Origin of the sequence: Sulfuriflexus mobilis, from assembly GCF_003967195.1 — a bacterium.
Taxonomy (GTDB): domain Bacteria; phylum Pseudomonadota; class Gammaproteobacteria; order AKS1; family AKS1; genus Sulfuriflexus; species Sulfuriflexus mobilis.
Genome location: NZ_AP018725.1, coordinates 2,458,830 through 2,514,798 on the forward strand (window position 1 = coordinate 2,458,830; position 55,969 = coordinate 2,514,798).

65 protein-coding genes (1 of these 65 running past the window's edge) are annotated in these 55,969 nt (G+C 53.1%); 22 read left to right on the forward strand and 43 right to left on the reverse strand.

What is annotated here, in order from left to right; translation table 11 throughout:
* The first annotated feature begins 82 nt into the window (after nt 1-82).
* The 3 genes from EL386_RS12145 to EL386_RS12155 all read left to right on the forward strand — a co-directional run bounded on the left by EL386_RS12145 (nt 83) and on the right by EL386_RS12155 (nt 2,339).
* A complete protein-coding gene (locus tag EL386_RS12145) occupies nt 83-631 on the forward strand; it encodes a hypothetical protein (RefSeq protein WP_126456506.1) in 549 nt (182 codons plus the stop codon).
* A gap of 128 nt (nt 632-759) precedes the next feature.
* Nucleotides 760-1,218 carry an Rsd/AlgQ family anti-sigma factor gene (locus tag EL386_RS12150; RefSeq protein WP_126456507.1) on the forward strand — a complete coding sequence of 153 codons (459 nt, stop codon included), beginning with the start codon at nt 760-762 and terminating at the stop codon, nt 1,216-1,218.
* Between the two features lie 164 nt (nt 1,219-1,382).
* Nucleotides 1,383-2,339, forward strand: coding sequence for a chemotaxis protein (locus tag EL386_RS12155; RefSeq protein WP_126456508.1), 957 nt, complete (start codon nt 1,383-1,385; stop codon nt 2,337-2,339).
* A 47-nt stretch (nt 2,340-2,386) separates the two neighbouring features.
* Here EL386_RS12155 and EL386_RS12160 read toward each other — a convergent pair whose 3' ends face one another.
* Genes EL386_RS12160 through EL386_RS12170 form a run of 3 tightly spaced genes read right to left on the reverse strand, consistent with a single transcriptional unit; the run spans nt 2,387 to nt 4,869 of the window.
* Nucleotides 2,387-2,590 carry a SlyX family protein gene (locus EL386_RS12160; RefSeq protein ID WP_172597718.1) on the reverse strand — a complete coding sequence of 68 codons (204 nt, stop codon included), beginning with the start codon at nt 2,588-2,590 and terminating at the stop codon, nt 2,387-2,389.
* Between the two features lie 18 nt (nt 2,591-2,608).
* Nucleotides 2,609-4,489: an ATP-binding cassette ATPase Uup gene (gene uup / locus EL386_RS12165; protein ID WP_126456510.1), complete on the reverse strand. Its 1,881-nt coding sequence runs from the start codon at nt 4,487-4,489 to the stop codon at nt 2,609-2,611.
* Nucleotides 4,486-4,869, reverse strand: coding sequence for a hypothetical protein (locus tag EL386_RS12170; protein WP_126456511.1), 384 nt, complete (start codon nt 4,867-4,869; stop codon nt 4,486-4,488). Before EL386_RS12170 ends, uup begins: the two co-directional genes overlap by 4 nt.
* Nucleotides 4,870-5,089: 220 nt before the next feature.
* Between EL386_RS12170 and EL386_RS12175 the strand changes: the two genes are divergently transcribed.
* The 4 genes from EL386_RS12175 (at nt 5,090) to EL386_RS12190 (ending at nt 10,025) form a co-directional block, all read left to right on the forward strand.
* Nucleotides 5,090-6,742: an acetolactate synthase large subunit gene (locus EL386_RS12175; RefSeq protein ID WP_172597719.1), complete on the forward strand. Its 1,653-nt coding sequence runs from the start codon at nt 5,090-5,092 to the stop codon at nt 6,740-6,742.
* 21 nt (nt 6,743-6,763) lie between these two features.
* Nucleotides 6,764-8,200, forward strand: coding sequence for an aldehyde dehydrogenase family protein (locus tag EL386_RS12180; RefSeq protein ID WP_197722082.1), 1,437 nt, complete (start codon nt 6,764-6,766; stop codon nt 8,198-8,200).
* Between the two features lie 74 nt (nt 8,201-8,274).
* Nucleotides 8,275-9,759 carry an FMN-binding glutamate synthase family protein gene (locus EL386_RS12185; RefSeq protein WP_126456513.1) on the forward strand — a complete coding sequence of 495 codons (1,485 nt, stop codon included), beginning with the start codon at nt 8,275-8,277 and terminating at the stop codon, nt 9,757-9,759.
* Nucleotides 9,760-9,821: 62 nt separating this feature from the next.
* Nucleotides 9,822-10,025, forward strand: coding sequence for a YdcH family protein (locus EL386_RS12190; RefSeq protein ID WP_126456514.1), 204 nt, complete (start codon nt 9,822-9,824; stop codon nt 10,023-10,025).
* A 167-nt stretch (nt 10,026-10,192) separates the two neighbouring features.
* Here EL386_RS12190 and EL386_RS12195 read toward each other — a convergent pair whose 3' ends face one another.
* The 10 genes from EL386_RS12195 to EL386_RS12240 form a co-directional block, all read right to left on the reverse strand.
* A complete protein-coding gene (locus EL386_RS12195) occupies nt 10,193-11,242 on the reverse strand; it encodes a DUF3549 family protein (protein ID WP_126456515.1) in 1,050 nt (349 codons plus the stop codon).
* Nucleotides 11,243-11,330: 88 nt separating this feature from the next.
* The gene (locus tag EL386_RS12200; RefSeq protein WP_126456516.1) at nt 11,331-11,621 is read right to left on the reverse strand and encodes a hypothetical protein; all 291 of its coding nucleotides are present in this window, start codon (nt 11,619-11,621) and stop codon (nt 11,331-11,333) included.
* Nucleotides 11,622-11,682: 61 nt separating this feature from the next.
* A complete protein-coding gene (locus EL386_RS12205; protein ID WP_126456517.1) occupies nt 11,683-12,201 on the reverse strand; it encodes a protein disulfide oxidoreductase in 519 nt (172 codons plus the stop codon).
* Nucleotides 12,202-12,233: 32 nt separating this feature from the next.
* Nucleotides 12,234-12,647 (reverse strand): PilZ domain-containing protein, encoded by a 414-nt coding sequence (locus EL386_RS12210; protein ID WP_172597720.1) that lies wholly within the window; start codon nt 12,645-12,647, stop codon nt 12,234-12,236.
* A gap of 122 nt (nt 12,648-12,769) precedes the next feature.
* On the reverse strand, nt 12,770-12,973 hold the full coding sequence (locus tag EL386_RS12215) for a cold-shock protein (RefSeq protein ID WP_126456519.1): 204 nt from the start codon (nt 12,971-12,973) through the stop codon (nt 12,770-12,772).
* Nucleotides 12,974-13,171: 198 nt separating this feature from the next.
* Nucleotides 13,172-13,504: a hypothetical protein gene (locus tag EL386_RS12220; RefSeq protein ID WP_126456520.1), complete on the reverse strand. Its 333-nt coding sequence runs from the start codon at nt 13,502-13,504 to the stop codon at nt 13,172-13,174.
* Nucleotides 13,505-13,508: 4 nt separating this feature from the next.
* Nucleotides 13,509-13,943: a thioredoxin TrxC gene (trxC, locus tag EL386_RS12225; protein WP_126456521.1), complete on the reverse strand. Its 435-nt coding sequence runs from the start codon at nt 13,941-13,943 to the stop codon at nt 13,509-13,511.
* 10 nt (nt 13,944-13,953) lie between these two features.
* Complete coding sequence (gene htpX, locus EL386_RS12230; protein WP_126456522.1) at nt 13,954-14,838, reverse strand: protease HtpX; 885 nt, start codon at nt 14,836-14,838, stop codon at nt 13,954-13,956.
* 112 nt (nt 14,839-14,950) lie between these two features.
* Entirely contained in the window at nt 14,951-15,199 is a 249-nt protein-coding gene (locus tag EL386_RS12235; RefSeq protein ID WP_126456523.1) for a YcgL domain-containing protein, read from the reverse strand.
* On the reverse strand, nt 15,199-15,924 hold the full coding sequence (locus tag EL386_RS12240; protein WP_126456524.1) for a type 1 glutamine amidotransferase: 726 nt from the start codon (nt 15,922-15,924) through the stop codon (nt 15,199-15,201). The genes EL386_RS12235 and EL386_RS12240 overlap by 1 nt, the downstream gene beginning before the upstream one ends.
* A gap of 44 nt (nt 15,925-15,968) precedes the next feature.
* Between EL386_RS12240 and EL386_RS12245 the strand changes: the two genes are divergently transcribed.
* The 3 genes from EL386_RS12245 to EL386_RS12255 all read left to right on the forward strand — a co-directional run bounded on the left by EL386_RS12245 (nt 15,969) and on the right by EL386_RS12255 (nt 19,062).
* Entirely contained in the window at nt 15,969-16,505 is a 537-nt protein-coding gene (locus EL386_RS12245; RefSeq protein ID WP_126456525.1) for a hypothetical protein, read from the forward strand.
* Between the two features lie 231 nt (nt 16,506-16,736).
* Complete coding sequence (locus tag EL386_RS12250; RefSeq protein WP_126456526.1) at nt 16,737-17,156, forward strand: rhodanese-like domain-containing protein; 420 nt, start codon at nt 16,737-16,739, stop codon at nt 17,154-17,156.
* A gap of 34 nt (nt 17,157-17,190) precedes the next feature.
* Nucleotides 17,191-19,062, forward strand: coding sequence for a methyl-accepting chemotaxis protein (locus EL386_RS12255; RefSeq protein ID WP_126456527.1), 1,872 nt, complete (start codon nt 17,191-17,193; stop codon nt 19,060-19,062).
* Nucleotides 19,063-19,068: 6 nt separating this feature from the next.
* Here the strand turns inward: EL386_RS12255 and gshA are convergent, their stop codons facing one another.
* Together gshA and EL386_RS12265 are read right to left on the reverse strand one after the other, a co-directional pair.
* A complete protein-coding gene (gene gshA, locus EL386_RS12260) occupies nt 19,069-20,643 on the reverse strand; it encodes a glutamate--cysteine ligase (RefSeq protein WP_126456528.1) in 1,575 nt (524 codons plus the stop codon).
* 115 nt (nt 20,644-20,758) lie between these two features.
* Nucleotides 20,759-20,986 carry a hypothetical protein gene (locus EL386_RS12265; protein ID WP_126456529.1) on the reverse strand — a complete coding sequence of 76 codons (228 nt, stop codon included), beginning with the start codon at nt 20,984-20,986 and terminating at the stop codon, nt 20,759-20,761.
* 174 nt (nt 20,987-21,160) lie between these two features.
* Here EL386_RS12265 and EL386_RS12270 point away from each other — a divergent pair, with 174 nt between their 5' ends.
* A complete protein-coding gene (locus EL386_RS12270; protein ID WP_126456530.1) occupies nt 21,161-22,063 on the forward strand; it encodes a bile acid:sodium symporter family protein in 903 nt (300 codons plus the stop codon).
* Nucleotides 22,064-22,082: 19 nt separating this feature from the next.
* On the opposite strand, the gene EL386_RS12275 is transcribed toward EL386_RS12270, so the two are convergent.
* The 5 genes from EL386_RS12275 to EL386_RS12295 all read right to left on the reverse strand — a co-directional run bounded on the left by EL386_RS12275 (nt 22,083) and on the right by EL386_RS12295 (nt 25,584).
* On the reverse strand, nt 22,083-22,523 hold the full coding sequence (locus tag EL386_RS12275) for a hypothetical protein (RefSeq protein WP_126456531.1): 441 nt from the start codon (nt 22,521-22,523) through the stop codon (nt 22,083-22,085).
* Between the two features lie 100 nt (nt 22,524-22,623).
* On the reverse strand, nt 22,624-23,295 hold the full coding sequence (msrA, locus tag EL386_RS12280) for a peptide-methionine (S)-S-oxide reductase MsrA (protein ID WP_126456532.1): 672 nt from the start codon (nt 23,293-23,295) through the stop codon (nt 22,624-22,626).
* Nucleotides 23,296-23,360: 65 nt separating this feature from the next.
* Nucleotides 23,361-24,572, reverse strand: a complete 1,212-nt coding sequence (locus EL386_RS12285; protein ID WP_126456533.1) for an iron-containing alcohol dehydrogenase — start codon at nt 24,570-24,572, stop codon at nt 23,361-23,363.
* 2 nt (nt 24,573-24,574) lie between these two features.
* Entirely contained in the window at nt 24,575-24,889 is a 315-nt protein-coding gene (locus EL386_RS12290; protein ID WP_232020205.1) for an antibiotic biosynthesis monooxygenase, read from the reverse strand.
* A gap of 182 nt (nt 24,890-25,071) precedes the next feature.
* Nucleotides 25,072-25,584 (reverse strand): carbohydrate porin, encoded by a 513-nt coding sequence (locus EL386_RS12295; protein ID WP_172597721.1) that lies wholly within the window; start codon nt 25,582-25,584, stop codon nt 25,072-25,074.
* Nucleotides 25,585-25,721: 137 nt separating this feature from the next.
* Between EL386_RS12295 and EL386_RS12300 the strand changes: the two genes are divergently transcribed.
* Nucleotides 25,722-26,036, forward strand: coding sequence for a PilZ domain-containing protein (locus tag EL386_RS12300; RefSeq protein ID WP_126456535.1), 315 nt, complete (start codon nt 25,722-25,724; stop codon nt 26,034-26,036).
* Between the two features lie 15 nt (nt 26,037-26,051).
* Here the strand turns inward: EL386_RS12300 and EL386_RS12305 are convergent, their stop codons facing one another.
* The 3 genes from EL386_RS12305 to EL386_RS12315 form a co-directional block, all read right to left on the reverse strand.
* On the reverse strand, nt 26,052-26,591 hold the full coding sequence (locus tag EL386_RS12305) for a hypothetical protein (RefSeq protein ID WP_126456536.1): 540 nt from the start codon (nt 26,589-26,591) through the stop codon (nt 26,052-26,054).
* The gene (locus tag EL386_RS12310; protein ID WP_126456537.1) at nt 26,591-27,739 is read right to left on the reverse strand and encodes an alpha/beta hydrolase; all 1,149 of its coding nucleotides are present in this window, start codon (nt 27,737-27,739) and stop codon (nt 26,591-26,593) included. The genes EL386_RS12305 and EL386_RS12310 overlap by 1 nt, the downstream gene beginning before the upstream one ends.
* A 270-nt stretch (nt 27,740-28,009) precedes the next feature.
* Complete coding sequence (locus EL386_RS12315) at nt 28,010-28,246, reverse strand: hypothetical protein (protein ID WP_126456538.1); 237 nt, start codon at nt 28,244-28,246, stop codon at nt 28,010-28,012.
* A gap of 122 nt (nt 28,247-28,368) precedes the next feature.
* Here EL386_RS12315 and EL386_RS12320 point away from each other — a divergent pair, with 122 nt between their 5' ends.
* Nucleotides 28,369-28,926 carry a BPSL1445 family SYLF domain-containing lipoprotein gene (locus EL386_RS12320; RefSeq protein WP_126456539.1) on the forward strand — a complete coding sequence of 186 codons (558 nt, stop codon included), beginning with the start codon at nt 28,369-28,371 and terminating at the stop codon, nt 28,924-28,926.
* Nucleotides 28,927-28,933: 7 nt separating this feature from the next.
* On the opposite strand, the gene EL386_RS12325 is transcribed toward EL386_RS12320, so the two are convergent.
* The gene (locus EL386_RS12325; protein WP_126456540.1) at nt 28,934-29,176 is read right to left on the reverse strand and encodes a hypothetical protein; all 243 of its coding nucleotides are present in this window, start codon (nt 29,174-29,176) and stop codon (nt 28,934-28,936) included.
* 118 nt (nt 29,177-29,294) lie between these two features.
* Here EL386_RS12325 and EL386_RS12330 point away from each other — a divergent pair, with 118 nt between their 5' ends.
* The gene (locus EL386_RS12330) at nt 29,295-29,777 is read left to right on the forward strand and encodes an FKBP-type peptidyl-prolyl cis-trans isomerase (protein WP_126456541.1); all 483 of its coding nucleotides are present in this window, start codon (nt 29,295-29,297) and stop codon (nt 29,775-29,777) included.
* A 5-nt stretch (nt 29,778-29,782) separates the two neighbouring features.
* Here the strand turns inward: EL386_RS12330 and EL386_RS12335 are convergent, their stop codons facing one another.
* Together EL386_RS12335 and EL386_RS12340 are read right to left on the reverse strand one after the other, a co-directional pair.
* Complete coding sequence (locus EL386_RS12335) at nt 29,783-30,226, reverse strand: DUF302 domain-containing protein (RefSeq protein ID WP_126456542.1); 444 nt, start codon at nt 30,224-30,226, stop codon at nt 29,783-29,785.
* Entirely contained in the window at nt 30,223-31,287 is a 1,065-nt protein-coding gene (locus EL386_RS12340; protein WP_126456543.1) for a c-type cytochrome, read from the reverse strand. The genes EL386_RS12335 and EL386_RS12340 overlap by 4 nt, the downstream gene beginning before the upstream one ends.
* 167 nt (nt 31,288-31,454) lie before the next feature.
* On the opposite strand from EL386_RS12340, the gene EL386_RS12345 reads away from it, so the two are divergent.
* Together EL386_RS12345 and EL386_RS12350 are read left to right on the forward strand one after the other, a co-directional pair.
* Nucleotides 31,455-32,003, forward strand: coding sequence for a hypothetical protein (locus EL386_RS12345; protein WP_126456544.1), 549 nt, complete (start codon nt 31,455-31,457; stop codon nt 32,001-32,003).
* Nucleotides 32,000-32,521, forward strand: a complete 522-nt coding sequence (locus EL386_RS12350) for a TlpA family protein disulfide reductase (RefSeq protein WP_126456545.1) — start codon at nt 32,000-32,002, stop codon at nt 32,519-32,521. Before EL386_RS12345 ends, EL386_RS12350 begins: the two co-directional genes overlap by 4 nt.
* 53 nt (nt 32,522-32,574) lie before the next feature.
* Here EL386_RS12350 and tcdA read toward each other — a convergent pair whose 3' ends face one another.
* From tcdA to EL386_RS12405, 11 genes are all read right to left on the reverse strand, one after another.
* On the reverse strand, nt 32,575-33,387 hold the full coding sequence (tcdA, locus tag EL386_RS12355; RefSeq protein WP_126456546.1) for a tRNA cyclic N6-threonylcarbamoyladenosine(37) synthase TcdA: 813 nt from the start codon (nt 33,385-33,387) through the stop codon (nt 32,575-32,577).
* Between the two features lie 6 nt (nt 33,388-33,393).
* The gene (locus tag EL386_RS12360; protein WP_126456547.1) at nt 33,394-34,164 is read right to left on the reverse strand and encodes a TatD family hydrolase; all 771 of its coding nucleotides are present in this window, start codon (nt 34,162-34,164) and stop codon (nt 33,394-33,396) included.
* 18 nt (nt 34,165-34,182) lie between these two features.
* Complete coding sequence (locus EL386_RS12365) at nt 34,183-34,395, reverse strand: hypothetical protein (RefSeq protein WP_126456548.1); 213 nt, start codon at nt 34,393-34,395, stop codon at nt 34,183-34,185.
* Nucleotides 34,396-34,406: 11 nt separating this feature from the next.
* Nucleotides 34,407-34,706, reverse strand: coding sequence for a hypothetical protein (locus EL386_RS12370; protein ID WP_126456549.1), 300 nt, complete (start codon nt 34,704-34,706; stop codon nt 34,407-34,409).
* Between the two features lie 53 nt (nt 34,707-34,759).
* A complete protein-coding gene (mazG, locus tag EL386_RS12375; protein ID WP_126456550.1) occupies nt 34,760-35,548 on the reverse strand; it encodes a nucleoside triphosphate pyrophosphohydrolase in 789 nt (262 codons plus the stop codon).
* Between the two features lie 115 nt (nt 35,549-35,663).
* Entirely contained in the window at nt 35,664-37,157 is a 1,494-nt protein-coding gene (locus EL386_RS12380) for a sensor histidine kinase (protein WP_126456551.1), read from the reverse strand.
* Between the two features lie 21 nt (nt 37,158-37,178).
* Entirely contained in the window at nt 37,179-38,159 is a 981-nt protein-coding gene (locus tag EL386_RS12385) for an ABC transporter substrate-binding protein (RefSeq protein ID WP_172597722.1), read from the reverse strand.
* A 178-nt stretch (nt 38,160-38,337) separates the two neighbouring features.
* Nucleotides 38,338-38,985 (reverse strand): adenylate kinase, encoded by a 648-nt coding sequence (locus tag EL386_RS12390; RefSeq protein ID WP_126456553.1) that lies wholly within the window; start codon nt 38,983-38,985, stop codon nt 38,338-38,340.
* A 214-nt stretch (nt 38,986-39,199) separates the two neighbouring features.
* Nucleotides 39,200-40,876 carry an ATP-binding protein gene (locus tag EL386_RS12395; protein WP_126456554.1) on the reverse strand — a complete coding sequence of 559 codons (1,677 nt, stop codon included), beginning with the start codon at nt 40,874-40,876 and terminating at the stop codon, nt 39,200-39,202.
* 114 nt (nt 40,877-40,990) lie between these two features.
* On the reverse strand, nt 40,991-42,277 hold the full coding sequence (locus EL386_RS12400; protein ID WP_197722084.1) for a mechanosensitive ion channel family protein: 1,287 nt from the start codon (nt 42,275-42,277) through the stop codon (nt 40,991-40,993).
* A gap of 197 nt (nt 42,278-42,474) precedes the next feature.
* Complete coding sequence (locus tag EL386_RS12405) at nt 42,475-42,810, reverse strand: TusE/DsrC/DsvC family sulfur relay protein (protein WP_126456555.1); 336 nt, start codon at nt 42,808-42,810, stop codon at nt 42,475-42,477.
* Nucleotides 42,811-43,565: 755 nt separating this feature from the next.
* Here EL386_RS12405 and EL386_RS12410 point away from each other — a divergent pair.
* Complete coding sequence (locus EL386_RS12410) at nt 43,566-44,708, forward strand: HD domain-containing phosphohydrolase (protein WP_126456556.1); 1,143 nt, start codon at nt 43,566-43,568, stop codon at nt 44,706-44,708.
* A gap of 3 nt (nt 44,709-44,711) precedes the next feature.
* Here EL386_RS12410 and EL386_RS12415 read toward each other — a convergent pair whose 3' ends face one another.
* From EL386_RS12415 to cspE, 3 genes are all read right to left on the reverse strand, one after another.
* A complete protein-coding gene (locus EL386_RS12415; protein WP_126456557.1) occupies nt 44,712-45,140 on the reverse strand; it encodes an HIT domain-containing protein in 429 nt (142 codons plus the stop codon).
* A gap of 14 nt (nt 45,141-45,154) precedes the next feature.
* Complete coding sequence (locus tag EL386_RS12420) at nt 45,155-46,684, reverse strand: SulP family inorganic anion transporter (protein ID WP_126456558.1); 1,530 nt, start codon at nt 46,682-46,684, stop codon at nt 45,155-45,157.
* 302 nt (nt 46,685-46,986) lie between these two features.
* Entirely contained in the window at nt 46,987-47,190 is a 204-nt protein-coding gene (gene cspE, locus EL386_RS12425) for a transcription antiterminator/RNA stability regulator CspE (protein ID WP_126456559.1), read from the reverse strand.
* Between the two features lie 285 nt (nt 47,191-47,475).
* Here cspE and rapA point away from each other — a divergent pair, with 285 nt between their 5' ends.
* The 3 genes from rapA (at nt 47,476) to EL386_RS12445 (ending at nt 51,566) form a co-directional block, all read left to right on the forward strand.
* Entirely contained in the window at nt 47,476-50,349 is a 2,874-nt protein-coding gene (rapA, locus tag EL386_RS12430) for an RNA polymerase-associated protein RapA (protein ID WP_126456560.1), read from the forward strand.
* Between the two features lie 255 nt (nt 50,350-50,604).
* Nucleotides 50,605-51,171 carry a sulfur globule family protein gene (locus EL386_RS15715; protein ID WP_197722086.1) on the forward strand — a complete coding sequence of 189 codons (567 nt, stop codon included), beginning with the start codon at nt 50,605-50,607 and terminating at the stop codon, nt 51,169-51,171.
* A gap of 98 nt (nt 51,172-51,269) precedes the next feature.
* The gene (locus EL386_RS12445; RefSeq protein WP_126456561.1) at nt 51,270-51,566 is read left to right on the forward strand and encodes an ArsR/SmtB family transcription factor; all 297 of its coding nucleotides are present in this window, start codon (nt 51,270-51,272) and stop codon (nt 51,564-51,566) included.
* On the opposite strand, the gene EL386_RS12450 is transcribed toward EL386_RS12445, so the two are convergent.
* From EL386_RS12450 to arfB, 3 genes are all read right to left on the reverse strand, one after another.
* Nucleotides 51,563-53,158 (reverse strand): ABC-F family ATPase, encoded by a 1,596-nt coding sequence (locus tag EL386_RS12450; RefSeq protein ID WP_126456562.1) that lies wholly within the window; start codon nt 53,156-53,158, stop codon nt 51,563-51,565. The genes EL386_RS12445 and EL386_RS12450 overlap by 4 nt on opposite strands.
* Nucleotides 53,159-53,274: 116 nt before the next feature.
* Complete coding sequence (locus EL386_RS12455) at nt 53,275-53,886, reverse strand: HAD family hydrolase (protein ID WP_126456563.1); 612 nt, start codon at nt 53,884-53,886, stop codon at nt 53,275-53,277.
* Nucleotides 53,887-53,940: 54 nt separating this feature from the next.
* Nucleotides 53,941-54,366: an alternative ribosome rescue aminoacyl-tRNA hydrolase ArfB gene (gene arfB, locus EL386_RS12460; protein WP_126456564.1), complete on the reverse strand. Its 426-nt coding sequence runs from the start codon at nt 54,364-54,366 to the stop codon at nt 53,941-53,943.
* A 219-nt stretch (nt 54,367-54,585) separates the two neighbouring features.
* Here arfB and EL386_RS12465 point away from each other — a divergent pair, with 219 nt between their 5' ends.
* Together EL386_RS12465 and EL386_RS12470 are read left to right on the forward strand one after the other, a co-directional pair.
* Entirely contained in the window at nt 54,586-55,017 is a 432-nt protein-coding gene (locus EL386_RS12465) for a hypothetical protein (RefSeq protein ID WP_126456565.1), read from the forward strand.
* A gap of 246 nt (nt 55,018-55,263) precedes the next feature.
* Nucleotides 55,264-55,969, forward strand: partial view of an NAD(P)/FAD-dependent oxidoreductase gene (locus EL386_RS12470; RefSeq protein WP_126456566.1) — the 5' portion only. The gene runs 566 nt beyond the window's last position; 706 of the gene's 1,272 nt are visible here — the first part of the coding sequence; its start codon is at nt 55,264-55,266; its stop codon lies off the right edge, out of view.

A 55,969-nucleotide genomic window follows, 5' to 3' on the forward strand; every position in this document is an offset into this window, starting at 1 on the left:
GGCTAATGTTTCAATCCCCCGTACCGATATGCAGGAAACCCGCACCACACGCATAAATACTGTATATAAATTAGGTGATTATATGGAACGCCCCAACAATGCCCAGGCCTCCTGTGCCCAAAATCCCGACCTTGACTGGAGCCAGGTACGCGAGACCGTCCTGATGTTGAACCTGGCCATGACCCGGATGACCCACGCCATGCGGGATGGCGACGAATCGGTCGATCACCTAAGCCGCTCATTCACCGAAATGGTCGGCCACGTCAAATTCATGCAGGATAGTGTTACGGCCATGGTCGCAGATGACACCCGCAATAACCTGCTCGATCACTGCACGGCGATCCGTGGTCAGGTAGATTCCGCGATTATGGCCTTTCAGTTCTATGACCGCCTTAGCCAACGTATGCAGCATGTCTCCAACAGCCTTGAGGCCCTGTCGAAACTGGTGGAAAGCCCACAGCGCCTCTACAATCCCATCGAGTGGAAGGCCCTGCAGGAACTGATCCGCGCCAATTACACCCTGGACAGCGACAAGGCCATGTTCGAGGCCCTGCTTCAGGGCAAGAGTATTGAAGACATTATGAAACAGGCCTGCAGCGAGGCCGAAGAAAATGATATTGAATTGTTCTGAGACCGGGACTGAACAGGAAAGTTAACAAATATTAACAATTGCTTAGATACTTATGATGCCATGAAACATTAACAAATGACTGGCTTCGGGGTATGCTAGCGTCACCTAAGACAAAATGTTGACAGCGCATGGATGTAAGCGAACACAACCTCACACGTGATGAACGCCGGACACGCTCCCGCAGCATTGCTGAACAGCTCAAGGCCGAACGCGCCGAGGTGCTGATAAATTTCTGTCGTGTGGCCGGTATCGAAGCCTACGAGACCCCGGGCCAGCAAGCCAGCCAGGAAGAATGCCTGCGAGACTTTTGCCAGATCATGGTCGATTATCTGGCCGCCGGGCACTTCGGCCTTTATCAACGTATTATTGATGGGCAGGAACGTCGCCAGCACATCTGCACCCTGGCCGAGGAACTCTACCCGCAAATTGCTAAAACCACTCAGTTGGCCCTCGATTTCAACGACAAGTATGAACATGAAGGCGAAGAGTCCTTTAACGAGGAATTTTCTGAGGACCTGTCAACGCTTGGCCAGGCCCTGGCCACGCGTATCGAGCTTGAAGATCGCCTGTTTAAGGCCATGAATTAAACCCGGTTTCCTGCCTAAAACAACACCGGTAGAGGGTTTTTCGCCCAAGTAACAAGCTGTTTTCCCCTGTGATTATATTCGTCTTACTAAAATCCTAAATATTTTCTTTCATCTGTCGATAGCACTAGGCAGATATCAAAATTATTGTGGATTAGAGAAATCACATGGACACACTCATTCAATCTGTTGACCAACGTACACGCCTGGCCGGTGCCAATCGGCTCGAAATTTTGCTCTTCAGCCTCGGTAAGGATTCCCATACCGGCCGTGAAGAGGTCTTCGGTATTAACGTTTTCAAAATACGTGAAGTCATGCACGTGCCGGAGGTCACCCATGCACCGGATATGCCACCGGGTGTGAAGGGTATGGTCAGCCTGCGTGGGCAGATGATCCCGGTCGTTGACATGGCGCATTTCTGTGATCTCGATGTTGAAACCAAGCCGAGTGTGCTTATCGTCACCGAATTCAATCGCAGTACCCAGGGCTTTCTCGTTCACTCCGTGGAACAAATCCTGCGTATGGAATGGAATGAGATCAAAGTCCCACCACCCATGCTGGCCAACCGCCTTGGTGGTCTGGTGACCGCCGTCACCGAATTACCCGATAAGCGCATCGTTATGATCATCGATGTCGAGAAAATACTCGCCGAGACCGAGCTGGAGCAGGATGATTTGACCCGGTTTGAGGGGGTGGAAAGTTTTGGGCGTGACGCGACCGTGCTGTTTGCTGATGACTCCTCCGTCGCCAGAAAGCAGATTGCCATGACACTCGACACGCTGGGCATTAAACACCTGAGCGCCAAAAATGGTGAAGAGGCCTGGGCACGTCTGGAAGAAATCGCCGAACGTGCCAAGGCCATGAACGTACCGGTGTATGACCTCGTACAACTGGTATTAACCGATATTGAGATGCCGGGCATGGACGGCTACGTGCTGACCCGCAAGATTAAGGATGATAAACGCTTCGCTGGCATCCCCGTGGTCATGCATTCATCACTCTCGGCTGATGCCAATATCACTATCGGTAAATCAGTCGGTGTCGACGCCTACGTGCCGAAGTTCGACCCACGAGAACTGGCCAAGACACTGGAACCCTTTATCAAGATCAAGACAGCCGACTAGGCTTCTATTTGCCCCGACCTGGCTACTGCCTGAATCATCACGTCCTTTTAATAATGCGGGGGCGGCGGCTCGTCGGAGGGTTTCATCATCGGTGAAGGCTGCCCGGCGCGCACCGCTTTCTTGAGTTGTTCAATATCCACCAACAGGCTCTCGATCAGCTTTTGTTGCGTGGCCATTTCATCACTCATACTTTGCAATGCCGCTTCCTGGTAGGCCAGTTTGGTTTCCAGTTCTGTAATACGCGGATCCATCTTCATCCCCCTGCTGGCTTATGCCTCTTCCAGTGCTTCCCAGCGCTTATAGGCCGCGGCCAATTCTGCTTCTATCGCTTGCATGCGCTCAGTCGCGATTGCAATCTTGTCTGCTGGCTGCTGATAAAAATCCGACTGCGCCATTTGTTGTTGCAATTGTTCCATCTCCGCATCCAGTTGTTCAATCTGCAGCGGTAGTTGCTCTAACTCCTGCTGCTCTTTATAACTTCGCTTGCGCGGTTTGCTGACTGGCTGGGTGGGCTGTGCTTTGCTATCGGCCTGTTTGGGTTTTTCCTGCCCGGCTTTGTTCACCTGACGCTGACGTAACCAGTCATCATAGCCCCCCACATACTCGGCGACCCTGCCATGGCCCTCAAACACCAGCGTACTGGTGACGACATTATTAATAAACTCACGGTCATGGCTGACCAGCAGGATGGTCCCGGCATAGTCCATCAGCAGGGACTCAAGTAATTCGAGGGTATCGACGTCGAGGTCATTGGTCGGCTCATCGAGGACCAGTACGTTGGAAGGCTTGGTGAAGATACGTGCCAGCAACAGGCGGTTGCGTTCACCACCCGAGAGCGCCTTGACCGGGGTGCGGGCCCGCTCAGGGCTGAACAGGAAGTCCTGCAGGTAACTGATGACATGCCGGCTATTGCCATTAATGATGACATTATCGGCACCATCGGCAACGTTATCCTGTACCGACTTTTCCGGGTCCAACTGGGCGCGCAGCTGATCGAAGTAGGCCACATCCAGCTTGGTACCGATACGTAACGTACCTTGCTGGGGTTCCAGCTTGCCCAGTATCAGGTTGAGTAGGGTTGTCTTGCCACAACCATTCGGACCGATGATACCGATTTTGTCGCCACGTATAATCGTCGTGGAAAAATCCTTTATGATCGGTTCACCATCCCATGCATAGGAAAGATGCTCCGCTTCGATAACAATGCGCCCGGAAATCGCCGCATCATGCACGCGTATCTTCGCCTGTCCCATTTCATTACGCCGCGCCGAAAATTCCTTGCGCATTTTTTCCAGCGCCCGTACCCGACCTTCGTTACGCGTACGGCGGGCCTTGATACCCTGGCGTATCCAGACCTCTTCCTTGGCCAGCTTCTTGTCAAACTCGGCTTCCTGATTGGCCTCGCTGTCGAGCAGGGCCTGCTTACGCTCAAGGTAAAGGTCATAATTACCCGGCCAACTGGTCATGCGACCACGATCCAGTTCAATGATCCGGGTCGCCATGCGGCGCAGGAACATACGGTCATGGGTGATAAAGATCAACGTGCCTTTATAATTAAGCAGGAAGTCCTCTAACCAGGCGATCATCTCAATATCGAGGTGGTTGGTCGGCTCATCGAGCAATAACACATCGGGTTCGGCAACCAGTGCCTGCGCGAGCAAGGCGCGTCGTTTCCAGCCACCAGAGAGTGAAGCAAACTCAACATCGGCATCCAGTTGCAGGCGCGACAACACGGTATCAATACGCTGCTGCAATGACCAGCCATGCTGGGCCTCCAGCGCATGCTGGATACGCGACATTTCATCAATCAGGGAAGGGTCATCGGCCACACGCTCGATGATGTGATGGTAGTCTTTGAGTATTTCACCAAGGCCACCGAGACCGCCGGCAACAACATCATAAACCGACCCCGTCAGACCCTGTGGCACATCCTGCTCAAGGCGACTGACCCGGGTGGCCGGGTCAATATGGTAGGTGCCTTCATCGGCCTGTATTTCATGGGCCAGCACCTTGAACAGGGTCGATTTACCGGCGCCATTACGCCCAACCAAACACAGGCGCTCACCCCGATCGACCTCCAGGTCGACCTTTTCCAGGATCGCCGGGCCACCAAAACTCAGGCCAATACCGTGCAGGGAGATGACGCTCATGATGCTAACTCACTCAGGGCCGCTTCGAGAGCGGCTTCATCGATAGGAAAGGGGATGGCCTTGACGTGTGGGTTACCGCCATGCAGGCGCTCAAATTGCGGGGCATATTCTTTTTCATAAAATACCACGATGGTCGGCGCGATCTGCAGACGTTCTACCGTGGCCAACAGGGATTCCAGACTGCTGGTGCGATCACGAAAATCCGACTGAAAATTAAACTCGGCGACGATCGCGGCGGGCGGGCGCCGTTTCAGCATCGCCATGGCCTTGCGCATCTGGTGTACGGTCTCGACCCGGTAACCCAGACGGGTATAAAGCGGCTGCAGGTTCTGATAACCCCCGACCTCAACAATCGACATCAACCACTTGTCTTCGGCCATGCCGATATTCCCCTACTCTCAATAGTTCTACCCACGGAGCCAGTACGACTCTGTTCAAGCGCCGCATCATACCTGATCTCGCTAACAGATTGGCATTTGCGAGCCATCAACTATTATGAGAGGGTAGTCGCTAGACCTTATTTGCCGCAATCACTGGCCCGATCGTGTCATAGGGGCCCGTCCCGGCTTACCACAACTAAAAACAAAGGAACGCTGACTGGTGAAGGCCTCAGACCTGTTTGTAAAATGTCTGGAAACCGAGGGTATCGAATATATCTTCGGCGTCCCCGGCGAAGAGAATGCCGACTTCATGATGTCGCTGGAGAAGTCGGAACAAATCAAATTTATCCTCACCCGCCATGAACAGGGCGCGGCCTTTATGGCCGAGGTCTACGGCCGACTGACCGGCAACCCGGCCGGTTGCCTGGGCACACTCGGTCCCGGTGCCACCAACCTCATCACCGGCGTTGCCGATTCAAACATGGACCGTTCACCGATGCTGGTGCTGACCGGCCAGGGCGCCTCGACCCGCCTGCATAAGGAATCACACCAGGTCATGGACGTGGTCGCCATGTTTAAGCCGGTCACCAAGTGGGCGCAGACCATCCTGCACGCGAACAACATTCCCGAGATCGTACGCAAGGCGGTGCGCCTGGCCCGTACCGAAAAACCCGGCGCCTGCCATATCGAACTGCCGGAAGACATCGCCAAGCACAATACCGATGAAAAACCGATGACGGTGCAACGCTTCCGCCGTCCGGTTGCCGACGACAAGGTCGTTGATCAGGCCTTTGCCAAGATCAAACAGGCCAAACACCCGATCATCATTGCCGGCAACGGCTGTATCCGCAAACGTGCCAGCAAGCAGCTACGTGATTTTTGCGAGAAGGCCCGCATCGGTGTTATCAGTACCTTTATGGCCAAGGGCTGTGTTGATATGGATGCCGACTATTGCCTCTACACCGTTGGCCTGCAGGCCAAGGACGTGGTCGCCTGTGCCATTGATGCGGCCGACCTGGTTATTACACTCGGTTATGACATGGTCGAGTACCACCCGCACCTGTGGAACAAGTCTGGTGACAAGGAGATCGTCCACATCGATTTCCTGCCTTGTGAAATCGACTCGCACTACCACCCGCAGACCGAGGTGGTCGGCGACCTCGCGCATACCCTATGGATGCTGAATCAGCGTGTTGATGCCAATGGCGGCCTGGGTTTTGACCTCAAACAACAAGCAGCGACACGCCGCGACATCATCGCTGAACTGGAACTGCATAAAGACGATGACAGTGTCGGCAAACTCAAACCACAGAAGGTACTCTGGGATGTGCGCCAGCTTATGGGCGCGCAGGACATCCTGCTTTCCGACGTCGGTGCCCACAAGATGTGGATCGCCCGCCACTACCAGTGCCATGAGCCGAATACCTGCCTGATCCCGAACGGTTTCTGTTCGATGGGCTTCGCCCTGCCCGGTGCCATCGCCGCTGCCATGGTTCACCCGGATCGCCGCATCCTCGCCATCTGTGGTGACGCCGGCTTTATGATGAACGTACAGGAAATGGAAACGGCACGCCGTTACAACGTCAATATTGTCATCATGGTCTGGGAAGACAAGGAGTACGGCCTGATCGCCTGGAAGCAGCAAAACGAGTTCGGCCACCATACCGACCTGTCCTTTAATAGCCCTGACTGGAATCAGCTTGCCGATGCCTTTGGCTGGCGAGGCCATGTGGTCGACAAGACCAGTGGGCTAATCCCGACGCTGGAATCGGCCTTTAATGAAGATGGCCCCAGCCTGGTCGTGGTACCGATCGACTATGCCGAGAACATGAAACTCACGGAACGCCTCGGTAATATTTCTTGTCCCATTTAACAATATAAAGGAAACAGTCGCATGACCGCACACTTCCCGCTCATGGTCCCAGGTGCCTCGGCCGATGGCAAGCTGGAGGTACAGGCCCCGTTTGACCGCAGCACCATCGCCACGGTCGATGTAGCCGGTGCCTCAACGGTTGAGCAGGCCTTGAGTACGGCCTATGCCCTGTTCCGGGATCGGGATGCCTGGCTGCCTGCACCGCAGCGTATCGAGATCCTTGAGGGTGTTGTTGAGATCATGCGTGAACGTGCCGAAGAACTGGCCGTGGAGGCCGCCCGTGAAGGCGGTAAACCTCTCATTGATTCACGCGTCGAGGTCGGCCGCGCCATAGACGGTGTACGTAATTGTATTGACTGTATCCGTGACAACCACGGTGAAGAGATCCCGATGGGCATCAACCCCGCATCGATGAACCATATGGCCATGACCCACCGCGAACCGATCGGCGTGGTTGTCGCGGTCAGCGCCTTTAACCATCCGCTGAACCTGATTGTGCATCAGGTCGGCCCGGCCATCGCCTCCGGCTGTCCGGTCGTGATCAAACCTGCCGGCGATACCCCCTTATCCTGCCTGCGTTTTGTCAGCATATTGCGCGAGGCCGGTCTGCCTGCCGAGTGGTGTCAGGCCGTCGTGATTTCTGACCGCGATGTCGCAACAAGTCTTGTCACCGACAGGCGCGTCGGCTTTTTCAGTTTCATTGGCAGCGGCAAGGTTGGCTGGCAGCTGCGTAGCCAACTGGCCCCCGGCGCACGCTGTGCACTCGAGCACGGCGGTTCGGCACCGGTCATTGTTGAGCCGGATGCCGACCTGGATGATGCCCTGCCGTTGCTGGCCAAGGCCGGCTTCTATCATGCCGGCCAGGTCTGCGTCTCTGTACAACGTGTCTATGTGCACCGTTCCATCGCCCGCCGGGTCGCTGAGGGCATTGCCGAACTCGGTAACAAGATGGCCATTGGCGACCCAACGTCTGCAGATACCGATGTCGGCCCGCTGATTCGCCCCGCCGAAGTCGAGCGCGTGCACAAATGGGTTGAAGAGGCCATTAGCCAGGGTGCCGAAAGGCTCAGTGGTGGCAACAAGATCGGCGAGACCTGTTATGCCACCACGGTACTGCTCGATGCCCCGGATGATGCCACCATCTCTCGTAACGAGGTGTTTGGCCCAGTGATCCTCGTCTATAGCTACGATGACATGGACGATGCCCTGGCCCGTGCCAACGCCCTACCTGTGGCCTTCCAGGCGGCCATCTTCACCAAAAATCTTGATCGTGCCATGCGTGCCTACCGTCGTTTCGATGCCTCGGCCGTCATGGTCAACGACCATACCGCCTTCCGTGTCGACTGGATGCCGTTTGCCGGCCTGCGCGAATCGGGGCACGGTGTCGGTGGTATCCCGCATACCTTCCGCGACATGCAGGTCGAGAAGATGCTGGTGATCCGCAGCCCCGAGTTATAGTCAACGTTCTCATCCTGATCTGTCCAGCTCGATAACAGATCAGGCTAACAGGGTGTTATTACAGGGAGTCCTTTATGCCGGACAGTCGTTATATGCTCCTCGCCGTGGAATACATGGCGTATTTCTTCATCTTTGTTGCCGGCCTGATTGTGATGGCTGTGATCATCACCTTCATTGTCGATGTTACGCAACGCAAACAGGCTATCCGTCGCAACTATCCGGTCGTTGCCCACTTTCGGTACGCCTTTGAAAGCCTCGGCAAATTCTTTCGCCAGTACTTCTTTGCCATGGACCGTGAAGAGATGCCCTTTAACCGTGCCGAACGTTCCTGGGTCTACCAGGCCTCCAAGGACCTCGACACGACACGCGCCTTTGGTTCCACCCGCTCCCTCAGGGAACCCGGCACACTCTTGTTCGTGAACTGCCCCTTCCCTGTGCTCGGTGAAGATGCCGCGCAACCCGAGGCACTGAGTATTGGACCTTATTGCCGCCAACCCTATACGACGAGTTCGCTCTTTAATATCTCCGGCATGAGTTTTGGCGCGATCTCCAAACCCGCCGTACTGGCGCTGGCCAATGGCGCACGTGCGGCCGGTTGCTGGATGAACACCGGCGAGGGCGGCCTGTCACCCTTGCACCTGGAGGGTGGCTGCGACCTGGTCTTTCAGATCGGCACGGCGAAATACGGTGTCTGCAATGCCGCGGGGTTATTCGACGATGACAGACTGCGCAAGGTTGCGGCCCATGAGCGAGTACGCATGTTCGAGATCAAACTGTCACAGGGTGCCAAACCCGGCAAGGGCGGCATCCTCCCCGGTGCCAAGGTTACTGAAGAGATCGCCGCGATCCGTGGAATCCCGGTCGGTAAGGACTCCATCAGCCCAAACCGCCACATCGAGGTCGATAATATCGAACAGCTGCTCGATATGATTCAGCACGTGCGCGAGGTTACCCACAAGCCAGTCGGCATTAAGATGGTACTCGGCGCCTATGGCTGGCTGGATGAGCTCTGCGAGCTCATTCATGCCCGTGGCAAGGAGTCGGCACCTGATTTTATTACCATCGATTCCGCCGACGGTGGCAGTGGCGCGGCCCCCATGAGTCTGCTCGATTACATGGGCCTGCCGCTGAAAGAAAGCCTGCCCATGCTGGTACGCTGCCTTGAACGCCATCACCTAAAGGAACGTATTCGCGTCATCGCCTCGGGGAAACTCATCACCCCCGCTGAGGCCGCCTGGGCCCTGTGCGTCGGCGCGGATTTTATCACCTCGGCACGTGGCTTCATGTTTTCACTCGGTTGCATCCAGGCCCTGCAATGCAACAAGAACACCTGCCCTACCGGCATCACCACACATAACCCGCGCCTGCAAAAAGGCCTCGACCCCCGGGTAAAGGCCGTGCGTGTGGAAAACTATGTCCGCAACATCGTCCATGAGATTGGTGTCATTGCCCATTCCTGTGGCGTACATGAACCACGCGAACTGCGCCCCTTCCATGCGCGGGTAGTCATTGATAATGGCCATTCCATCTCGCTGGAGGAGTTGTACCAGGACCGCTGAATTTCATGGCGACTGCGGGTATAATGTCGCGCCTTTGTCGACGCTAAATAATAGGACTATGCATGAACGACGAACAGGTCGAGCTGCAAAACCGGATCGAGCAACTCAAACTCGAGCATCGCGACCTTGATGAGGTTATCAGCCGTCTGCATGAACAGGGCCTGGCCGATCAATTACAGTTACGTCGCATGAAAAAGCGCAAACTTGTTATCAAGGACATTCTGCAACGATTGAAGAGTCAGCTCATCCCCGACATGGACGCATAAAAAGGCATTGATGATCGCGAATTGTTGAAGGATGAATTAAAAAACCCGCGCGGAGACACCGAAGTCGCGAAGAATCACAGCACCTTTTCCTGCAAACCTACTTGGTCTTAGCGATGGATGAAGCCAATAAGTTGATCCTCTTTCCGATCGTCAATCATTAATCCAGGCTATTCACCTTGCAGGGCGGTAAACAGACCATCCAGGGCACGGGAGAGTTTTTCTGAACGCCTCGGGTTACGCAGACCGGCAAACAGCGGCTCGCGCATACCGGGAATAAACATCAGGTCGGCCAGCATCGCATTAAAGACTTCCTGGCCGTGGGCATTGTCGGCAAGCCCCTCGAGAAACAGCAGGCAGGTGTCCTCCTCCTTCAGGCTATCCCAGGCGCGGGCAGCAATCGCGGCAAGCAACTCGATTTCCCTGCCCTGCTCCCCCGCCAGTAATTGCTGCAGGACCTGGCGACGCTGCGCCGTATCACTAAAGGAAACGCCGCGACAAATCGCAGTTTGCAGGGCCAGTGATACCGGCCCCACTTGTAATCGCGCCTGCAGGGCCTGTAGCACATTAACAGGCAGGCTGACATTCTCCAGGGCGTGGCAGAGGGGGATCAAGACCTCCTCGGGTAATTCGGCAATGGCCTTGCCGAGCAGGGCGGCATTATCCACCTCATCGAGGCGTAAGGCGAAGTCGGCCAGGCCTTGCAGACCGATAAAGGCCCATTGCTCAAAACCGACCTCGCCCTGCATATACTCGCGGGCATGCTGGTAATACTTCGAGGCCGGCAGATGCAGTGTTTTCGCGGCACACGCATTAAATACGGCCATGCGGTCTTCGCGCGGCCGAAATACGAGGGGATTGTCTTCCATGATGTTCGGCGGCTCGGCCTTATCCGGGTCCAGCCGGGCCTCGGCGATCTCGAGCAGGCGCCGCAGAAAACCATCACGCGCCACCTGCATGAGTTTTCCTTGTTCATCCAGTGGCAGGCGCAAAAACCAGATCGCCTGCTCAGCCTGTTCATGCTGCGTATCAGCGGACGGCCAGAAGATGATCGCCAGCCAGGCACTACGCTGCAAGGGCAAGGCCCAGGGACGCTCCAGTTTCTCGAAGGCGACGAACTCGTCTACCGGTACCTCAATAATTCGCCGTCCCAGCTCAAAGACCCGGAACTGGTTACCGGTCTGACGGAGGAAATCTGCGAGAGTATGGATAGCTTGCATAACACTGACTCTGAAAAAAACGACCCCGCCATAGCGAGGTCATAATACAACATCGTTCTAACCGATGGCCGATGCGGTCGGCCCGGTATTATTCTTCCGCAATCCATTCCTCGAGGGCGGCAATGATGCTTCGGGCCTGATCAGCACTGGAGATATTGAACTTGGACTTCTGGAAATATTCCCCATTGCGTTTCTGGTAACGGCGGATGGTGAACTTGGGGGCAGCGTATTCTTCCTTGCGCTTATCCCAGTCCTGATACTTGTACATGATGGTGGACCAGGCCCCCTTGGTCAGTACTTTCTTATCAAGCTGTTTTACCAACACCTGTCCATCTTCGGAATATTCAATGGAAAGGTCGTCAACTGTCGTCTCGGCCATGATCTACGGGTATCCTGTGGTTAATAAACTTTCGGCAAGAGTAACAGAACCAGGCCGAATGTTAATAGCCTGCCACGAACAGGCGGGCACGCAAGCCCCATTCCGAGGTGTAGCCGACCTCAACATCGGCGATCTGGCCTTCTGCATCAATGATATAACTGGCCGGGAAGCCTCGCACCCCATAGAGGTTGGCCAGTTCGCCGTCTTCATCCACCAGTACCGGGATCTTTAGGTCCTGCTCCTGCACATAAGCCGCTACCGCCGCAGCATCCCCCGACTGACTGGCGAGACTGATAACCGGGTAATCCTTGGCGATGGATTCAATCGACCCCTGTTCAAAGCGACAAATCGGACACCAACTGGCCCAGAAATGTACCAGCACCACCTGCCCTTGGTAATCGGCCAGACTAAGCTGGCGTCCATCGAGGAGTTGTCCGGCGATTAACGGCGCGGCGCCCTTGGGGGCATGACGGGCCTGCCAGGCCTGCACGGCAGAGAAGACGATCAGGATAAGGATGACCTGGATAAGCAGCGGGCGCCAGAAACGATGACGCCCACGGGTGGGCTTGGCTGATGACATGGACGGCCATGATACGGATAAACCCGGCTAATTCAATCCGGGTTGGGAAAGTCACTGGCGTTTTTGCTGATCCACTCCATCGCCGCCTGCTCTGCATCCAGCTCCCGTCCCTGTTCGAGCCTGACCTTGCGCCGATAGTGCTCAATATGACAGACCTGCTCGACCATTCTCATGGTATAGAGGTCCGCACTATTCATAAACTCAACCCCCATGTCATAGCCATTGTCGGTCTCACGACTCCATACGACCCGGGCACGCACTCGCGTATCCCGATTAGGCATATTCACACGCAAGTCAACAATCGTCCCTGGCAAGAGACTGGCCTGACTCCTGAAACTCAGGCCGCCGTGGCTAATATTAATCAACATCTCAGGACTACCTTCCGGGTTATTATCCGGACTGACATCAATGGGGATATCAGAGGGGTGCCTGATGAAAGACCGCATGCATACTGTCCTTTTATTGCCAATTACTTTCAGCATAGACAAATGTGATGCGCTTGACTATATCGCCCCTGAAACAAAAAACCCTGCATAAGCAGGGCTTTTTGCCGTCCGGGGTAAAAGACCTATTGCGGGACGACGTTAGTCGCCTGCAGGCCCTTGGGACCCTGTTCAACATCGTAGTTCACACTCTGACCTTCAGCCAGAGATTTGAAACCGTCGCTCTGTACAGCAGAGAAATGTACAAACACATCATCGCCGCCTTCGTTTGGTTCAATGAAACCAAAACCCTTGGAGTCGTTAAACCACTTCACCTTTCCTGTTGCCATAATTATTTCCTCGTCTATAACTGGGCTTCCATGCAGAACGAAAGCGGCATTGCATTACCGTAGTTGGTAGATATTGCGTGTAGCCCATACCTCGTTTCTGCAATACGCCGAGTATATCCCCTAATTCCACCCTATTGCCAATAAGGAAATGCTTAAATAAGCAATACCTAATGTAATGAAAATGCCATGAAAAAAAGACTAACTTGCCGTCAGTTGTGCGGCTGTGACCGGCTGGCCCTCGAGCAACTGTAGCAATAACGGCAACAGGTTTTCACACTGGTGTTGCTCGACATAATAGTGCATCGCCGCCTTCAGGTGCGCACGCAGGCGACGACTGATCTCTGCATACTTTCCGCCATGCGCGGTAAAATCGGTTTCAAGTTTCTCGGCCGCATCCATGAGTGCCTGACGGGCGACCTGCGCGCATTCCGAACCGCCCGGCGGATAGGCCGTCTCGGCGTATTCACGGATGGCGATAGACAAAACGTCCTGCAAGGCTGCTGGGCATTCAATGCGAAGGGGCCTGGCCATAGGGCTAGAGCTGTGAGCGTAGCCACTGGCTAAGCGTATTCAGGTCCATCGCCCCGGCCTGGCGGGCGACTTCACGCCCGCCTTTAAACAGGGCCAGGGTCGGGATACTGCGTATGCCGAATTGCCCGGCCAGCTGCTGCTCAGCCTCGGTATTGACCTTGGCGACGCGCACCTGCGGTTCGAATTGTGCGGCGGCCTGTTCGAAGACCGGCGCCATCATCTTACAGGGGCCACACCAGGGTGCCCAGAAGTCCACCAGCACCGGAATGTCACTGCGGCCGATATGCACCTGGAATGTGGCTGCCGTCAGTTCCAATGGCTTGGCCACAAACAGCGGCTGTTTGCACTTGCCACAGTAGGGTGCCTGACTGAGGCGCTCTGCTGGTACACGATTGATGCCGGTGCAGTGCGGGCAAACGATATGTTGTGCATTCGACATAATGATGACCTTAGCGCATGGCGCGCAGTGCGGCGATACGCTCGCTGATGGGTGGGTGTGACCTGAACAGGTCGCGCATACTACCGGGCTTGCCACCATTGATACCAAAGGCAGCCAGTTGGTCAGGCAAGGGGCCGGCACCACTGGCGGCATGCAGGCGTTCAAGTGCCGCGATCATTTTCTCGCGCCCGGCCAGTTGCGCGCCACCGGCATCGGCTCGGTATTCACGCTGGCGACTGAACCACATGACGATCATCGTCGCGAGGATGCCGAGCATGAGTTGCGCAATGATCGAGGTAATGTAAAAGGCCGGACCATGCCCGCGTTCCACCTTGAAGACAATACGGTCGACGAGGTGGCCGATAACACGTGAGAAGAAGATCACAAAGGTGTTCACCACCCCCTGGATCAGGGTCAGGGTGACCATATCACCATTGGCAATATGACTGACCTCGTGCGCAAGCACTGCCTCGACTTCATCGCGATTCATGTTACGTAGCAGGCCGCTACTCACCGCAACCAGTGCCGCATCCCGACGCATACCCGTGGCAAAGGCATTCGGCTCGGCGGTATCAAAGATACCGACCTCAGGCATGCCAATGCGCGCCATCTCGGACTGGCGGCGTACCGTATTGACCAGCCAACGCTGCTCTTCGCTGCGCGGCTCAGTGATCATCTGCACGCCCATCATGCGCTTGGCCGTCCACTTGGACAGGGCCAACGAGATCAGGGAGCCACCGAAACCAAATATCGCGGAAAATATCAGTAACGCCTTAAGGTCCAGGTCCACTCCTTGCTGATCGAGCACGCTTTCGATGCCGAGTAATTGCAGGACCGTGCCAAGCACCAGCAGGATGGCCATGTTTGTGATTAAAAACAGAAAGATGCGCTTCATGGATATACCCTGGTAATTAAATCCAAGTCCTTATATGGGGCGAACGGCAAGCCCTTTCAAGCCCATCGGCCCCGGTCTGGCAGCTGTTCAGGCGGGCCTGAGCCGGTTTACGTCAGATGCGCGGCGCATCTTTATCCGGGGGCATTTGCAGGTAGAAACCCTGTTCCACGAGCAGGCGTTGTACCTCTTCGAGATCGGCATTCACCAACTTGCTGCGACTGCCCAGGTCCAGTTCCATGACCAGCTCCAGTTCGCCGAACATCGTTAACAAGGCCTTCGGTACGCGGGCGAAGTCATCCGCCTTCTCTACATATAAAAATGACTCGGGCTTACGCGGCCCCTTGTAGATCGCACAATGCATTATCGGTCCTTTAGCGGCGGCTCGTTCAGACCTGCCAGCCAATGTTCAAACAGGCTATCGGCGAGGCGGTGCAGGGCCGGGATACGTGTCTCGAGATTGTGGCTTATCTCAGCATGCGCCTGATTACAGACGCCGCCTTGCGCAATGTCACCGGCATATAACTTCACCCACTCCTGCACCATCTCGGCGGTGACCTCAATGTGGAATTGCAGCGCCAGGCTCTTGCCGCAGGCATAGGCCTGGTGCGGGTAACAGGCGCTGCCCAGGAGCAACTCGGCACCCGGCGGTAAACTGAAGGTATCACCATGCCAGTGAAAGGCCAGCGGTTCATCCGGTAAATCCGTCAGGGCACGGATCCCACTCGCGCCGTTAACCCAATGCAGGGGATGCCAGCCGATCTCCTGGCCGCTCGAACCCTTACTCACCGTGCCACCGAGTGCCTTGGTCAATAACTGGCTGCCCAGGCACACGCCCAGCATCGGCACCCCGGCCTGATGGGCACGCTGGATGAGGTCGATTTCATCATTGATCCAGGGCAAGGGGTCATTCACGCTCATCGAACCGCCCATGAACACCAGACCGGCGACATCATCAAACGCCGTCGGCACGGCATGACCGTCATCAATACAGACGACCTCGTAAGGCCATTGCAGGCGCTCAAGTATGGCGCCGAGATAGCCGGGCCCCTCACAGGCGATATGGCGGAAAAATCGGATCGGCTTCATGTTTACTATCCATCTCTGCGAATCATGGCACTATAATACAGGTTATGCCTAACCGACTCACATCCCTGCGCACGCTCCTCCTGTCGCTGTTATTGACCTTAAGCGGCTGTGTGGTCCTGCCGATTCACCCCGACAGTATCGAGGACCCGGCCCTGCTCGAGATCAAGACCGTCTTTGCCAACACGGTTGCAGAAACCCTCAACGACCCCGAACAGCAATGGACCAGCGGCTGGCTCGGCAATATGTGGGTCAATTTCCACGGCGATAATAACCGTGGGCTATGTTACGAATGGAAGTACCGCATCCATGCCGGGGTGAAAAAAACCGTGGCACGGGTTGGCTGGCGAACCACGGGTATTGTCATCAACCAGGGGGCCGAACACGAGCATCATGCCGTGGTTGTATTTGACCCGACACGTGTTGGTAAAAAAGACCTTCTCTCCACACCCCGCAACCAACCCGCCTATGTCCTCGACGCCTGGCGACAGGGAAAGGCCGACATTTACCACCTCGCTGACTGGCTGCAACTACCGCAAACCTTAACGGTTGCGGCAGAAATCATCCCCATATCCACGCCCTGAATCACTCTCGGACTTCTCCCGGCTGTTGAAGCCTCAGCTCCGGCAACAAGTAGCCAATATCCATGTGAATACTGTCTAAATACTTTATAAGATAGGCCGTTGCGGACGAGTTTATCTAAAGTTTGCCTTTGATCAGACGATAGCTTCGGTAGGTGGCTGTAAGAATATTTTTACATAAATTCAGGTTTACCACCCCCTGTACACAACACTCGTCTTAAGGAGACATTCAACATGAAAAGATTTGTATCCACATTGTTCACCGCATTCTGTGGCCTCGCGCTCATGACATCGGTGCAGGCGGCAGGCAAGGTCTCGCCGACCAGTGTCGATGGCGCCAAGACCGTGAATGCCGCAGAGTCGAAGGCCTTATTCGACAAGGGCGTTGTTTTCCTTGATGTCCGCTCAGACAAGGACTGGAATGCCGGCCGTATCCCTGACGCCATTCATATCGAGCTAAAGAAGCAGCTCAACGAAGACAGCATGGCTAAAGAAATCAAGAAAGGTGATGAAGTTGTTATTTACTGTAATGGCGAGAGTTGCCTGCGTAGTTCGAAGGCCGCTGCCAAGGCAGTGGGCTGGGGTTACAGCAAGGTCTACTACTTCCGCGATGGCTACCCTGCCTGGAAGGCCGCCGGATACCCGGTTGAGTAAATAACTGACAAGTTTTAAAGGAACAGGAATTATCATGAGCCTGCGTGCAAAAATCACCATCGGTGCCATCATTGTCACACTCCTGGTCTCGATCACCCAGATCGCTACCAGCCTGTTATCACAGGGGCATATCGAAAACATGTTCGCCGATGCCACGATTACCGGTAAATCCGTGCTGTGGAAGAAGATCATCGCCAGTCAGATGGAGAAGATGATCCCCGGCACATCGGCACTGGCACGTGACCGTGCAACGCGTAAGGCCCTGCTCAATAAGGACACCGTGGCACTCAAGGAAGGTGCCACGACCACCTTCAACTTGTTATCTGCCTCCAATGTCATTTCCCGGATGCAGATTGTCGGCCTTGAAGGCGAGGTGATGTTTTCCGCACCCGGCAGCTTCCAGGGCAAAACAAAAAAATTACTTGTCACGCAGGCTATCCAGGAAGGCAAGATCGTGCGCGGCCTTGAACGTGATGATGACGGACGGCTTATGGCCGTGGTTGCATTCCCGCTCACTATGCGTGGCAAGCCTATTGGTGTAGGGGTATTTGCGCGCAACCTGCAGGACGCCATTGAAGATTTCAAGATCAATGACTATTCAGAGATAATCATTGTCAGTGAGGCAGGCGACAGTGAATACAGCACCACGCCGGATTATCTTGCGAAGCTCAATATTGAATTACCCGCCCTGGGCAAGAGCAGCTTGCAAAGGGTCAACATGGATAAAACTATCGATGCCGTGAGCATACTGCCAATCATTGATAATAATGGTATAGCGCTTGCCCATCTGATTAGCGCCAAGGATTATACTGAACAATATACTGCACGTCAGAGCACCAATATGCTTGCCTATGGTTTGACCGCGGCAATAGTCATCATCGCCCTGACTGGCCTGTACTTCTATATGCGCTATATGCTCAAACCACTCAACGCAGTCGTTAGCAATCTGAACAAGATTGCTGCGGGGAACCTGACTGATGATATTGAAGTCACCTCAAATGATGAAATTGGTCAATTGCAGTATGCCATGCATCAGACCACTGTACAGTTACGCGATATTATCCAACTCATCAACATTATCTCCGGACGGCTTGGCACATCCTCCAATGAGATGGTCTCTATTACCCAGACAACACAAAGTAGCATCCAGGAGCAACAATCCGGCATTGCGCAGGTCGCTACGGCTATGAACGAAATGTCGGCTACCGTAATCGAAGTGGCACGAAATGCCCATAGCGCTGCCGAGGCGGCACATAATGCCGATAATGAAGCCAACAATGGTCAAACCGTAGTCAATGCCACTATCAGTTCCATTCAGCAACTTGTTAATGAAGTTGAAAATGCCAGCGATGTGATTAATGAAGTCCGTAGTGATAGCGATGCCATTGGTACCATCCTGGATGTCATTCGCGGCATCGCTGAACAAACCAATCTACTCGCCTTAAATGCCGCAATTGAGGCGGCCCGCGCGGGTGAACAGGGGCGTGGTTTTGCCGTGGTTGCCGACGAAGTCAGGACACTGGCCAGCCGTACCCAGGAATCAACCAATGAGATTCAGGGAATGATAGAAAAATTGCAATCCGGTATTCGCAATGCGGTAACGACTATGGAACAGAGTCGCGAGCGGGCCGGGCAGACGGTTGAGCAGGCCAGCAAGGCTGACCAGTCACTGCAAACTATTACCAGTTCTGTCAGCACCATTAATGACATGAATACGCAAATCGCCAGTGCTGCAGAACAGCAAACAGGCGTCGCCGAAGAGATCAACCGTAATGTTGTAGAGATCAACCATATATCAGAAAGTAATGCCGAGGGGGCTAACCAGATACTGGCCGCCAGTGAAAACCTGAATCGCCTGACAGACGAACTAAATAGTGTCGTTCATCGCTTTCAAATTAGTGAATAAACCTGCCTAGGCCTGTTCGAAATAGTGTTTGAGGTAGTCATCCAGACTCTCCTTATCCTCGGCCTCGCGTTCCTGTTGCTGTAACAGGGACTCCTTAACGGCCAGGTCAAGCAACTCCTTATGCGCAGTATCCGTAGTCAAGTTGCTGAAGTATTCATGGTGCTCATGGGACTTGCGTTGGGCAAAATGATAAAAACCTTCGCCGTTATCCCGCATCTCGGCCAGCATACGTGCCGAGGGGGTTAGCGCCGGGTCAAGCACGGCGGCACGCTGCTGTGCCAGTGCCCGCGAATAGGGTTTGTCTGGCAGGGAATTATCCATGTACTCACAGACCGCCTGCATTGCCTCGCAAATCTCAAGCCCCCAGTCACGCAGACTGATCTCACCATCACGGCGCACAAGCATCAGCCCGGGCTCACGGCCGCGGTGGGCGACGTTAAGTTCATTTTGATCAATGGCAACACGCTCTTCGGCATTAATGAGTGGACTGTCCTGTAACAGACAATACAACATCAGGGCCTCGAGGAAGTACAGTTGGGTTTCGTTAATACCCAGTGGCTCGAAGGCATTCACATCAAGCGAGCGCAGTTCGATGTAACGCACACCTCTGCGCCGGAGGGCCAGCACCGGCATCTCATTCTTTTCGGTGATCTGCTTGGGGCGTACGGTACTGTAATATTCGTTTTCAATTTGCAGAATATTGGCATTCAGTTGCCGGTATTTACCGTCCACCTTGACACCAATCTTTTCATACTCGGGACACGGTGTGTTGATCGCACACGTCAGGCTCTCGGCATAACTGGCCAGGCTATCGTAATTGGCCTTGATACCCGTTTCGTTTTCCTTGTTATTCTGGTAACCAATATCGCCCATGCGTAGCGAGGTCGCATAGGGTTCGTAATAGGTATTCTCGTCAAACTCACTCAAGGTAGTGGGTTTACCGGCAAGAAAGGATTTGCATACTGCGGGTGAGGCACCAAATAAATAGGGTACCAGCCAGCCGATACGCTGCAGGTTCCGTAACATAGAAAAGTAACTGGCAGAGATGAAATCACCCAGGGCTTGTTGATCGGCAATAGCAGCCTGGTATTGCGGCCAGAATGCGTCGGCAAAGGAAAAATTATAATGGACCCCGGCAATGACCTGCATCACCCGGCCATAACGGTAGCCGAGACCACGACGGTAAATGGTCTTCATCATCCCCGCGTTGGAATGACCGTATTGTGCGATGGGTATACTTGTCTCGCCAGCCACCACGCAAGGCATGCTGGTGGCCCAGAGGATTTCTTCGTCAAGTTTCTTATAAACATACTGCTGTACATCACCAAGGAAGCCCAGCGCCTCAGCCACTCGTGTGAATGGTGGGGTAATAAACTCCAGCAGGGCCTCGGAATAATCCGTTGTGATATAGGGATGGGTCAATGCCGAACCGAGCACGGCCGGGTGGGGGGTATTGGCAATACCACCGTCCCTGTTGACGCGCAAAGTTTCTTTCTCCAGACCGATGAGACTCTGGTTGAGTAACTGACTGTCTACAGTCTTAACCAGTTTGTGTAAGCGTTGTGTGTAGTGCGATGACAAAATACCGGCATCCAGTCGAACAGAACCATCAGCCCTGTTCAGAAATCGTTATATGAGTGGGGGATTCTATACTGACTGCATGGGAGATTCATCCCTGCGAGTAATGCGGCGAATACTAGCCAAGTCGTGCATCGGCCAGGAGTATCACTGTATTTCCTTCAGCCTCTTCCGTCTCTACCATGCGACGCGCACTGCGCATGGCCTCCATACGGTTCTCATAGGTGGCAATATACAATACCGTGCCATCGAGCCTGTGTGCCATGGTATAGCCATAGCTCTCCTCGCGCACCTCAATGACGTGCGTACCGGCAGGGTATTTTTTATTTTCTATCTTTACCTTCACGACCTGGTTTATCCTCACTTCTCGCTTATATAAAGCTATCGACCAGAAACAACAAATATTTAGCCCTTGCACATGAACATTTAGCCTTATTAGTCAGTATGTTAGATTCCATGACAGGGGCGCTACGGCGCGAATTGTAGCACCTCCACGGCCTTTGCAAGTAGTGGCGTTCACATGACCCGCACATTGTTTCCCCTCTTCGCCATTGGCCTCTCACTAATGGCCTGGTGGCTACCTGCCCCCTTCATGGCGCTAAAACCGGCGATTGTGCCCCTGCTGGCCGTCATCATGCTGAGTATGGGGCTGAGCCTGCGGTTTGAGGACTTCAGTCGTACCCTCAAACGGCCGTGGCTCATTGGCCTGGGTATGCTCCTGCAATTTGGCATCATGCCCCTGGCCGCCTACCTGATTGCCCGGCAACTGGGCCTGGCAATGGAGCTGCTGGTGGGCATGGTGCTGGTAGGTGCCAGTGCCGGCGGTACGGCCTCGAACGTGATCTGTTACCTCGCTAAGGGTGATGTGGCACTTTCAATTACCCTGACGACGGTCTCGACCCTGCTTGCCGTCATCGCCATGCCGGGCCTGACCTGGCTGTACCTCGGGCAAAGCATCCCGGTGCCTTTTGTCGAAATGCTGGTCAGTATAATAAAGATTGTCATCCTGCCTGTGCTGCTGGGTGTAATACTGAACCGCTTCTTGCACCGGGCGTTGAAAAAGATTCAGTTCCTCTTTCCTGTCATCGCCGTCAGTGCCATTGTTGTGATCATCGCCATTATCGTTGCCCTCAACAGTCAGCGCCTGGCACAGGTTGGCCCCGCCCTGTTACTCGCTGTGGTCCTGCACAACCTTATCGGCCTGCTTGCCGGTTATGGCATCGCCGGCCTGCTGGGCTATGATGCGCGTATCCGTCGCACCCTGGCGATTGAAGTGGGTATGCAGAATTCCGGACTGAGTGTGGCACTGGCAATTAAATACTTTTCTGCTGCGACGGCACTACCCGGCGCATTATTCAGTATCTGGCACAATATTTCCGGATCACTACTTGCCAGTTGGTGGACTCGCAAACACAGGAAATAAATGCCTCAGCCTTGTCGCATCAATTTTGCTGGGTATCGATGTGCCAGTCATAAGCACAATCAAGATGAATACGCACCGCAACAATACTGGTGATGCCGTCTTCCAGCATGGCGGCCAGAGGCGTACGATTTCCAAAACGGTTATTAACGCGATTCATCCAGGTACTGCCTGCTGAATAATTACAGGGGTTAGAGGTGCGCAGTGCATCCTCGATTCCCAGCAGGTGATCAATATACTCCACCACCCGCGGTTCATCCGGTAAAAAAGAAGAACCCTGGCGCCAGCTACGCACCTGACGACGGCGGGTTTCATCCGCCACACCAAGTAGCCGGATCTGATCCGAATCGGCAACCTTCCAGTCATCGAGCAAGGCAATAATATTGCGCGTGAAGTGTATACGCTCTTCTTCACTCATGGATTGAAAAGGGGACGGCTGGACGGTGTTATCACTATTACTCATTATCTGTTACCGAATCATCTTTAACTAAAAATCGGCGTCTGAGTGTAACACATCCCGACACGGCATCGGCGATAGCCGTACGCATGATAGGTGATTAAGCCTAGACGTGCAGAAATTTCCGGATTTTGGCGATCGTCGAACCGGGATAGTTCACGCCCGTGCCTCCCAGACCACAATAGCCATTCGGGTTTTTCGCCAGATATTGCTGGTGATAATCCTCAGCATAATAAAACTCGGGCGCCGGCAGAATTTCAGTGGTAATGCCATCACGACCTGCCGCGGTCAGTTCTTTCTGAAAGATCTCTTTTGAGGCCTGGGCCTGTTGCAACTGCTCGTCACCGTAGCAATAAATCCCGGAACGATATTGCGTACCGCTGTCATTGCCCTGCCGCATACCCTGGGTCGGGTTATGGGCCTCCCAGAAAATCTTGAGTAATGTGTCATAGCAGATCTTGTCCGGGTCAAACACAACCAACACGACTTCGTTGTGTCCAGTCATGCCACTACAAACCTCTTTATACGTAGGGTTAGGTGTGTAACCGGCCGCATACCCTACCGCCGTGCTGTAGACGCCATCGGCTTGCCAGAATTTTCGCTCTGCACCCCAGAAACAGCCCAGGCCGAACATCGCCCGTTGCATACCCTTCGGGAATGGGGCTTCAAGGGGGTGGCCGTTCACATAATGGTTGGCCGGTACCGGCATTTTCAGGTCCCGCCCCGGCAAGGCCTCATCTACTGAAGGCATACGGCCTTTGTGACTATTCATAAACATGACGTCCTCCTCAACATTCTATTCGTGTCGTTAAGGTTAGAGCCTTAGCTCCCTGTGTGGTTCCCTTACAGGCGGGTCCTGACGATCGCTGCGATCTCCTCGTCCGTCAAGACGATCGGATTCGTCTGCATACTGCTACCCCGTGCATTCGCGACAAGTTGAGCGATACCGGCTTCACTCAGACCGTATCCACCTAAACGCGGCAGTTGCATGTATTCCGTCCAGGCCGACAGGGTATCGACCAGTGCCTGCCAGGCATCGGCAGGGTTATGGAAGTGCCTGTCACAAATTATCGTCGCCAGTTCAGCGTACTTTACCAGGGCCGGATTGTCTGGCTCACGTGTGCGCATTGCCGCAATATTCACGCGCGTACACTCCGCCACCAGTGTGCCACAGACCACCCCATGCGGGATGGGATAAAACGCTCCCAGTGGCGAGGCCAGGCCATGCACAGAACCGAGCCCGGTTTGGGCCAGGTTGATCCCCGAGACCAGTGCCGCCCACAACATCTGTTCACGGTAGGCGCCACTAACCTGTTCATCGGCGGTCTGTGCATTCACCGCCTGTGCATACCAGGGCAACAAGGATTCACTGACGGCGCGGATGGCATCGATACCGAGGGCATCGCAAAAGCGGTTCGCCCGGGTAGAAACATAGGACTCCATTAACTGGGTCAAGGCATCCATACCATTCGCCGCGATCAGCGCCGGCGGACAACTGGTCAGCAGGTCGGGGTCGAGTACCGCATACTCCGCGACCAGGGCATCATCACGGAAGGACTTTTTGAACCCGTCACGACCTTGGATACTCAAGACCGCATTCTTGGTCGCCTCACTGCCGGTACCCGCCGTGGTCGGCACGGCGATAAATGGTACGGCTGGCCCCGGGTAGGCCAGTTCCGGGCCTACGCCTTCAAGGAAATCCATTACGCTGTTTTCAATCCGCAACAGACCGGCTATGGCCTTGGCGGCATCGAGCGGACTACCGCCGCCGATACCAACCACCACATCAATATTGCCCCGACGAAACCGCGCTACCTGTTCATCGACCCAGCTAGGAGAAGGCTCACCGTCAACACAGCAACTTTCGACGCGGATGGATTTGTCACGCAGTGCCTGTTGCAGCCATGACCAGTGTTCGGTTTGTTTGAAACGCCCACTTCCCAGCACCAGCAAGACATGCTTGCCGTAATGCTCGATCAATGCGGGCAGCCGCTGGAAACTGCCTGCCGCGAACTCGATACGCGGCAGGCGCGCGATGGAAAATGGTTTTGTCATACTCAACCTTGTGGAAACAAACCTTCATACGTAACACCTTCGCGTGGCGAAGCCATCCACTCGGCTACCGTATCCCGCCATTGAAGATAATGTGTGGTCTGTTTGTGGGCCGCGGCATCCTCAACATGGGCATAGGCCTCATATAAAACAAAATGCGCCGGTTCGTTAGTCGACTGCAGGACATCAAAACGCCGGTTACCGGGTTCCTGTATCGAGGCCCTGTGATTAACTTCAGTCGCCGCAATAAAATCGTTGATGTGACCAGGCTTTACCTGAACATAAACCATACTGACATGCATGCCATGCTCCTTTATCATGCCCTGCCACTGCCGACAGGGAAACAGTCATAAATCCGTGCCGTCGCCTCACAGCGCAGCTCGGCACTCAGCATATGCTCCGAGAGTCTATCCGCAGCATCAATGTGCAACACCTGCAAACCCTGCAAGAGCAGATAGTCGGCCAGCAAGCGGCGTTGCGATTGTTATATCTTTTAAAAAACTTAAAACGCGACCTCAACACGCATGCCAATAACCGTAGCATCATCAATCGTCTTGTCAAAACCCGGATTATGCACCCACTGGATATCGGGCTGCACCGTTAACCAGTCCGTCACCGGGATCTGGTATGTCAGTTCTACGATGGTTTCAGCGTGTGTTGGATCAGCCAGCAAGGCACGCTGTGTATCAATATAATCATCACTTGCCCGAGCATGGGCGACGGCAACACCGAAGACATCCTCATCTCGCTCCGGGATCGGACCAGTATAGTTAACACCCAGCCCAAGATAACTACCAACAGTGTTAATACGTTTATCCGCGATACCATAGCGTATAAACATATCAAGCCCCTGTTCAGGACTAGCCGCCTCAGAGTAAACACGACCTTCTGCGAAGGCATATATGCCATGGTTACTACGGCCGCTGATGGCATTACCAGAGGCATCTTCATCACTGTATTCAGTATTTATATATATAAAACGACACACTTTAATGCGAATGATAACTATTATCAATATAGCCGGCCTTTAGAGGCAGAATAAACATGTCCCATCAAAATGCAATTACCGCTAAATATGCGCTTAATATGTGCTATTCATTAAATCGCGTATCTAACGTAGACTAGTGATAGATGATATGAAAGGGGCGTCACGTGTTTTCTTTCTGGAAAAAAAAGCCGCGTAAATTGCGCAAAGATACCGTCGTCCACGGCCTGATTCTCATGGATGGACACCAGTATGTCTTTAGCAGTCAGGATATCTCTACCGAAGGGGCCTTGATTAATATTGAGACAGACGTCCTGCCCGAAACAGGGATCCCGGTTGAATTAAGTATTCAGGAATTTGAGATCAACGGCCACGGCGAGGTCCGTTGGGCAAAACCAGATGCCGAGGGGGGTATTCAGATTGGACTGCGCTTCGCGCCCGACAAGGGCCTAGCCGGCGTCAATCGTCTGTTCGGCAGGTGATGAGACTTTTTTGCACTACTCAACGCGGATAATGCTTAAATCCAGTTCGCCTTCGTTGTTGTCGTAGATACTTTTCGCCGGGTAGTCATTCGCGAAGACAAACAGCCTGCCCGTCAGCGTTGCTTCAAAAACCGGTCTCGTTGCATCCACGGCCTTAAAACACTGTTCATTGCCCTGCTCGTCACGAATCGCCCCGACCAGGGCATACCAGGGAGCCTCAGCATTACGCCGCAGAAAACTCATCGGCTTGAGGATCTTGCTCATCAGGGTCGGCGTTTCCAGCCACCCCTGTTCCAGGGATGAGACTATGCCATTATCGACCCAATTTTTTGCTACCGCCGTAAAGCGGTATTTATGCCCTTTTACCAGCATGATGCCGTGATCATTCCACTGGTCCTTAACATTAAAATGTTGCAAGGGGGTCGGCTCGGCATAGCTCGGTTCGACAAGTGCGCTAACCCGAATCTCCGGCGTTCCCGTACAGGCGCAGCCCGTCAGGCTGACAACTAACAACAAAATCGAAACACGCTTAAAATACATCGAACTGGCCATCATTACGCCTCTACATCATCAGAGGGTTCAAGGTAGGGCTCCTTGTCACGCAAACAGTAGGTACTCGCTGCCTTGTTATACATGAAACCCGTGGCAGCCTTCGGGCTTTTATCCGGAAAGACTACTTTGCCGCTAAAGATAGCCTTAAAGAAATCAAAGACCTTCTGATTTTTACCCAGATTGTTTTTGCATAGTCTGTTCTTTGTTGAATTATTATTATCGGGATTGATAAAAAACAGCGGGTGTGTGGATTTTACATCTTTGCCACTGCTAAAATCCACGTAACGCACGCCGTTGTCTGCCGGCAAAAAGTGTGGTGAATTACCCAAGCGGTCCTTGTTATAGATATCTGACAATGCCAGCACTGAATCGTATTCATTGTGCGTTACATAGCGGCGCGTGCCGAGCTTAAGCTTCTCCAACCAGTATTCATGACCCTCCCGGTTTACATCGGCCTCGCAGAGAATGACATTCTTAAACAACTTCTCTGTACCAGACAATTTAGCGTCCCTGGTCGCCCACTCCAGCACATAATTGCCGAGGCTGTAGGACATAAAGTTCAGATTAAGCTTTTTGCCATCTGCCAGCTTGGCCTGCAGGTCATCTGCCACGTAACGCAAACAGTCTCCGAAGGCCTCTCGGGAATCATAGGCATTACAACGGGAACGTACATAGGCGGCATATTTTCGGAACAAGGCACCACCCAACACAAGACTTATGTTCGCTGCCACCGCCGCCACGATGGCGGCACTGAAATTCAGTTGCTGAAAACCTTTTAACAACACCTCACCTGAAACTGCGGGGTGGGATGGCCATGAAAAGGCAATCACATTGACGCCATAGGCATCGCTCAGGCACTGACATTTTCTGATGTTATCATCAAATCCCTGGTTGTTCCCGTGCAAAAATACCAGCCACTTGCGTTGTAACTCACCAGCCTCGATACGCTTGCGTACTGATTTCAGGGCCTGGCGCTCTTTTCCCGCATCGATTAATTCGACACTCCACTTATCACTTCCGTCCTCCGGGGGCTCGGACAGACACATACGCAGGCTGTCACTGCCTCCCTTGTTAAAGGCATCGCCAAACACCTTTTCAATGGTTTTTGCCCGGCTTGATGCGATGTTACGATTGGAAAAATAGATAATCATGCACTCCCCCCCTCATAAGTAGGAACCGACAAGGCCCTGAGAAAGATAATGTCTGCCAGGACAAATGCCTAAGATGAGCCGCTCCATGCTACTATTTCCTCACGCGCCGGCGTATTCGACAGCGTTCCTGATTGAATAGCTATGTGATTAAACTAACCGAATTTCTCCGCGCAGACAATACAACGCGGCGTACCGAGTTCTGCATCCGCTTGCGCTAACTGACGTCATCTCACCAATGTCTTTGTGAATGCCTGGGGGCTTACTCATTAATTACTCGGGAGGGCATTCCAGCTCAGGTCCAAGGACAAACTCGACCGCCTCGAAGCCGTGTTCTTCGAGTGCCTCAGCCACGTCTTCCCAGTTACAATTGACATTGCTCTCTTGCACACCGGCGATCACCCCGGTGGCATGGCGAAATGCCTCGTGTTCTTCCATATCCTCTGGCATGCGTAGCACGCGAAGATGCTCGAAATGTTTTGCCGGTAACACCATCAAACGCTCATTCATATACCACCCCATGCTGATAATTCATCATGAAGATACCGCTTTTTCTCTCTCACGGGAATAGGGGCTTTACAGGCAAGCCCGAGAACACTATTGTCGGGTAAAGACCATAAGGAGGATCAACCATGCGCTGGCTAAATCATGTTTACTATCCGCTTTTTTCCCTGCTCTTATGTATTGGCCTGCTCACCAGCCAACCAGCATTGGCCGCATCGAAGCGCGTCATCGATGTTGAGGTCGAAGAGGCCCTGCAACGTTTTTACAAGGACGTCGGGGGGGCAAAAAAGTTTGCCGCTATCGCCGAAGGTATACTGGTCTTTCCGAGCGTGATCAAGGCCGGTTTTGGTATCGGTGGCGAATACGGTGAGGGGGCATTATTAATCAAGGGTAAGACTGTCGATTACTACAGCACGGCTGCCGCCTCAATCGGCTTCCAGCTGGGCGCACAGTCAAAAACCGTGATCCTCGTCTTTACCAGTAAGTCAGCCCTGAGCAAATTCCGTAAAAGTGATGGCTGGGAGGCCGGGGTGGATGGTTCCGTCGCACTCGTAGAACTCGGTGCCGGCGGCACAATCGATACCAGTACCATCAAGGACCCGATCGTGGCCTTCGTCTTCGGTAACAAGGGCCTGATGTTTAACCTGACCCTGGAGGGTTCCAAGTACAGCAAGCTGGTAAAATAGCCACTTTCTATTTGCCCAGCCAGGCCTCCAGGTAATACAGCCGCAAGCCCTCGGAAGAGCGCGAGGGTCCCACAACCCGGGCGGCAAAGAAGTTCTTCTCAGGGTCCTCGGCCTCCCGTGCGGCCTGCTCGGATTCCATGACCTGCACGCAGTTTTCCGGGAAGCGGTCGCGGTGGCGGCGAGGCGCATAAATGACCGCGAAATGTTCCTCGACGATATCGGTGTAAGGGTCTACGGGGATACGACTCATAAGCTTATTATATAGGGATAAGCATAGATAAATCGGGAAAAAACGACATTTTTTATTTTTCCCCGGCAAACTGGTATTCTTAGCGTTTCTATTTTCATCCCCCAGCTAAGGATTCTCCATGCAAATTGCCGATAAAAAGGTTGTTACCCTGAATTACACCCTTCGCGATGACCAGGACACGGTTATCGACAGTTCACAAGACGGCAGTTTCGTCTATCTTCATGGCGCCAGCAACATCATCCCGGGCCTTGAGAAGGCCCTGACCAGCAAGTCTGTTAATGATGAACTATCCGTTACCGTTGAGCCCGCTGAGGGCTATGGTGAACGCAACCCGGAAATGAGCCAGGTTGTTTCTATAGAGATGTTTGATGATGCCGAGGATATTGAAGTCGGCCGCCAGTTCCACGCCGCCAGCCCGGATGGCCAACCCGTCGTCGTCACGGTTACCGCCGTCGAAGACGGTAACGTCACCGTTGATGGTAATCACCCGCTGGCAGGTGTCACTCTGTTTTTCGAAGTCAAGGTGATGGATATCCGTGACGCCTCGGAAGAAGAGATCGCCCATGGCCACGTGCATGGCCCGGACGGTCATCACCATTAAACTGCTTACTGTACGTCGTTAAAGATCGAGCGCAGGTCGTTCTCCCATCGTTTGAGTATGTCCGCAATATTCGTATTGCGGACAAAACTCGCGTACTGCACGGGGTTTGCTGCCACTAACATCGTCTCCTGGCCTTCGGCAAAGATGGCGATCTTCAGGGGCAGATAGGGGATCAATTCCGGTTCGGCAAACTTGATGGCATTGACCTCACTGGGCTTGCCAAAGAAGACGATCCGGTACTTGTCCGTCTTGTAACCCGACTTGGTCAGACCGATATCAACGCGTTGTACCCGGCTGACGATATAGCCATGCTCGACAATCGAACCCTGTAAGGCCAGCATCGCCTCCGGGAAGGTCTGCTTGGAGCGGAACATCAGCAGGTCTTCGGCATAGGCAGGGCCCGCCAACCATGAACAAACGAGCAGGCCAATTAATAATAAGCGTTTCATAGTGTGGCCTCCTCAAGGATATTTTTGTAAATAGCCGTCATTTCATCACAGGCCTTATCCAGCTCAGTATTGTTGTACAAGGCGCTCATATGGCGTGGGTTGATCGACATGACCTTGACCTTGCCCTCACGTTCTACAACCGTGACCCGACAGGGCAGGAAGATGCCGACACGTGGGTCCAGTGCCAAGACACTATTTAACAGACCGAAGTTACAGAAATAGATAACTACCTCCTTCTGTGACTCCTTGCCCTCCTTTGCCAGACCCTTGTCAAATGGCTGAGTGAGGATAATGCGATAATTGGCCGCTACCGCCGCCGCCTTGACATTATTGACGGTGGTCTCCAAATCGTAGGGTGAGTCCTGCACCAGTACTGCCTGCTCCTTATCATTATTAATTGAGATACTGCTAATCTCACTGCGCTCAAAATGGCGAACATGGGTGACGATGTCATTAATGTCCGTTTCGCTCAGGCCCAGCTTGAGAAAAGACTGCATCGGCGTACCTTCACGCCCGTTCATCAGGGTCATCTTGATCATACTGTCCGAGGCCGCGGCGAGAAAACCCTTATTGTTCAGGGCCGGAGCGATCACCGGCAGGTCACGCGGCCGCGAGAAGGTCACGCCGGTACCCTTGCCCCCCTCACCGTTGGCACCGTGGCAACTGGCGCAGTACTTTGTATACAGGCGAGCGCCGTTTTTCTCGTCACCGCGCACCGAACTCAGTGTGACGGCAGCGGCCGGCACCGTGGCAAAACCGCGCACATACTTAACAATAGCCTCTATTTGCGCGTCACTCAGGTATTTGAACGGCGGCATCACCCGTCCCTCGCGCCCATAACGGATGGTCTTGAAGAGGTACTCATCCGGCACGCTTTTCAGGAAGGCCGGCAGCGCCAGCGGGATACCGACGCCACCCTGGCCGTCATAGCCATGGCAACTGGCACAGTTCTGGTCATACAGGGCCTCGCCATCCGGGGCGGCTACGGCCACTGACAGCATCAACCCTGTAGAGAGGGCCAGAAGCACACGCCACAGGCCTTTACTCACATATCCACGCATGAGAGGAATTCCTTCATTTATGTTCATAAGAAAATACTAATATACTATCCGGCCAATAACGTTGATCTGGATCAATTTCATTTCCGCCGCAGGCAGCCTCGGCTACACTAGGCAGAGAGGAGATCCCCGCATCATGCCCAATTATGCATAGCCAATCTACCCTAAGCATGACCATGATATTAGGCCTGTCGCTGGGCTTGCTGTCCCCAGCCGTGCTACAGGCCGCCACGCCTGCGCAGCAGGTCTTTGAAACCAAAGCGTTAAAACTCGTGCTGATCCCACGCAGTGCCCAGCAAATGGCCGCCTTTTATGAGGGTCGCGGCTTTCCCGCCGAGGCCATAAGCCAGACCCGCGAGGCCTGTTTTTTCACGGTTGGTCTGCACAACAAAACACAGGGCAGCCTCTGGCTGGACACCGCCAACTGGCAGTTCCAGACAGATGATGGCGGCCCGCTGCAGGCGATTAGCCGCGAGGCCTGGCAGCAGCGTTGGCAGGCCATGAAACTACCACTCGCCTACCAGTCGACCTTCCGCTGGACCCTGTTACCGGCCGAGCTGGACTTTCAACCCGATGAGCGCGAAGGCGGCAATATCACCCTGCCGCGCACCGATAAGGCCTTTACCCTCAAGGCGCGCTTTGCCACCGGTAAAGACCGACAGGGCCCTGCCATCCATGTTGAAATGAAAAACCTGCGTTGTGCGGGAGACTCTCCATGAAAAAACTCTTGTTCATCGTATTGCTCTTCACCGCCGGGCAGGTGCTGTGCGCCGCGCCCCTGTCACTGCCCAAGGGTGTCATCGCGGTCAGTCCGCGTCCGGCCCCGCCACTGGTGCTGCAGAACATGGATGGGCAAAGCTTCGATCTGGACAAGGCCGGCAGGCAATGGGCCTTCGTTCACTTCTGGGCCAGCTGGTGCGGTCCCTGCCGACGCGAGATACCGAGTATCGAAAAGCTGATTGCCGGGATGGCCGATAGCCCCCTGAGCTTTGCAATTGTGAATACCGCGGAGTCCGATGATACCGTGTTCACCTTTCTTGGCAGTGTCGCCCCGGAGATCAATACCCTCATGGATTACGACGGCCTGGTCACCGAGGCCTGGCAACCACGCGGCCTGCCCTCCACCTATCTGGTCGACCCGCAGGGCATGATCCGCTATGTCGTCATTGGCGGACAGGCCTGGCATAGTCGGGAATATCAAGACTTTCTTCGCCACCTCACTGGTGACGAAAAATAGAAGAAAATTCGGACCCCGCAAGGGTACAGACAGTGCGCGGGTATTAATTCTTACTATGCAGAATGGGTGGACGCGTTAGCCTTCATGTGCTTTTTCAAAGTCTTTTCAATCACGCGTGCCGCGGCAATGAAACCGAAAGTCGCCGTGACCATCGTCACCGAACCATAGCCAAGATTACAGTCCAGCGAGACACCATGAATACCCGGCTTCTCAAAACCAATACTACCGTCTTCCTTTGGGTAGCGCTGCTGTTCGGTGGAGTAAACACACTCGATGCCGAAATAACGTTTGGTATTGCGGGTAAAACCGTAACTGCTGCGTAATTGTGAACGCACCTTGGCCGCTAGAGGGTCATTGTAGGTTTTGTTCAGGTCACGAATGCCTATCTGCGTAGGGTCAGTCAGGCCACCGGCACCACCGGTGGTGATGATCGGGATCTTGTTGCGTTTACAGTGATAGATCATGGCCGACTTGAACTTGATGCTATCGATGGCATCAATGACATAGTCATAGTCTGTGCTCATATAATCAAACAGGTTATCCGCGGTAAGGTAATCGTCGATAATTTTGCACTCACAGTCGGGGTTAATGTCTTTCACCCGCTCTGCCAGTGCCAGGCTCTTCTTTATATCCAGACTAGTCGTGCCGGCATGGATTTGCCGGTTAATATTACTCTCGGCAATCGTGTCGTAATCAATCAGGGTCAACCTGCCAACACCGGAACGTGCCAGCGCCTCGACTGCCCATGAACCGACCCCGCCAAGTCCGACGATACAGACATGCATGGCGTGAAGTATTTCCATTGCCGGCTGGCCGTAGAGCCGGCCCATACCCGAGAATCGGTTGTTATAGGTTTCGCTTGTCATATCACCTTACGCTAAAGAAAAAACGGCGTGGGCATTGGCCGTAGTTTGTTCGGCAAGCTGTTGCACGGTTTCACTACGCAAGCCGGCGAGGGCCTGCAGTATCTCTGGTAAATAGATCGGGCTGTTACGTTGCCCTTTATGACTGGCCACAACCATATCTGGGGCATCGGTCTCGAAGACAATACTCTCCAGCGGTAAAGCCTTTGCCAGGGCCTGTATCTTTCTGGCATTGGCATACGTCAGGGTACCGCCGAATCCCAGTTTGAAACCCAGCTCGATATATTTTTTTGCCTGCTGCAGGCTGCCATTAAAGGCATGCGCCGTCCCCCCCTTGACACCGACACCCTGTAAAAACCCCAGCACCTGGTCATGGGCCTTGCGTACATGCAGGACCACGGGCAGGTCCGCCTGCCGGGCAAGCTGCAACTGCGCCTCGAAGAGTGCCGACTGCCTTTGTTTGTCGGGTTTGTCGATATAAAAATCCAGGCCGATCTCACCCACCGCAACCACTTCTTGACGATGACTGGAAAGTCGCTTTTCCAGTTCCAGCAGGTCACTGTCCCGGTGTTGTTCGGTAAACACCGGGTGCAGGCCCAGGGCCGGGTAGAGGGCGTCATTTTGTTCACAAAGTTCCAGGACCTTTGCCCAGTTCGAACGGGCGACGGCCGGGATAATGACCTGGGCCACGCCCAGGCGTCGACACGTAGCCAATACCTCTGCCCGGTCTGCGTCAAAGGCGGGAAAATCGAGATGGCAGTGGGTATCGACCAGTTTCATAATAGGCTTTGTCGGTGCCTACACCGCATCGGTGGCCACGACAAAAAAATAGGCCAGACAGGCAACAATGCTGAGCCCACCCCAATGCACCAGCCAGCGCTGACGCCCAAAACGGCCCATGGCAATAAATAGGATACTGATCAAGAGGGTCACAAAGACCGTTGCATCGGCGAGATGATCGGCTATCGGTGGGCCGAGCGCGGAGACGTCTTCCACTTCACGATATCGCATACGACGGTCCCTTAGGCGCGGCCGACGTTGATATCATGTGGGGAATGAAAGTACTGGCTCTCCTCGGCATACTCCTGGACCAGCTGTTGAAGCTCCTTGAGGCGGTTCTCGGCCGTGCTTACCGGCGCACAGTCCTCGCACAGGGGGTCGCCACAGGGCTGGTGGGTAAACAACCAGTACTGGATGGCCCCGGCCAGCAGGCCATCTGAAATATCCCAGGGGTGTGCCTGCTCATCGTCCTTTGCCATACTGTTGCCAAATTCAACCGTGTGCTGAAAGGCTTGTTCAAAGACTTCATCTTCATCGGACATGTTCGTGTACCTGCTCGCTTCGTTAAGCCTATAGTAACAGACTTATACACCCTTCAAGCGGCGGGTGTCTGTTGCTTGACCTGCTCCCAGGCGGTATCCATCTCCTCCGGACTCGCCTGTCCAAGGTCCCGACCGCTATCGCTGAACAGGGTCTCCATCTGCCGAAAACGCCGTTCAAATTTTTTATTCGCCTGACGCAGGGACTGCTCGGCATCAATATGCAGGTGTCGTGACAGATTCACCAGACTGAAAACCAGATCACCAAACTCTTCCTGTATTGCCTGCGGATTACCCTGTGCCACTTCGGCCTCAAACTCGGCAAACTCCTCCCGGCACTTGGCCAGTACCCCTTGTGTATCCGGCCAATCAAAACCGACGCGCGCGGCACGTTTTTGTAATTTTGCCGCGCGCATCAGTGCCGGCAAGGCCAGCGCCACCCCAGCCAATGCCCCTGTAGCCCTGTTGTCTGCCCGTTCCCTCTCCTTCTCGCTTTCCCAGGCGGCGTGCAGCGCCTCTTCGCTACTGTAGTCCGCACCAGCAAATACATGTGGATGGCGACGTAGCATCTTGCGGCATATGCCATCGACGATATCGATAAAATCAAACGCATTGTTTTCCTTGCCTAATTGCGCATAGAACACCACCTGGAACAGCAGATCGCCAAGCTCATTACGCAATTCGGTCATATCCCCGTGTTCAATCGCATCACTGACCTCGTAGGCCTCTTCGATCGTATAGGGTGCAATGCTGGAAAATGACTGTTTTAGATCCCACGGGCAACCCTTATCGGGGTTGCGCAGTGTTGCCATGATGGCGAGGAGGTCTTCAATGGAATGCTGCATGGTTGACTCCGCGGATAGCGTTAGTACTGAGTGGCATAATAAAGCTATATTCCATTATGCGCTAAGGGCTGGGGTAGACAAACAAACTGTATCTGGAAAGCAGGCATTAATTACATTAACCGTTGCGGGGCAAGTCCAACCAGAACAAGCTGCCTTCACCATAAGTGCTTGTGAAACCAATCTCCCCACCCATGGAATTGGCCAGTTTCCTGGATATCGTCAGGCCGATACCCGAGCCCTCGACGAGGTTGTCATCATAGGCAATACGGTGAAATGGCTCGAAGACCTCTCGCTGCTTGTCCTCGCGGATACCGATCCCGGTATCCTCTACAGTGAGTCTCAGTTTATTCTTATCGCTTATATCGAGTGCAATATCAACACGGCCATTATCACGGTTATATTTAATCGCATTGGAGAGCAGATTAATAATTATTTGCTTCAACCTCGAGCCATCGGCCTTGACGGACATGCCTTCAGTAAGGCTGGCATTTACCACGACCCCACTGTTCTCGGCCATAGGCATGACCAGGGCCACACACTCAGCCACCAAAACTGAAATATCCAGATCAGTGATATCCAGCGATATTTCCCCGCTATCTACCCTGGCTATATCGAGTACTTCATTAACCAGCTGAAGCAGATGATTACTTGCCTTACATGCCTCCGATATATGTTTCCTGACTTGTGCACTAAGAGATGGATCCATTTCGACAAGTTTTGCATAGCCAATAATCGCGTTAAGTGGCGTCCTCAGTTCATGACTCATTCTCGATAGCAGTTCGGTTTTACTACTACTCGCCTTTTCAGCCAGGTCCCTTGCTACCCGGAGTTCCCGGGTTCTTTCACCTACCTGTCTTTCAAGCTCATCATGAGAAACCATCGTCTCCTGCAAGTGCTCGCACATCCGGTCGAATGACCTGGATAAATCCCCGATTTCGTCCTGCGACGTATTGTCTATGCGCTTATCAAATTCGCCATTTGAAATATAGTGGGTTTCCCTGCGCAACCTGTTTATAGGCCCCACAATACCTGTTCTCAGCCATAGCGATATGGCAATAATGGCGACAACAAACAATATGACGACGAGGAGTATTATGGTTTTTGTGGTTTGATAGGTGTCAGCGATACGCATCCGGAAATAGTCAGACAGGCGCAATGAATTATTAAACAGAATCTGCATTTCCTCATGCAGGCGTTGACTAATCGCCCGCGACATCCTGCCTCGATTGGCAAGGTCATTATCTTTATTAACTGGCCGGGAGGCATCGGCAAGTTCAAGCATTAACTTATTCACAAGAACAAGCCTGCTCGCTATATGACTTAGCTCGATCTTTTTTTCATTTATCTCTCTGCCGGCCAGGTCAATGAGTCTTTCCACATCTTTATATTTCACTCGCCACTGGTAAAGCGCACGTTCGCTGCCATGCTGGGCATAGTCTTCTGTCAGCACAAGCAGTTCACCGACATCATTGGCCGCCGACACAACCAGACCCTCAGCGCGCAAATAGATGGAAGTTTGATGCGCCGTCCAGACAACCAGCAACATAATTAACACGCCCGTAAAAAAGGCGACCATGGCCATGATTGAGAGTTTGGTCCTGATATACATGAAAAATTACGCTACCACAGCCTAGTTAATCAAGGTCACTGCAGAGGCATCGACTCCTTTTAACGGGCCAGGGAGGATGTAGTCCAGATAATTCGGCAAACCCGAGGCACTGACTATATTGTTTTCGACTGCCCACCTTGCTTCGTTCTCGAGTGTAACAATCAGCGCCTGATCAAGCGTCAGCAAAAACTGATAATCCTTCCATACCCAGTCAATAAACTCACTATCAAGACCGAGCCGCTTGACGACTATTTCCTGTGCCTGCGCGGGTTCTTTAGCCATAAACTCAACACTGTCTTTCAGCGCCCGCAAGACCCTGCTGGCCGCCTCGGGATGATTTTTCGTATAGTTTTTGCCCGTTATCAGGTTAAACGTCTCCCGGTAGGGACTGATTTCCAAAAGAATATTAAGGTCACTGCCCAGTCGCTTGTGTGCCAGATAGCCATATGGCTCCCAGACAGAGAGCGCGTCGACTTTACCGGCTTGCAACGCGGCTGGCATTTCCTCTGGATTAATATGAATCGTGGTCACATCCTTGAGTTGCATACCATTAAATAGCAGGTAGCGGTCGAGAAAATAATGGCTGGAGCCGCCTTTGACGATACCTATCGTCTTACCCTTCAAGTCTCTCGCCACATGAATGGCGTTTTTCCGATTCGCCATGAGTTTCACATCGTTTTCTGAACTCACAAAACTGGCAAGCACGGCAAAATCATCTCGTGTAAAACTATTTATCATGACAGGATAGTCTGATGAAGTACCCATATCTGCTTTACCTGTCAGCACGGCCTGCATAGACCTGTGGCCACCCACCAGCTCTATCATTTCCACATTTACGCCATGCTTTCTAAAAAAGCCCTTTGCCTCGGCGATATATAACGGTGCTGAAAGCGGGGTTTTTGAAACGGCAATCCTTGTTTTACCCGCCAGGTTAGTGCTCACCTCGCTATCGGTACATCCATAAACAAGAAAAACTACCAGAACGGTAGCTATGCGAAACAATATGAAACACCTGGCCATGTTTTACCCCTTATCCATGTGGTTATGGCTTACCGGTTGCTGAAACAGTATAGACGTGCCAGTAGGCAACAACAAATAACCGCCTGAAGACAGGCAAAAAAATCGGGGCGCCTGCAAAAAAGCAGCGCCCCGATGGGTCTTTCCGGAAAGGCCGGTGGGACTAGTTACCCAGGCGCTCCTTGATAGCGGCCACCACGGCATCACTGGATGTCGCGTTGACACTCATGAGCAGGCCTTCCTTTTCATAGTAGCCGGTCAGTGGTGCGGTCTTTTCATTGTAGGTCTCCAGACGGTGACTAATGGCCTCAACGGTTTCATCCTCACGCTGGATGGTTGGGCTACCGCACTTGTCGCAGATGCCTTCGACCTTGGTCGGACTGCTCTTGGTATTATAAATGGCCTGGCAGTCAGAGTTTGAACAGGTACGACGCGTGGTCAGGCGATCGAGGATCACATCACGCGGCACATCCAGGCTAACGGCCATATCCAGTTTCACACCGATACGGGCCAATAATTCCTTGAGTGCCTCGGCCTGTGGGATGGTGCGTGGGAAACCATCGAGAAGAAAACCCTTGGCACAATCATCTTCCTGCAGACGGTCTTCCATGATCCCCATGATCAGGTCGTCCGGCACCAGGTCACCGCGGTTCATGAAGTCCTGGGCCTGCTTGCCCAGTTCGGTACCGGCCTTCACCGCACCACGCAGAATGTCACCTGTCGAGATTTGTACAGCACCATCCAGCTCAGTCAACATTTTTGCCACCGTACCCTTACCTGCGCCTGGCGCACCTAACAGAATCAGTTTCATGGTTATTCCTTAAAATAGCGTTATTAGTTAAACCCACCGAAACGAGATTTTCCCCCGCATCGAGATAAAATAGGTAGCGGCATTGTGCCTACTGAAAAGGAGACAAACAACGCCTTTACCCCAGAAAATCTTGATACCCCCAAGAATAGAACTAAACAGGCCTGTTTTCCCCTGTAAGCATTTGATTAAAATACTCTATTTAATGCAATAGGGGTCATTGTCCAGCGGGCTCGGCCAGTTCCAGTTCGATCCAGAAATGACAACCTTCGCCGGGCCTGCTCTCCAGGCCGATACGACCACCCATCTCTTCGATCAGGTTCTTGCTGATAACCAGTCCAATACCCGTGCCATCAATGCCGCTGTGTTCCTGACCGAGGCGCTCAAACGGCTGAAACAGTCGGGTCTGCTGTTCCTGACTCAGCCCCATTCCGGTATCCCTGATCGAGACACGAACCTTGTTCCCCCTTGTCAGGCTGGAGGCAAGGCGTATCTCTCCGCCCGGCTTGTTGTACTTGACGGCATTGCTCAGCAGGTTTGCCAGCACCTGACGCAGGCGGGTTCTATCGGCACGTACGCAAAAGTCCATGGCGTCTTCGATATGGACTTTAATTGCATGTTTTTCACGCATGGCTTCGGTCAGGCTAAGACTGTCTTGCACCACCTCAGCCAGATTGATATCTCTGACAACAACTTCGATTCTCCTTGCCTCGATCCTGGCAAGGTCGAGTACATCATCTATCAGTGCCATCAAGTGCTCACTGGCCTTGATGACCTCCTGGACATTTTCCTCACGGTTCTGATCGTATTCAGGCATGGTCAATAACTGGCTGAAACCGAGGATCGCATTCATCGGCGTACGCAGTTCGTGGCTCATTCGTGAAAGAAATTCCGACTTGGCCTGGTTGGCATGTTCGGCCAACTGACGGGCCAGTTCAGCCTTGATTCGTGTCCTCTCAAGCTTGTCGTTCTTGCGTGACAGGTAAAAAGTGATCGCAAACAGACCCAATACCAGCACCAATAACAAGACCAGAATGACCAGGTTACGTTCTGCTGCCCGGAGGTCTATTTGCGCACGTTCTTTCAATAGGATCGGGTCAAGATTCGCGGCCGGGATAAAAACGGGGGTTTTCAGAATCTCCCGGTTCACATAATTGATTACCTCCTGACCACGCTCGGAGATCAAGTAGTCATAGAGAAGATTCGCCGCTTTGGTATTGATGTCCGGCCCCATTCTCGCGTTTACGACCATGGCACTGAAGACATTGCGCAGTTCATAACCGCCACGAAACAACGGTACCAGGTATTCGGACAACTCGGCCTGGCTGTTGATATAAGTGGCCATATCCGCGATCGCATAGGCCTCCTGTTCGGCGGCCAGGCGCAAGGTCCCCAGCGGCGTAGTATTCGTATTCTGATACCATTCCCAATTCGGGATCACCTTGGCGATGGCCCATAACTCAGCCACCTTTAAATAGGTACCACCCTGAGTTGAGGGGACGATAAAGGGTGCCTTGGCGTTTGCCAGTTTTCTTAATACCCCCTGGATACTGTGCTCCTGCAACAGGCCCAGTTCATCGCCGGGTGGACCAAACACGGCAAATTCACTGTACATAAACTGGGCGCGCTTGGTGACCACACCTTCCTGTAAAAGGCGTTCATCTTCCGGTGGATAATGGGTGATCGCGATATCCGTTTTTCCCTGGCGGGCAATCTCGTGCGCTTGCAAGGAACCCAGTGACTCAACCTTTATCTGAATATCGGGATGGAGCAACTGAAAATCTGCGAGCAGACGATCAAGGACTGTTGTATTAACAATGGAACGGGCCGCGGCAATACGTAACGTATTGTCTTTGCTCGTCTCGGCGGAGAGGGCCGGTAAAACGAAAAACATCGAGATGAACAAGAGTAGCCATTTTAACAAGGTGCGCAGAGTTAACCCGCCGCACCAATAAATTAAAGGTGAAACACTAGTCACTCACACGCCACCTTAAGATATTTATTAGATTCACTGTTTGCGGTCGACCATATAAATATCGCGTTGTGGATACGGGATGGTAACCCCGTGTAGTTTGAAACCCTGCCATATCGCCATGTTTATATCAGACTTGACGCTGCCCACGCCTTGTTCCGGGTCATCCAGCCATAACCTTAGTTCCAGGTTGATACCGTTATCCCCAAAGGACAACAACCGTACCTGTGCCTTCGGTTCATTAAGCACCCTCTTGTTTGCCGTACAGGCATCCAGCATGATCTGCATAGCCAGTTCAGGGTCATCCTGGTAACTGATCTGTACGGGCACCTTGACACGTACATGTTTATCGGTATAACTCCAATTAGTGACTTCCGAGGTGATCAGGTTCTCATTTGGTATCAGGGTTTCTACACCATCCCGATCACGGACTACAATATAACGTGCATGCAAGGCGACTACCCAGCCAAAACGTTCACCAACCGTGATGACATCTCCCGGTTTTATGGAACGATCGAATAATAAAATAAAACCACTAATAAAGTTGCTCGCAATACGTTGCAAACCAAAACCCAGTCCAACACCCAGTGCACCACCGAATACCGTCAAGGTAGTTAAATCAATACCAACCGAATTCAGGGCAATAAGCGCTGCAATGGTATACAGCACAACCTTGCTGAGCTTGCTTAGGCCGACCTTCATGCTACTGCTCAGGTATTCAGATTGCGCGGCCCGCTGCTCGATATAACGCGACACCCATCCAGCCAATACCATGAGTACCGCTACGGAAAGTATAAGTTTCAGAATAGAAAGAATTGAGACACGGGCATTGCCCAGGTTTAGCGAAGGCCCATCAAGTGCGGCAAGTACATCCGGCAACCAACCCAGCAAATGCAGAGCCACCGCCGCCCATATCAGACTACCTATAACCCCTTCCCATGCACGCAAGGCGGGACTCGGCCCAAAGGCACGGCGCAGGACATAGACGATGAGGCGGATCATGGCGAGGGAAATGAGTAAGGGGGCCAATAAATCCAGCAAGTGTGTTTGTATGTCCAAGCGAGACAGTATTCCGCGACCCGCGATCACGACCACGGCGGCGATAAGCGGAAGCGCCGCACGACCGGTACCTCGCACGGCCATACGCCGAAAGCCTTTGTGTTCACCTCGCCGACGCTCGATCAGTGCCTGCCAGTAGCGATGCACCAGCCAGCCGCACAAAGCGGCCACACAAATGACCCCAAGTTGCCAGACCCCAGCGGGGGTCAGCAATATGAGAAACCAGTCCTGAACACGGGCCATGATGGCGTCAAGAGTTGGCATTTTCTCGCTCATTACAAACAGGAGATTTAGTGATCATTTTATGTATTCTAGCTTCTTATTGGCCTAGCGTATCTTTTTTATGGCGTCTCGGAGAAATACATTACACTTCATACCAAAATCCAGGCACAAAAAAAAGGGGGCGCAACTATGCGCTGCTCCCCCCTTCTGGTTTCTAGCAAAAAAAACAGCTATTCGTCTTAGCTACAACCCTTTGGACGTGGCAGACCCGCGATCTTGTTGGCACACTTAATCAGGCCTGTCGGAAACAGGGAATAAATATACTTCTGACTGCTGCGGTCATCACCGAATTTTTTCTTCATCAGTTTGGAGAACAGGCGTGGCTCAGCAACAACTCCATTTTCTACAAAGTATTCACGCGCCAAATTGATGATATCCCAGTGCTCCTGGGTGAGTTCAGTGATCTTTTCGTTTTTCGCGATCTCGTGAGCCAGGGCTTCACTCCACTCATCGAGGTTCAACAGCCAGCCGGCCTCACTGAGTTCGATTATCTTGCCATCTACTTCTGCTTGCATTGCTCGCCGCTCCTTAAAAAATGGGCTACTTCACTTCAGGTAATAATAGTTGACTTATTTTATCGGATATAAGCCCAAATATCTATATAAGAATTGACTTATGTCTTTTCAGGGGAAAACCGCATGGCCGTGTTACACAGCTCATTGATAAATAAACTTTTTGTATAAATTCAATGCGTTACATGAATATTTGCCGGTCGATGTAAATCGCAATGTCGCCATTTTCACCTGGCTTTGAGTGATTACACAAGGCAGCCCGGGCACACAGAAAAATTCCTAACAATAGTTTACCCTAAACCCCATGGCGTGAGAGCAGAATTTGGATGCCGTCAGCACAACTCACCTCAACCGATCGGCAGGGTGAACAATGGCAAGTCTGCTAATTAACAGATTGGCTTGAGCATAATATGCTGTGGAAGACTAGGGCACTAGCACGACGTACAGCAATTAATGCGAATATCATCATCGGCCATAGCTGTATTACCGACCTGCTCGATCACACAACAGGAGACAGTCGCCTAACAGTCACCGGAAGAACTGGCCCGGACATAGGACTCGCTGGCATATACCATGGTCGGCAGAGACATGCCTCATTTATCGTTTCATATATCATTATGGTATTTGTTCTCAACTCACAAGTTTCGATATAGCCGGCTTGCGTGGCCAACCCTATAAGTCTGTTTTTGTAAAAAAGGTATAAATAAATAGTCTATACTACGCGAATTATCTGCATAACATGAATCTGGCAATACATTATGTCCGACGATAGCCATTACCAACACAGTGACTCGTTTGCCTTCCTCCACGATGAAGGTTCATTAAAGGAAAAGATCGTATCCGCTCACAGAAAGGCGCGGGAAAAGTTTCCCTTTCTGGCACGAATTGCAGTAACTCTTTACGATTCTGAGACTAGCCTGCTCAAGACCTATTTGCACAGCAGCGGTGAAGATAATCCCATTGAAAATTACCAGACACCTATTGATAATGCCCCATCGCTGAAACACATTCTTGAAGAAAAATGCCCCCGTGTCATCAACAATAAATTGACCTTCGAGGATGATAGCAACCAGCATACACAAAGAATTGGTCGTCAGGGTTATGCGGCCAGTTATACCCTGCCCATGTTCAACAATGGTGTTTTTTTTGGTTTTCTGTTCTTTAATTCTTATGAAAAGGATGTCTTCACTGAAGCCACGCTGAATGAACTTGACCTCTATGCTCATATCATTTCACTCATGATTATTAACGAAACATCTACCATCAATACCCTGACAGCCGCCTTGAAAACGACTGGTCACATCACGCATTTACGTGACCCTGAAACCGGTAGTCACCTGGATCGTATGTCGCGCTACAGTCGACTGATTGCTACTGCACTGGCCGAAAAATATCAACTCGATGATGACTATATTGAGCATGTTTTTATGTTCTCGCCCTTGCACGACATAGGCAAGATAGCAATACCGGATGAGATATTGCTAAAGAAATCCCATCTCACTCATGATGAAATGGAAATCATGAAAACCCACACCACTGATGGTCTGAAGATGATTGACGACTTGCTGGCAAACTTCGGTCTCGATAATATCTCACATACCAATATCCTGCGAAACATCGCCCTTTCACACCATGAAAAGATGAATGGTACCGGTTACCCGGAACAAAAGATTGGCGAAGATATCCCACTTGAGGCACGTATTGTCGCAGTGGCTGATATTTTTGATGCCCTGACCAGCAAGCGTTCATACAAAGAAGCCTGGGATAATCAGGAGGCATTCACACTCTTACAGAAATTAACCAATGAAGAACTCGATGCTGCCTGTGTGAATGCGCTAATCGAGAATGAAAATGAGATATTAGAAATCCAGCGCCGGTTTCAGGAAAACGTCTTTGGCTGAACATCAGCCCGCCGCAATAAACCCCGACTGTCCCCGCAACGCCTCCAGTGTCTTGTCAATTAATACCTGAAGTGCCTCGTCATCATAGGCCTGTGCCACGCATACGCCCCACACCGGCGCGGGCCATGCCGGGTCAGCATGATAACGGCCTATATGGTGTAGGTGTAATTGCGGCACAATATTACCCAGGGCCGCGATGTTGACCTTCTCCGCATGAAACTCCCTGACCAACAGCCTCGCCATGATCGATGACTCTCGCATCAATTGCTGTTGTTCCTGCTCGGTGAGTTGATAAATTTCTGTGATCCCCTGTCGATCCGGAACAAGGATAAACCAGGGATAGTTGGCATCATTCATCAGCAACAATTTACACAGTTCAAACTGCCCTAACAGCAGGCAGTCTTTTTGTAATTGTGGATGCAGTTCGGCCATGTCTATGTATTCCCTTAGCCCAATTGATCATCGGCCACAAAGTAGCGCGGGTCTTCCATGACGTTGACTTCAACCAGGTCACCCGCATTTTTCAGCAACAGTTTGCACTCATTACTCAGATGACGCAGGTGCAGGGTCTTACCGGCCTTGATGTATTTATCGGCAAGGTTATCGATCGCCTCGATTGCCGAGTGGTCGGCAACGCGTGAATTCTGAAATTCTATAATCACATCGTCAGGGTCCTTGGCCGGATCAAACAGATCGAGGAAACTTTTTACCGAGCCAAAAAACAACGGGCCACTCAGTTCATAGACACGAGAGCCGTTTTCATCGTCATAGCCCTTCACGCTGATGTGTTTGGCATGTTCCCAGGCAAAGGCCACGGCCGAGACAATCACACCCACAACCACGGCAATCGCCAGGTCGGTCATGACGGTAACGGCAGATACCAGGATGAGAACAAAGGCATCGGTACGCGGGATTTTGCGCAGGATCCTGAAACTGGTCCATTCGAAGGTACCGAGCACAACGATAAACATCACCCCGACCAGGGCGGCCATCGGGATCTGTTCGATCAAACTTGAGGCAAACAGGATAAAGGCCAGTAGGAACAAGGCCGCAGCAATACCCGACAGACGCTGGTGACCACCGGAGTTCACATTGATCATACTCTGGCCGATCATGGCACAGCCACCCATGCCACCGAACATGCCGGTGACGGTGTTGGCAATACCCTGACCGACACACTCACGGTTACCACGACCACGGGTGTTGGTGACGTCATCAATAAGGGTCAGGGTCAGCAGCGACTCGATCAAACCCACCGCGGCGAGGATAACCGAGTACGGCAGGATGATCAAAAGGGTTTCCATGTTGAATGGCACCATTGGGATATGGAAGCTCGGCAGACCACCTTTTATTGACGCCAGATCACCAACGGTCTTGGTGTCTATATCCAGCCCGATGACCAGCAATGAAACCACCAGGATCGCCGCCAGTGTCGACGGGAAGGCCGTGGTCAACTTGGGCAGAAATTGAATAATGGCAATGGTCAGTGCGATCAGGCCGAGGAAGATCCACATTGGTGTCCCTGTCATCCACGTTGCGGCCCCGTCGTCGGCCGTAAACTGGAAGTGCTGTAATTGGGCAAGGAAGATCACGATCGCCAGGCCATTCACAAACCCCAGCATCACCGGGTAAGGCACCATGCGAATGAATTTACCGAGGCGGGAGATGCCGGCGAGGATCTGGATCAGGCCGGTCAGCACTACGGCGGCGAACAGGTATTCAACGCCGTGCTCAGCGACCAGCGAGACCATGACCACGGCCATCGCGCCGGTGGCACCGGAGATCATGCCCGGACGCCCGCCGAAGGTCGCTGCCAGCAGGCCCACCATGAAGGCGGCGTACAAACCGACCAATGGATCGACGCCGGCAACAAAGGCAAAGGCCACCGCCTCGGGTACCAGGGCCAGGGCCACGGTCAGGCCGGAGAGGATCTCGTTTTGGAAACAGGCGCGGTTCGCACAACCCAGATTGAACATGACTGACCTCGATGTCGGATAAGTTAAGTATTTAGGTATTTAGGTATTAAAGGAATGAAGGGCGCGAAGCATAACAGAAATGCACGGGTGACTAAAATACAAGGACTTAGGCGTGGTTTTAAGGTCGCCGTGCGTATTGCCCCCGCACCGCGCCAAGAATATCACCGGCAGGGCTACCGGTTCGCGGCCACTGGAAAATAAAAAAAGGCAGCCCGCCTATCACACTATTGCGCGATAACCTGACTACCTTTTTGTTTTCCCTGCCCACGGTTATCCCGTGGCAAGAAAGGATTCAGTCCGTCTTAAGCGATCTGAACCTGGGTCGCCTGCAGACCTTTCGGACCCTGCTCGACTTCGAAAGTCACGGCCTGACCTTCAGCCAGACTGCGGAAGCCGTCACTCTGAATAGCTGAGAAGTGTACAAACACGTCTGCACTGCCGTCGTCTGGAGAGATGAAACCAAAACCTTTGGAATCGTTAAACCACTTAACTGTACCTGTAGCCATTTTCTAAAACCTTTAATAATCAATAATATAGTATTTCGTTACTAATCATCTAAGGTGACTTACAGGAGGAAACCAAGAGGTGCTTCTGAAAAGACCGAGATAATGAGTAAACTATGTCTAGTGTAACCGTATATTTACCCAAAATACCAATAAAATATTCAAGCAGCGGCTTGTTCTATAAGCAAAAACCTGACTGGGTCGGCACGGCTTATCGGCCGCGCACTCAGGACATCCGCCGACAAATCCACTACCATAGCGGCCCCCGAACATCAGCGTGGAAGTAGCGTGCAAGAATTCATTATTGGCCAGCGTTGGATCAGCGATGCCGAAATCCAGCTAGGCCTGGGTAGTATTATCGACGTCGATCCGCGAAGTGTCACCCTGGCCTTTCTCGCCACAGCCGAGAAACGTACCTATGCCCGGCAAACGGCGCCCTTAAGCCGTGTGGTGTTCGGTGACGGTGACAGCATCAGCAGCCATGCCGGCTGGGAAATGAAGGTGACCGCTGTCACCGAGGAAGCCGGCATACTGACTTATCACGGGCAGCGTGAAGATAATGGCGCACTGGCCAGCTTGCCAGAGGGAGAATTAAACCCGCTGCTGCAGCTCAACCGCCCGGCCGAGCGTCTGTTTGCCGGGCAGATCGACCCGAACAAGTGGTTTGAACTGCGTTACCTGACCCTGCAGCACATTAACCGGCTCAGCCATTCCGACCTGCGTGGCCTGAGCGGCGGCCGTACCAGCCTTATCCCCCATCAGCTATATATCGCTCATGAGGTCGCCAACCGCTATGCGCCTCGCGTGTTACTGGCCGATGAGGTAGGCCTCGGCAAGACCATTGAGGCCGGGCTGATCCTGCATCAGCAGTTGCTGACTGAACGCGCACAACGCGTTCTGATCGTGGTGCCGGAGAGCCTCGTCCACCAATGGCTGGTGGAAATGCTGCGTCGTTTTAACCTGCGCTTCAGTGTCTTTGATGAAGAGCGCTGCACGGCACTGACCGATGACGATGACAACCCCTTTCACAGTGAGCAACTGGTGCTCTGCAGCCTGGAGTTCCTGAGTCGTCATCCAAACCGTTTCAAGCAGGTCTATGTCGGTAACTGGGACCTGCTCGTGGTCGATGAGGCGCATCACCTGCAGTGGTCTCAGGAAGGGGCAAGCCTCGAATATGAATTGATCGAATTGCTGGCTACCGAGGTCAGTGGGGTATTGCTGCTCACGGCAACCCCCGAACAACTCGGCAAGGCCAGTCACTTTGCGCGTCTGCGCCTGCTGGACCCGGACCGCTTCCCCGACTACGACAGCTTCATAGCAGAAGAACAGGGTTATGAACCCATCGCCCGGGTAGTCGAGCAATTGCTCGGTGAGGAAAACCTCGATGAGGCGGCACAACAGATCCTTGCCGCAACACTGAACGAGCCAGACCAGCGCGCCCTGCTCGACACATTGTCTGACCCGGACGGGAGTCCCGAGGCCCGCCGGCAACTGGTTGAACACCTGCTCGACCGGCACGGTACCGGCCGCGTGCTGTTCCGCAATACGCGCAGTGCAGTAAAAGGATTTCCGCAGCGCGAACTGCATCGCTATGCCCTGCCCCTGCCCGAGGCCTATGCGCAAACCCTGGCCGGGCTCGACAGGGATTGCGACCCACGCCTGTTGCTGTGCCCGGAGCTGGCCTATCAACTCGATGACGCTAACAATACCGGACAGTGGATCAAACTCGACCCACGTGTCGACTGGCTCAGCAAGCAACTCAAGACGCTACGCCCGGCCAAGGTATTGGTAATCACCGCCAACGTCTATTCCGCCATCGACCTCGCCGAGGCACTGCGGACCCGCACCGGCCTGCACGCCGCGGTGTTTCATGAACAACTGAGCCTGATTGAGCGTGACCGCGCCGCGGCATGGTTTGCCGATCAGGAATTCGGCACCCAGGTACTGATCTGTTCCGAGATCGGCAGTGAGGGCCGAAATTTCCAGTTCGCCCATCACCTGGTACTGTTCGATCTGCCCCTCAACCCGGATCTGCTCGAACAGCGCATCGGTCGACTGGATCGTATTGGCCAGACCGAGACAATTCGGATCCATGTTCCCTATCTGGAGCACAGTGCACAACAGCTGATACTCGACTGGTATCACGAGGGTCTGTCGGCCTTTGAGCACACCTGTCCGGCCGGGCACAATGTCTTTGTCGAGGTAAAGGCGAGATTATTGCAGGCCCTGCACACACCACAGGCGGATCATGGTGCCTTCATTCTGGAAAGCAAAAAATTACATGACGAGTTAAACGCGGCCATGCATCGTGGTCGCGATCGCCTGCTCGAATACAATTCCTGTCGCCCGCATGTGGCCGAACAATTATGTGAACGTGCCCGGCAAAACGATCGGCAAACCAGTCCCATGCAATACCTCGAGCAGGTCTTCGATGCCTACGGGGTGGACAGTGAGGTACATGGGGAAAACAGCTTTGTCCTGCACCCCGGCGATCATATGCAGACCAGCAGTTTCCCGGCCCTGCGTGAAGAAGGCATGACTGTGACCTATGATCGCGACACGGCCCTCGCCAACGAGGACATGCAGTTCCTCAGCTGGGAACACCCGATGCTCACCGGCGCCATCGATATGGTACTGGGAAATGAACAGGGTAATACGGCCATGGCCTCCATCAAGGTCCGAGGCCTGAAGCCCGGCAGCCTGTTACTCGAGTGCCTGTTCAGCCTGGAATCCAGTGCCAATACCGCCTTACAGGCCAGTCGTTACCTGCCACCAACCACGATCCGGGTCGTGCTCGACCAAGGCGGTCGAAACCTGCACGAGGCCCTGCCCCATGAATCGATTAATAAAGTACGTGAAAAGGTCGATAATGAAACCGCCGCAACCATCGTGCGTGCCTATAAGGCAGAGTTGAAGGACATGCTTTCGTCCTGTGAGAAACAGGCTGCCGAGCAAGCCCCGCAAATTCTGGCCGAGGCGCATCAGGGAACCCGTGACACGCTGCAAACAGAAATCGATCGTCTAAAGGCCCTGGCACAAGTTAATCCCAATGTCCGCGATGACGAAATAAAGTTTTTCAGCCTGCAGTTACAGGCCCTCACCGAGGTGCTGGATGCCGCAGGGCTGCGCCTTGAGGCCTTGCGCGTATTGATCACAACCTAAGTTCTCCCAGGTACCGCTAATTCATCAATTATGCCCATCTCAAGGTATATTTAGCCTATCCCCCCGAAATATATATGTTCTTTATGAGATGTATCTACCTGTTTATATTGAATAAAAATAAATATTACAATTCTCTAATATTATGTATTGATAATATTAGAGCACAGTAATACTATGCGTCCACACTGGTTAGCCAGCCAAAGATTTAAGCAATACCCAATAAACTTTAATCAATCGAAAGAGAGGGGAATTACAATGAACATGAAAACATTATTTGCTGTTGCCATTATGGCCGCACTGCCACTGACGTCTGCCCAAGCATGGTGGGGTCCTTTTAACAACAACGGTAACGGTTGGAGCAACGGTCAAGGTAATGGTCACGGTAACGGTCAGGCCAATGGCGACATGTCTTTCAACATGGGCGCTCGTGGTAATGGTCGTGCCAATGGTTACAATGGCTATAACAACGGTTACAACGGCTACAACAACGGTTATGCGCCTTACGGTTATGCTCCCGTAGCACCTGCTCAGGCTGCTGCTCCTGTTGCCCAGAACACAGCTGCTCCTGTAGCACCTGCTCCCGTAACACCTGTTGCTGCTCCTTACTACCAGCATCCATATGCTAATAACGGTTGGGGCAATGGTAACGGTTGGGGCAATGGCAACATGTCTTTTGACATGGGCGCACGTGGTAACGGTCGTGCCAATGGTTACAATGGCTACAACAACGGCTACAACGGTTACAATGGCTACAATAACGGTTACGCGCCTTACGGCTATGCACCAGTAGCCCCTGTTGCACCAGCGCAGGCTGCCAAGTAATAAATTTTTGCTTGCCGGAACTGAAAGGCCCGGTGTTAACACCGGGCCTTTTTATTGCGTACAATCGCACACACTGATTAATTTACGACGAAGAATTTATGAATAAAGATTGCGATATCACATGCACCGCGAAGACGCTTAAGGCCATTGCTCACCCTTTGCGCCTGAAGATCCTTTGCACCCTGAATGAAGACGAGTTATCCGTAAAAGATATCGTCGAAAAATCAGGCTCCTCGCAAAGCAATATCTCCCAGCATCTGAACTATCTCCGCGATAAAAACATACTGAGCGCACGCCGCGATGCCAATCGCGTGTTTTACCGCATCGCCAAACTCGAGTTGATTGGCGTCATCAAGATGATGCAGGAACTCTATTGCCAGAACGAAGCCGCCTAATTATCAATACCCTTGCTCTGCAGGTACTCTTCGTAAGTACCACTGAAATCGACCAGGCCTTCATTTTCCATATCAATGATGCGTGTTGCCAGTGAGGAGACAAACTCACGGTCGTGACTGACGAAGATCAAGGTGCCTGGGTATTTCTCCAGAGCCATGTTCAGTGACTCGATCGATTCCATATCAAGGTGGTTGGTCGGTTCATCCATAAGCAGGACATTGTTCTTCAGCTGCATGAGCTTGCCGAACACCATACGACCCTGCTCACCACCGGAGAGCACCTTCACCGACTTGTTAACATCGTCCTTCGTAAACAGTAGTTTACCCAGGGTGCCGCGAATAACCTGTTCGTCTTCGCCCTTTTGCTGCCACTGGCTCATCCACTCGAACACGGTCATGTCCTGCGCAAAGTCAGCCGCGTGATCCTGGGCAAAGTAACCGAGACTGGCATTCTCTGACCACTTGACGATGCCCTTATCAGGCTTCACCTCGCCAACCAAAGTCTTCAGCAGGGTCGTCTTACCGATACCATTCGGGCCGATCACGGCAATACGCTCACCGGCCTCGACCATCATGTTCATATCCTTGAACAACGGGCCTTTATCATAGCCCTTGGTCAGGCCCTCGACCTCCACGGCCAGGCGATGTAATTTCTTATCCTGATCAAAATGAATATATGGATTCACTCGGCTGGATGGCTTTACATCCTCCAGCTGGATCTTTTCGATCTGCTTGGCGCGCGAGGTCGCCTGGCGGGCCTTTGAGGCATTCGCCGAGAAGCGGGCGACGAACTGTTGCAAGTCGGCGATCTGTGTCTTCTTCTTCGCGTTGTCGGAGAGCAGGCGCTCGCGGGCCTGGGTCGAGGCCAGCATGTACTGGTCATAGTTGCCCGGGTAGACACGCAGTTCACCGTAATCAAGATCGGCCATATGCGTACAAACACTGTTGAGGAAATGACGGTCATGCGAAATGATAACCATAGTGCTGTTGCGCTCATTGAGCACGCCTTCTAACCAGCGGATCGTGTTGATGTCGAGGTTATTGGTCGGCTCGTCGAGCAGCATAATATCCGGGTCGGCGAACAGGGCCTGGGCCAGCAGCACGCGCAGTTTCCAGCCCGGTGCAACCTCACTCATCGGACCGTTGTGTTGTTCGAGCGGAATGTCCAGACCGAGCAGCAATTCACCGGCACGCGACTCGGCGGTGTAACCATCCAGTTCGGCAAACTCGACCTCGAGCTCGGCGACCTTCATGCCGTCGTCTTCGCTCATTTCCGGCAGAGAATAAATGCGGTCACGTTCCTTTTTGACTTCCCACAATTCGCTATGGCCCATGATCACGGTATCCACCACCGTGTACTCTTCATAGGCGAACTGGTCCTGGCGCAGCTTACCGACACGCTCATTGACATCGATCGAGACATTGCCCGAGGTCGGCTCGAGCTCACCGCCGAGGATCTTCATGAAGGTCGACTTGCCGCAACCGTTGGCGCCGATCAGACCGTAACGGTTACCGTCACCGAATTTGACCGAGATGTTTTCGAACAGCGGCTTGGCGCCGAACTGCATGGTGATATTGGCTGTAGAGATCAAAAGACTATTCCAGAATGAGGTTAATCAGAGGTTATCCGGCGCATTATCGCATAATTTGCCGCCCAATCGCGATTTCTGCTGACTATTTTCCACGACCCAGAGGCCGCCTTCGGTACTCAATCCGGCAAAATGGCCTCGAGCGCGGCCTCAAATCCCTGCCGATCGATATAGCGGATAGCCTGGAGTCCCATTGCCTGGGCCCGGGCCACGTTGCCGGCATCATCATCGATGAACAATACCGCCGCCGCGGGCAGATTCAGGTCGGCAAGCACATCGGCAAACAGGCCAGGGTCGCGCTTGCCCTTGCCAAGGTAATAACTGTTGTAGATCCGGTCAAAGGCCTCGCTAAAGTGATAGCGGTTATCGAGTTCATCCAGCCAGTGTGTCTGATCGCTGAGGATCCCGGTCACAACCCCCTGCGCACGTAATTGCCGAACCCGTTCCAGCATCCACGGGCGGGGCACGAAGCCGTGCAGGATGCGCTCACTGAGCAGTCCATCGTCACCGCGCAGCCCTGTCCGTTCGCGCAACAAGGCCCAGAACCCGGCAGCAGTGCCCTTCCCCAGCACAAAGCCTGAGTCATACACCGCCTGCATACCCTGTGTGGCGATATGCCCTGTATCGAGTCCCTGCTCGATGGCCAACGCCATCAGCCCCTCGCGAAAACCTTCTTCGGCCAGCACACCACCAAAGTCAAACAAGACCGCCTTGATCGCGCCAGCCGTCATGGCCTTTTCCTACCCATGGTCACGTGATTCAACTTGCCTTACTCTCATCTCGCTTCACTGATTGTTATAGTCTGATACCTTGCCACGCAAGGTCTTGGTTTTGCCCCGTTGACCCTTCTGCTGGAGGCGCTTTTGTTGTGAACCTGGGGTCGGTTTGGTTGGGCGGCGTGCCTTTTGCGTTACGGCTACACTTTTAATCAGTTCCCGCAGCCGCTCCAGCGCATCCTCACGATTTTTGTCCTGGCTGCGGAAACGCTGTGCCTTGAGAATGATGACGCCATCACGGCTGATACGCCGGTCCTTGAGCTTCAATAGCCGTTGTTTATAAAAATCCGGCAGGGAGGAGGACGGAATATCAAAGCGCAGGTGCACGGCGCTGGCGACCTTGTTGACATTTTGCCCGCCCGCCCCCTGCGCACGGATGGCGCTTATCTCGATCTCGGCATCCGGGATGGCGACATTATTGGAAATTTGCAACATGACCCCTCAAGACTCACACGGGTGCCAACACCCCACCCACCGCGTACCGGGCAAGCCCGAAAAAGTATTTGACAAGTTTTTCCGGAACACGAAAAAACCGCCCTCATAATGACAGGAATTAATCACTAAAAATAATAAATTTACCGCCGACTCGGTTAAGGTTTGCTTAAGCAAAATGTGTTCTCATAAAAAGATATTAGTCTGTAAAAGGAACGCTTTATGTTGAATATACATGGAATTATCCGCCATCTCAGCCTCCTGCTGATTTTCGCCGGTTTTGGCATCCCGGCAGTGGCTGCCGACGCAGATATTCTGTGGGCCCCAAAGACCGTCAAGGGGGGCTTCACCATCAAACTACCGGGCATCGACAATGATGCACTCGTTGATGAGATCGCCGCGCTGCAGACCGCGCTCAAGCACGACAAAAAGCTGTTGTCCCGCGAGGCGGAGCAAAAACGCTTCACCAGCAAGGATACTATGCTGGCAGCCTTGTTGCCCGGCGGCCTGCTGTATGCCGCCTACAAGAAGAATGCCCATGCCCAGGCAGTAAGGGTCTATGCGCAGGTCTCAGCCCAGCTCAAGGAGATCACTGCTGACCTCAAGGCCTTCACGACCACCGGCGGCCCGGTCATGGTCGCCCACGCACGCTGAAGCATTCCTGACCATGTAGTTTAATGCGGGACACATGGCATGTCATGTGTCCCGCGCCTTGTATTCACCTCACTGAAAGGCCGGATAGTAGCAGAGAATAATATTGATTCTGATCAAGGCGTCTGCAGCGTTTTTATACTAGTTTGCCCTTCTTTAGCCTTGATATATATTTACGTCGATTTGCATAAAGGCTCCTGTTCGCAATGCCCTGTCCATAGGCGAGATCGAAAACAGAGGATTCCCACAATGGCTCATATTGTAATTCTAGGCGCTGGTATCGGTGGTATTGCCTCTGCTTATGAGATGCATGACCTCAAACGCGCGCAAGACAAGATCACCGTTATTTCAAACAGTGACCATTTCCAGTTCACCCCTTCCAATCCATGGGTCGCAGTACGCTGGCGTAAACCGGATGATATCAGTGTAGCCATGGGGCCTGTCTTCAAGGACAAGGGCATCGACTTTATCTCTACCGGTGCCAGGCGTGTATACCCCGACAGTAATGAAATCGAACTCAACGACGATTCACGTGTGGTTTACGATTATTTGATCATTGCAAGCGGTCCGCGTCTTGCATTCGACGAAATCGAGGGCCTTGGTCCCGAGGGGCATACCGCTTCTGTATGCACCACGGATCATGCCGCTGACGCCGCACAGCGCTGGGACAAGTTTGTAGCAGCCCCTGGTCCCATCGTAGTCGGTGCCGTGCAGGCCGCCTCATGCTTCGGTCCCGCTTATGAATTTGCCTTTATCCTGGACGCCGACCTGCGTAAACGGAAGATCCGAGACAAGGTCCCCATGACCTTTGTCACCTCGGAACCCTATATCGGTCATCTTGGTCTTGGCGGTGTCGGTGACTCCAAGGGGATGATGGAGAGTGAACTGCGCAACCATCACATTAATTGGATCTGCAACGCCAAGGTCAGCAAGGTCGAAGCGGATAAAATGTATG

Coding starts and splice junctions, on each gene's coding strand:
- EL386_RS12145 (WP_126456506.1), top strand. CDS start 83: ATGGAACGCCCCAACAATGCCCAGGCCTCCTGTGCCCAAAATCCCGAC.
- EL386_RS12150 (WP_126456507.1), top strand. CDS start 760: ATGGATGTAAGCGAACACAACCTCACACGTGATGAACGCCGGACACGC.
- EL386_RS12155 (WP_126456508.1), top strand. CDS start 1,383: ATGGACACACTCATTCAATCTGTTGACCAACGTACACGCCTGGCCGGT.
- EL386_RS12160 (WP_172597718.1), bottom strand. CDS start 2,590: ATGGATCCGCGTATTACAGAACTGGAAACCAAACTGGCCTACCAGGAA.
- uup (WP_126456510.1), bottom strand. CDS start 4,489: ATGAGCGTCATCTCCCTGCACGGTATTGGCCTGAGTTTTGGTGGCCCG.
- EL386_RS12170 (WP_126456511.1), bottom strand. CDS start 4,869: ATGGCCGAAGACAAGTGGTTGATGTCGATTGTTGAGGTCGGGGGTTAT.
- EL386_RS12180 (WP_197722082.1), top strand. CDS start 6,764: ATGACCGCACACTTCCCGCTCATGGTCCCAGGTGCCTCGGCCGATGGC.
- EL386_RS12185 (WP_126456513.1), top strand. CDS start 8,275: ATGCCGGACAGTCGTTATATGCTCCTCGCCGTGGAATACATGGCGTAT.
- EL386_RS12190 (WP_126456514.1), top strand. CDS start 9,822: ATGAACGACGAACAGGTCGAGCTGCAAAACCGGATCGAGCAACTCAAA.
- EL386_RS12195 (WP_126456515.1), bottom strand. CDS start 11,242: ATGCAAGCTATCCATACTCTCGCAGATTTCCTCCGTCAGACCGGTAAC.
- EL386_RS12200 (WP_126456516.1), bottom strand. CDS start 11,621: ATGGCCGAGACGACAGTTGACGACCTTTCCATTGAATATTCCGAAGAT.
- EL386_RS12205 (WP_126456517.1), bottom strand. CDS start 12,201: ATGTCATCAGCCAAGCCCACCCGTGGGCGTCATCGTTTCTGGCGCCCG.
- EL386_RS12210 (WP_172597720.1), bottom strand. CDS start 12,647: ATGCGGTCTTTCATCAGGCACCCCTCTGATATCCCCATTGATGTCAGT.
- EL386_RS12215 (WP_126456519.1), bottom strand. CDS start 12,973: ATGGCAACAGGAAAGGTGAAGTGGTTTAACGACTCCAAGGGTTTTGGT.
- EL386_RS12220 (WP_126456520.1), bottom strand. CDS start 13,504: ATGGCCAGGCCCCTTCGCATTGAATGCCCAGCAGCCTTGCAGGACGTT.
- trxC (WP_126456521.1), bottom strand. CDS start 13,943: ATGTCGAATGCACAACATATCGTTTGCCCGCACTGCACCGGCATCAAT.
- htpX (WP_126456522.1), bottom strand. CDS start 14,838: ATGAAGCGCATCTTTCTGTTTTTAATCACAAACATGGCCATCCTGCTG.
- EL386_RS12235 (WP_126456523.1), bottom strand. CDS start 15,199: ATGCATTGTGCGATCTACAAGGGGCCGCGTAAGCCCGAGTCATTTTTA.
- EL386_RS12240 (WP_126456524.1), bottom strand. CDS start 15,924: ATGAAGCCGATCCGATTTTTCCGCCATATCGCCTGTGAGGGGCCCGGC.
- EL386_RS12245 (WP_126456525.1), top strand. CDS start 15,969: ATGCCTAACCGACTCACATCCCTGCGCACGCTCCTCCTGTCGCTGTTA.
- EL386_RS12250 (WP_126456526.1), top strand. CDS start 16,737: ATGAAAAGATTTGTATCCACATTGTTCACCGCATTCTGTGGCCTCGCG.
- EL386_RS12255 (WP_126456527.1), top strand. CDS start 17,191: ATGAGCCTGCGTGCAAAAATCACCATCGGTGCCATCATTGTCACACTC.
- EL386_RS12270 (WP_126456530.1), top strand. CDS start 21,161: ATGACCCGCACATTGTTTCCCCTCTTCGCCATTGGCCTCTCACTAATG.
- EL386_RS12275 (WP_126456531.1), bottom strand. CDS start 22,523: ATGAGTAATAGTGATAACACCGTCCAGCCGTCCCCTTTTCAATCCATG.
- msrA (WP_126456532.1), bottom strand. CDS start 23,295: ATGTTTATGAATAGTCACAAAGGCCGTATGCCTTCAGTAGATGAGGCC.
- EL386_RS12285 (WP_126456533.1), bottom strand. CDS start 24,572: ATGACAAAACCATTTTCCATCGCGCGCCTGCCGCGTATCGAGTTCGCG.
- EL386_RS12290 (WP_232020205.1), bottom strand. CDS start 24,889: ATGATAAAGGAGCATGGCATGCATGTCAGTATGGTTTATGTTCAGGTA.
- EL386_RS12305 (WP_126456536.1), bottom strand. CDS start 26,591: ATGATGGCCAGTTCGATGTATTTTAAGCGTGTTTCGATTTTGTTGTTA.
- EL386_RS12310 (WP_126456537.1), bottom strand. CDS start 27,739: ATGATTATCTATTTTTCCAATCGTAACATCGCATCAAGCCGGGCAAAA.
- EL386_RS12315 (WP_126456538.1), bottom strand. CDS start 28,246: ATGAATGAGCGTTTGATGGTGTTACCGGCAAAACATTTCGAGCATCTT.
- EL386_RS12320 (WP_126456539.1), top strand. CDS start 28,369: ATGCGCTGGCTAAATCATGTTTACTATCCGCTTTTTTCCCTGCTCTTA.
- EL386_RS12325 (WP_126456540.1), bottom strand. CDS start 29,176: ATGAGTCGTATCCCCGTAGACCCTTACACCGATATCGTCGAGGAACAT.
- EL386_RS12330 (WP_126456541.1), top strand. CDS start 29,295: ATGCAAATTGCCGATAAAAAGGTTGTTACCCTGAATTACACCCTTCGC.
- EL386_RS12335 (WP_126456542.1), bottom strand. CDS start 30,226: ATGAAACGCTTATTATTAATTGGCCTGCTCGTTTGTTCATGGTTGGCG.
- EL386_RS12340 (WP_126456543.1), bottom strand. CDS start 31,287: ATGCGTGGATATGTGAGTAAAGGCCTGTGGCGTGTGCTTCTGGCCCTC.
- EL386_RS12345 (WP_126456544.1), top strand. CDS start 31,455: ATGACCATGATATTAGGCCTGTCGCTGGGCTTGCTGTCCCCAGCCGTG.
- EL386_RS12350 (WP_126456545.1), top strand. CDS start 32,000: ATGAAAAAACTCTTGTTCATCGTATTGCTCTTCACCGCCGGGCAGGTG.
- tcdA (WP_126456546.1), bottom strand. CDS start 33,387: ATGACAAGCGAAACCTATAACAACCGATTCTCGGGTATGGGCCGGCTC.
- EL386_RS12360 (WP_126456547.1), bottom strand. CDS start 34,164: ATGAAACTGGTCGATACCCACTGCCATCTCGATTTTCCCGCCTTTGAC.
- EL386_RS12365 (WP_126456548.1), bottom strand. CDS start 34,395: ATGCGATATCGTGAAGTGGAAGACGTCTCCGCGCTCGGCCCACCGATA.
- EL386_RS12370 (WP_126456549.1), bottom strand. CDS start 34,706: ATGTCCGATGAAGATGAAGTCTTTGAACAAGCCTTTCAGCACACGGTT.
- mazG (WP_126456550.1), bottom strand. CDS start 35,548: ATGCAGCATTCCATTGAAGACCTCCTCGCCATCATGGCAACACTGCGC.
- EL386_RS12380 (WP_126456551.1), bottom strand. CDS start 37,157: ATGTATATCAGGACCAAACTCTCAATCATGGCCATGGTCGCCTTTTTT.
- EL386_RS12390 (WP_126456553.1), bottom strand. CDS start 38,985: ATGAAACTGATTCTGTTAGGTGCGCCAGGCGCAGGTAAGGGTACGGTG.
- EL386_RS12395 (WP_126456554.1), bottom strand. CDS start 40,876: ATGTTTTTCGTTTTACCGGCCCTCTCCGCCGAGACGAGCAAAGACAAT.
- EL386_RS12400 (WP_197722084.1), bottom strand. CDS start 42,277: ATGCCAACTCTTGACGCCATCATGGCCCGTGTTCAGGACTGGTTTCTC.
- EL386_RS12405 (WP_126456555.1), bottom strand. CDS start 42,810: ATGCAAGCAGAAGTAGATGGCAAGATAATCGAACTCAGTGAGGCCGGC.
- EL386_RS12410 (WP_126456556.1), top strand. CDS start 43,566: ATGTCCGACGATAGCCATTACCAACACAGTGACTCGTTTGCCTTCCTC.
- EL386_RS12415 (WP_126456557.1), bottom strand. CDS start 45,140: ATGGCCGAACTGCATCCACAATTACAAAAAGACTGCCTGCTGTTAGGG.
- EL386_RS12420 (WP_126456558.1), bottom strand. CDS start 46,684: ATGTTCAATCTGGGTTGTGCGAACCGCGCCTGTTTCCAAAACGAGATC.
- cspE (WP_126456559.1), bottom strand. CDS start 47,190: ATGGCTACAGGTACAGTTAAGTGGTTTAACGATTCCAAAGGTTTTGGT.
- EL386_RS15715 (WP_197722086.1), top strand. CDS start 50,605: ATGAACATGAAAACATTATTTGCTGTTGCCATTATGGCCGCACTGCCA.
- EL386_RS12445 (WP_126456561.1), top strand. CDS start 51,270: ATGAATAAAGATTGCGATATCACATGCACCGCGAAGACGCTTAAGGCC.
- EL386_RS12455 (WP_126456563.1), bottom strand. CDS start 53,886: ATGACGGCTGGCGCGATCAAGGCGGTCTTGTTTGACTTTGGTGGTGTG.
- arfB (WP_126456564.1), bottom strand. CDS start 54,366: ATGTTGCAAATTTCCAATAATGTCGCCATCCCGGATGCCGAGATCGAG.
- EL386_RS12465 (WP_126456565.1), top strand. CDS start 54,586: ATGTTGAATATACATGGAATTATCCGCCATCTCAGCCTCCTGCTGATT.